The sequence below is a fragment of the Paracoccus sp. NBH48 genome (assembly GCF_015390265.1).
Lineage (GTDB): Bacteria > Pseudomonadota > Alphaproteobacteria > Rhodobacterales > Rhodobacteraceae > Paracoccus > Paracoccus marcusii.
In genome coordinates, this window is the sequence record NZ_VUOJ01000001.1 from 160,001 (window position 1) to 217,671 (window position 57,671).

At 63.4% G+C, this 57,671-nt stretch carries 43 protein-coding genes, 1 tRNA gene, 2 rRNA genes and 4 pseudogenes (2 of these 50 running past the window's edge); 27 read left to right on the forward strand and 23 right to left on the reverse strand.

Annotated features, from left to right (window positions below; all coding sequences use genetic code 11):
• The 3 genes from F1642_RS00795 to F1642_RS00805 all read left to right on the forward strand — a co-directional run.
• Positions 1 to 925, forward strand: a 23S ribosomal RNA gene (locus tag F1642_RS00795) (it extends 1,908 nt beyond the left edge of the window).
• Positions 926 to 1,021: 96 nt separating this feature from the next.
• A 5S ribosomal RNA gene (gene rrf / locus F1642_RS00800) occupies positions 1,022 to 1,136 on the forward strand.
• Positions 1,137 to 1,197: 61 nt separating this feature from the next.
• Positions 1,198 to 1,274 (forward strand) — tRNA-Met (locus F1642_RS00805).
• A gap of 188 nt (positions 1,275 to 1,462) precedes the next feature.
• Here F1642_RS00805 and F1642_RS00810 read toward each other — a convergent pair.
• The 5 genes from F1642_RS00810 to F1642_RS00830 form a co-directional block, all read right to left on the reverse strand.
• Complete coding sequence (locus F1642_RS00810; RefSeq protein WP_206692628.1) at positions 1,463 to 2,782, reverse strand: McrC family protein; 1,320 nt, start codon at positions 2,780 to 2,782, stop codon at positions 1,463 to 1,465.
• 31 nt (positions 2,783 to 2,813) lie between these two features.
• Positions 2,814 to 5,330 (reverse strand): AAA family ATPase, encoded by a 2,517-nt coding sequence (locus F1642_RS00815; RefSeq protein WP_046000898.1) that lies wholly within the window; start codon positions 5,328 to 5,330, stop codon positions 2,814 to 2,816.
• A 271-nt stretch (positions 5,331 to 5,601) separates the two neighbouring features.
• Positions 5,602 to 6,689 (reverse strand): IS3 family transposase gene (locus F1642_RS00820; RefSeq protein ID WP_139599857.1). Its coding sequence is split into 2 segments (ribosomal slippage): positions 5,602 to 6,440 and positions 6,440 to 6,689, totalling 1,089 coding nucleotides; the frame shifts between segments, so codons are not numbered across the junction.
• Positions 6,690 to 6,918: 229 nt separating this feature from the next.
• Entirely contained in the window at positions 6,919 to 7,716 is a 798-nt protein-coding gene (locus F1642_RS00825) for a response regulator transcription factor (protein ID WP_194885208.1), read from the reverse strand.
• Positions 7,709 to 9,184, reverse strand: a complete 1,476-nt coding sequence (locus F1642_RS00830; protein WP_194885209.1) for a sensor histidine kinase — start codon at positions 9,182 to 9,184, stop codon at positions 7,709 to 7,711. The genes F1642_RS00825 and F1642_RS00830 overlap by 8 nt, the downstream gene beginning before the upstream one ends.
• A gap of 416 nt (positions 9,185 to 9,600) precedes the next feature.
• Here F1642_RS00830 and F1642_RS00835 point away from each other — a divergent pair, with 416 nt between their 5' ends.
• Positions 9,601 to 15,936 carry a peroxidase family protein gene (locus F1642_RS00835; RefSeq protein ID WP_194885210.1) on the forward strand — a complete coding sequence of 2,112 codons (6,336 nt, stop codon included), beginning with the start codon at positions 9,601 to 9,603 and terminating at the stop codon, positions 15,934 to 15,936.
• A 253-nt stretch (positions 15,937 to 16,189) separates the two neighbouring features.
• On the opposite strand, the gene F1642_RS15165 is transcribed toward F1642_RS00835, so the two are convergent.
• Both F1642_RS15165 and F1642_RS00845 read right to left on the reverse strand, forming a co-directional pair.
• Complete coding sequence (locus F1642_RS15165) at positions 16,190 to 16,468, reverse strand: DUF1003 domain-containing protein (RefSeq protein WP_370582730.1); 279 nt, start codon at positions 16,466 to 16,468, stop codon at positions 16,190 to 16,192.
• A 1,015-nt stretch (positions 16,469 to 17,483) separates the two neighbouring features.
• Positions 17,484 to 18,287 (reverse strand): undecaprenyl-diphosphate phosphatase, encoded by an 804-nt coding sequence (locus F1642_RS00845; protein WP_046000900.1) that lies wholly within the window; start codon positions 18,285 to 18,287, stop codon positions 17,484 to 17,486.
• A 1,043-nt stretch (positions 18,288 to 19,330) separates the two neighbouring features.
• On the opposite strand from F1642_RS00845, the gene F1642_RS16155 reads away from it, so the two are divergent.
• The 4 genes and pseudogenes from F1642_RS16155 to F1642_RS00860 all read left to right on the forward strand — a co-directional run bounded on the left by F1642_RS16155 (position 19,331) and on the right by F1642_RS00860 (position 23,666).
• Positions 19,331 to 19,582: a transposase gene (locus F1642_RS16155; protein WP_370582761.1), complete on the forward strand. Its 252-nt coding sequence runs from the start codon at positions 19,331 to 19,333 to the stop codon at positions 19,580 to 19,582.
• A gap of 755 nt (positions 19,583 to 20,337) precedes the next feature.
• Positions 20,338 to 20,538, forward strand: coding sequence for a hypothetical protein (locus F1642_RS16160; RefSeq protein WP_370582731.1), 201 nt, complete (start codon positions 20,338 to 20,340; stop codon positions 20,536 to 20,538).
• Between the two features lie 598 nt (positions 20,539 to 21,136).
• Positions 21,137 to 22,105 carry a CFI-box-CTERM domain-containing protein gene (locus tag F1642_RS00855; RefSeq protein WP_052715277.1) on the forward strand — a complete coding sequence of 323 codons (969 nt, stop codon included), beginning with the start codon at positions 21,137 to 21,139 and terminating at the stop codon, positions 22,103 to 22,105.
• A gap of 389 nt (positions 22,106 to 22,494) precedes the next feature.
• A pseudogene (locus tag F1642_RS00860) lies at positions 22,495 to 23,666 on the forward strand (IS3 family transposase).
• 40 nt (positions 23,667 to 23,706) lie between these two features.
• Here the strand turns inward: F1642_RS00860 and F1642_RS00865 are convergent.
• The 3 genes from F1642_RS00865 to F1642_RS16170 form a co-directional block, all read right to left on the reverse strand.
• Entirely contained in the window at positions 23,707 to 24,309 is a 603-nt protein-coding gene (locus F1642_RS00865; RefSeq protein WP_206692796.1) for a sugar transferase, read from the reverse strand.
• A gap of 702 nt (positions 24,310 to 25,011) precedes the next feature.
• Complete coding sequence (locus tag F1642_RS16165) at positions 25,012 to 25,503, reverse strand: hypothetical protein (RefSeq protein ID WP_206692629.1); 492 nt, start codon at positions 25,501 to 25,503, stop codon at positions 25,012 to 25,014.
• Positions 25,504 to 25,536: 33 nt separating this feature from the next.
• Positions 25,537 to 25,737 (reverse strand): hypothetical protein, encoded by a 201-nt coding sequence (locus F1642_RS16170; protein WP_046000902.1) that lies wholly within the window; start codon positions 25,735 to 25,737, stop codon positions 25,537 to 25,539.
• 568 nt (positions 25,738 to 26,305) lie between these two features.
• On the opposite strand from F1642_RS16170, the gene nadE reads away from it, so the two are divergent.
• From nadE to F1642_RS00890, 4 genes are all read left to right on the forward strand, one after another.
• Positions 26,306 to 27,844: an NAD(+) synthase gene (nadE, locus tag F1642_RS00875; protein ID WP_046000903.1), complete on the forward strand. Its 1,539-nt coding sequence runs from the start codon at positions 26,306 to 26,308 to the stop codon at positions 27,842 to 27,844.
• Positions 27,845 to 28,408: 564 nt separating this feature from the next.
• Positions 28,409 to 29,167: a hypothetical protein gene (locus F1642_RS00880; RefSeq protein WP_194885211.1), complete on the forward strand. Its 759-nt coding sequence runs from the start codon at positions 28,409 to 28,411 to the stop codon at positions 29,165 to 29,167.
• Positions 29,154 to 30,362, forward strand: coding sequence for a calcium-binding protein (locus F1642_RS00885; protein WP_194885212.1), 1,209 nt, complete (start codon positions 29,154 to 29,156; stop codon positions 30,360 to 30,362). Before F1642_RS00880 ends, F1642_RS00885 begins: the two co-directional genes overlap by 14 nt.
• The gene (locus F1642_RS00890) at positions 30,325 to 30,927 is read left to right on the forward strand and encodes a CFI-box-CTERM domain-containing protein (protein WP_194885213.1); all 603 of its coding nucleotides are present in this window, start codon (positions 30,325 to 30,327) and stop codon (positions 30,925 to 30,927) included. Before F1642_RS00885 ends, F1642_RS00890 begins: the two co-directional genes overlap by 38 nt.
• A 28-nt stretch (positions 30,928 to 30,955) precedes the next feature.
• Here F1642_RS00890 and F1642_RS00895 read toward each other — a convergent pair.
• Positions 30,956 to 31,393 (reverse strand): annotated as a pseudogene (locus F1642_RS00895) (integrase core domain-containing protein); the annotation flags it as partial.
• Positions 31,394 to 31,476: 83 nt separating this feature from the next.
• Between F1642_RS00895 and F1642_RS16175 the strand changes: the two are divergent.
• The 7 genes and pseudogenes from F1642_RS16175 (at position 31,477) to F1642_RS00930 (ending at position 38,812) form a co-directional block, all read left to right on the forward strand.
• Entirely contained in the window at positions 31,477 to 31,728 is a 252-nt protein-coding gene (locus tag F1642_RS16175) for a transposase (protein ID WP_370582761.1), read from the forward strand.
• Between the two features lie 501 nt (positions 31,729 to 32,229).
• The gene (locus F1642_RS16180) at positions 32,230 to 32,436 is read left to right on the forward strand and encodes a hypothetical protein (RefSeq protein ID WP_370582732.1); all 207 of its coding nucleotides are present in this window, start codon (positions 32,230 to 32,232) and stop codon (positions 32,434 to 32,436) included.
• Between the two features lie 740 nt (positions 32,437 to 33,176).
• The gene (locus F1642_RS00905) at positions 33,177 to 33,467 is read left to right on the forward strand and encodes a hypothetical protein (RefSeq protein ID WP_176695021.1); all 291 of its coding nucleotides are present in this window, start codon (positions 33,177 to 33,179) and stop codon (positions 33,465 to 33,467) included.
• A 788-nt stretch (positions 33,468 to 34,255) separates the two neighbouring features.
• On the forward strand, positions 34,256 to 34,528 hold the full coding sequence (locus F1642_RS00910) for a hypothetical protein (protein WP_046000905.1): 273 nt from the start codon (positions 34,256 to 34,258) through the stop codon (positions 34,526 to 34,528).
• A 605-nt stretch (positions 34,529 to 35,133) separates the two neighbouring features.
• Positions 35,134 to 35,757: pseudogene (locus tag F1642_RS15175) on the forward strand (calcium-binding protein); the annotation flags it as partial.
• Positions 35,758 to 35,914: 157 nt separating this feature from the next.
• On the forward strand, positions 35,915 to 37,519 hold the full coding sequence (locus F1642_RS15180; RefSeq protein ID WP_255522024.1) for a Hint domain-containing protein: 1,605 nt from the start codon (positions 35,915 to 35,917) through the stop codon (positions 37,517 to 37,519).
• Between the two features lie 426 nt (positions 37,520 to 37,945).
• Complete coding sequence (locus F1642_RS00930) at positions 37,946 to 38,812, forward strand: exonuclease domain-containing protein (RefSeq protein ID WP_370582733.1); 867 nt, start codon at positions 37,946 to 37,948, stop codon at positions 38,810 to 38,812.
• A gap of 543 nt (positions 38,813 to 39,355) precedes the next feature.
• On the opposite strand, the gene F1642_RS00935 is transcribed toward F1642_RS00930, so the two are convergent.
• Positions 39,356 to 40,678 (reverse strand): MFS transporter, encoded by a 1,323-nt coding sequence (locus F1642_RS00935; RefSeq protein WP_194885215.1) that lies wholly within the window; start codon positions 40,676 to 40,678, stop codon positions 39,356 to 39,358.
• Positions 40,679 to 40,964: 286 nt separating this feature from the next.
• On the opposite strand from F1642_RS00935, the gene cyoA reads away from it, so the two are divergent.
• From cyoA to F1642_RS00960, 5 genes are read left to right on the forward strand one after another with little or no spacing between them, the layout of a single operon-like run.
• Positions 40,965 to 42,122, forward strand: a complete 1,158-nt coding sequence (gene cyoA, locus F1642_RS00940; RefSeq protein ID WP_255522025.1) for a ubiquinol oxidase subunit II — start codon at positions 40,965 to 40,967, stop codon at positions 42,120 to 42,122.
• 22 nt (positions 42,123 to 42,144) lie between these two features.
• Positions 42,145 to 44,148 (forward strand): cytochrome o ubiquinol oxidase subunit I, encoded by a 2,004-nt coding sequence (gene cyoB, locus F1642_RS00945; RefSeq protein ID WP_194885217.1) that lies wholly within the window; start codon positions 42,145 to 42,147, stop codon positions 44,146 to 44,148.
• A 12-nt stretch (positions 44,149 to 44,160) separates the two neighbouring features.
• Positions 44,161 to 44,775 (forward strand): cytochrome o ubiquinol oxidase subunit III, encoded by a 615-nt coding sequence (cyoC, locus tag F1642_RS00950; protein WP_255522026.1) that lies wholly within the window; start codon positions 44,161 to 44,163, stop codon positions 44,773 to 44,775.
• Complete coding sequence (gene cyoD, locus F1642_RS00955; protein ID WP_046001140.1) at positions 44,772 to 45,176, forward strand: cytochrome o ubiquinol oxidase subunit IV; 405 nt, start codon at positions 44,772 to 44,774, stop codon at positions 45,174 to 45,176. The genes cyoC and cyoD overlap by 4 nt, the downstream gene beginning before the upstream one ends.
• Before the next feature lies 1 nt (position 45,177).
• Complete coding sequence (locus tag F1642_RS00960; protein ID WP_194885218.1) at positions 45,178 to 45,879, forward strand: SURF1 family protein; 702 nt, start codon at positions 45,178 to 45,180, stop codon at positions 45,877 to 45,879.
• Positions 45,880 to 45,978: 99 nt separating this feature from the next.
• Here the strand turns inward: F1642_RS00960 and F1642_RS00965 are convergent, their stop codons facing one another.
• The 4 genes and pseudogenes from F1642_RS00965 to F1642_RS00975 form a co-directional block, all read right to left on the reverse strand.
• A complete protein-coding gene (locus F1642_RS00965; RefSeq protein ID WP_139597638.1) occupies positions 45,979 to 46,506 on the reverse strand; it encodes a response regulator transcription factor in 528 nt (175 codons plus the stop codon).
• Positions 46,503 to 46,847 carry an ATP-binding protein gene (locus F1642_RS16185; RefSeq protein WP_370582734.1) on the reverse strand — a complete coding sequence of 115 codons (345 nt, stop codon included), beginning with the start codon at positions 46,845 to 46,847 and terminating at the stop codon, positions 46,503 to 46,505. Before F1642_RS16185 ends, F1642_RS00965 begins: the two co-directional genes overlap by 4 nt.
• A 119-nt stretch (positions 46,848 to 46,966) precedes the next feature.
• A pseudogene (locus tag F1642_RS00970) lies at positions 46,967 to 47,776 on the reverse strand (hypothetical protein); the annotation flags it as partial.
• Between the two features lie 383 nt (positions 47,777 to 48,159).
• Complete coding sequence (locus tag F1642_RS00975; RefSeq protein ID WP_194885220.1) at positions 48,160 to 48,594, reverse strand: helix-turn-helix domain-containing protein; 435 nt, start codon at positions 48,592 to 48,594, stop codon at positions 48,160 to 48,162.
• 80 nt (positions 48,595 to 48,674) lie between these two features.
• Here F1642_RS00975 and F1642_RS00980 point away from each other — a divergent pair, with 80 nt between their 5' ends.
• Entirely contained in the window at positions 48,675 to 50,828 is a 2,154-nt protein-coding gene (locus F1642_RS00980; protein ID WP_194885221.1) for a heavy metal translocating P-type ATPase, read from the forward strand.
• A 5-nt stretch (positions 50,829 to 50,833) separates the two neighbouring features.
• On the opposite strand, the gene F1642_RS00985 is transcribed toward F1642_RS00980, so the two are convergent.
• From F1642_RS00985 to F1642_RS01015, 7 genes are all read right to left on the reverse strand, one after another.
• Positions 50,834 to 51,328: an isoprenylcysteine carboxyl methyltransferase family protein gene (locus F1642_RS00985; RefSeq protein WP_194885222.1), complete on the reverse strand. Its 495-nt coding sequence runs from the start codon at positions 51,326 to 51,328 to the stop codon at positions 50,834 to 50,836.
• Position 51,329: 1 nt separating this feature from the next.
• Entirely contained in the window at positions 51,330 to 52,388 is a 1,059-nt protein-coding gene (locus F1642_RS00990; protein ID WP_194885223.1) for a type III polyketide synthase, read from the reverse strand.
• A 135-nt stretch (positions 52,389 to 52,523) separates the two neighbouring features.
• Positions 52,524 to 53,120, reverse strand: coding sequence for a DUF6134 family protein (locus F1642_RS00995; protein WP_194885224.1), 597 nt, complete (start codon positions 53,118 to 53,120; stop codon positions 52,524 to 52,526).
• 13 nt (positions 53,121 to 53,133) lie between these two features.
• Entirely contained in the window at positions 53,134 to 53,997 is an 864-nt protein-coding gene (locus F1642_RS01000; RefSeq protein ID WP_194885225.1) for a TauD/TfdA family dioxygenase, read from the reverse strand.
• A 10-nt stretch (positions 53,998 to 54,007) separates the two neighbouring features.
• Positions 54,008 to 54,778 carry an SDR family NAD(P)-dependent oxidoreductase gene (locus F1642_RS01005; RefSeq protein ID WP_194885226.1) on the reverse strand — a complete coding sequence of 257 codons (771 nt, stop codon included), beginning with the start codon at positions 54,776 to 54,778 and terminating at the stop codon, positions 54,008 to 54,010.
• A complete protein-coding gene (locus F1642_RS01010) occupies positions 54,775 to 56,157 on the reverse strand; it encodes an AMP-binding protein (protein WP_194885227.1) in 1,383 nt (460 codons plus the stop codon). Before F1642_RS01010 ends, F1642_RS01005 begins: the two co-directional genes overlap by 4 nt.
• A complete protein-coding gene (locus tag F1642_RS01015; protein ID WP_194885228.1) occupies positions 56,154 to 56,762 on the reverse strand; it encodes a thermostable hemolysin in 609 nt (202 codons plus the stop codon). The genes F1642_RS01010 and F1642_RS01015 overlap by 4 nt, the downstream gene beginning before the upstream one ends.
• Positions 56,763 to 56,920: 158 nt before the next feature.
• Between F1642_RS01015 and F1642_RS01020 the strand changes: the two genes are divergently transcribed.
• Both F1642_RS01020 and F1642_RS01025 read left to right on the forward strand, forming a co-directional pair.
• Entirely contained in the window at positions 56,921 to 57,574 is a 654-nt protein-coding gene (locus tag F1642_RS01020) for a response regulator transcription factor (protein WP_194885229.1), read from the forward strand.
• A protein-coding gene (locus tag F1642_RS01025) for a histidine kinase dimerization/phospho-acceptor domain-containing protein (RefSeq protein WP_194885230.1) crosses the window boundary here: on the forward strand, positions 57,571 to 57,671 show its 5' end (the start). 1,123 nt of this gene lie beyond the right edge of the window; only the first 101 of its 1,224 coding nucleotides appear in the window; it begins with the start codon at positions 57,571 to 57,573; the stop codon falls past the right edge of the window. The genes F1642_RS01020 and F1642_RS01025 overlap by 4 nt, the downstream gene beginning before the upstream one ends.

Consider the following 57,671-nt stretch of genomic DNA (forward strand, 5'->3'; position numbering starts at 1 on the left):
TGCACGAATGGCGTAACGACTTCCCCGCTGTCTCAAATGTGGACTCAGCGAAATTGAATTGTCTGTGAAGATGCAGACTTCCCGCGGTTAGACGGAAAGACCCCATGCACCTTTACTACAACTTCGCACTGGCATCAGGATTGCGATGTGCAGGATAGGCGGTAGGCTTTGAAGCGGGGACGCTAGTCCTCGTGGAGCCATCCTTGAGATACCGCCCTTCGCACTCTTGATGTCTAACCGCGGCCCGTTATCCGGGTCCGGGACCCTGCGTGGTGGGTAGTTTGACTGGGGCGGTCGCCTCCCAAACAGTAACGGAGGCGCGCGAAGGTTGGCTCAGACCGGTCGGAAATCGGTCGTTGAGTGCAATGGCAGAAGCCAGCCTGACTGCAAGACTGACAAGTCGAGCAGAGACGAAAGTCGGCCATAGTGATCCGGTGGTCCCGAGTGGAAGGGCCATCGCTCAACGGATAAAAGGTACGCTGGGGATAACAGGCTGATGATGCCCAAGAGTCCATATCGACGGCATCGTTTGGCACCTCGATGTCGGCTCATCTCATCCTGGGGCTGGAGCAGGTCCCAAGGGTACGGCTGTTCGCCGTTTAAAGAGGTACGTGAGCTGGGTTTAGAACGTCGTGAGACAGTTCGGTCCCTATCTGCCGTGGGTGTTGGAGACTTGAGAGGAGCTGCCCCTAGTACGAGAGGACCGGGGTGGACGTTCCACTGGTGGACCAGTTGTCGTGCCAACGGCAGTGCTGGGTAGCTATGAACGGACAGGATAAACGCTGAAGGCATCTAAGCGTGAAGCCCCCCTCAAAACAAGGTCTCCCTTGAGAGCCGTGGAAGACCACCACGTCGATAGGCCGGAGATGTAAGTGCAGCAATGCATTCAGTTGACCGGTACTAATGGCTCGATAGGCTTGATTTGATCCGGAAGAAGCAGGATTACCCTCCTTCCTCCAAAGCATCCTTGGACAATATCAGACCCCTCAAAAGGGTCCGACGCTGAGCGTTTCTTTCCTGGTCTGGTGGCCCTAGCGCGAGCAAAACACCCGATCCCATCCCGAACTCGGCCGTTAAGTGCCGCTGCGCCGATGGTACTGCGTCTTAAGACGTGGGAGAGTAGGTCACCGCCAGACCTGGTAAGAAACGCAATATCTCTCTGATACGATAATACAAACCCGATCAGGACAACCTTGGCGCGGGGTAGAGCAGCCCGGTAGCTCGTCAGGCTCATAACCTGAAGGTCACAGGTTCAAATCCTGTCCCCGCAACCAATATTACCAATAACTACAATGCATTACGCCTCGCGTTCCGCGGGGCTTTTGCTGTCCAAATTCCAGGTCAACAATAGGTCAACAAAACAACCCAAACTGCGTGCGAATCCAGCACCTTAGTAGCCAAACCCGCACTCAACCGCGTGAAACCGGTGAGAGTTCGTGTTCAACAGGGCAGATGCGGAAATTCACGCAAATTCGGCGAACAGGGTGTCGAGCGTCCCGCAGGCCCCAGATGGCGGAAGGATCAAAACTCGCTGCTGCAAGCAGAAAGGCAGCACCCAAAGGCGCAGCCCATTGGACTTGGGAAACTCGAAAACAGGCAGCGCCTGGCTAAAAGCTTCTGTCTTTGGATAGACGAGGACAATGTCGCCATGGCCATCTAGATAGCTCTGTCCATAAGCATAAAGCTGATAGAAATCTACCTGACTCAGCCCATACTTGTCCGTTCCATTGCTCTTCTTCTTGATGTCCAGCAGCTTCCATTTCGTATCCAGGACAAGACAGTTTGAGCCCGAAGCCTTCACCAGGAAATCTGGCTTCAGACGGAACCAGTTTTGTTCAAGATGTCTCACGAGCGAAAAGGTCTTTACCTGTGGTTTCAGATGGAAAGGGGAAGAAAGCTGTCGTTTTAAATGCTTGGCGACAAAGGCCTCAAAAACTGCCTCCATTGGAAATAGCAATGATGGCGATCGGTGCCCGCCGGTTCCGGTCAAAGGCGACTCGTGCTCTAGGATCAACCTTGCCCAGGCTAGGGCGTCCGAATAGTGAGCCATGCCGCGATCCAGGCGCACCCGTAGCAAATCGACCGACGGACGTTCGGAGATTGGCACATCGACAAACACAAAGCATAGTTCTCGTGCGAGCCGCTCGTTCGTCTGTGATCCTGTCCATGACAGAACCTGACGTAACGCAGCATGCAGAAGCCGGTTTTCCGCGCGATCCGGAGAGAAATCGTCGAATTCGGCAAAGAAGCGATCTCCTCGGCAAAGATTCTGCCGCAAGTGTGCTGCCATCTGCAGTTTGCCATGTAGCGCAAACATATTGTCTTGCAGGGCACTATAGTCACTGCGCAAGCCGCGTTTGACGATCTGCTCAACACTGCCAAGAAACGCTTCGATGAAAACCTCAAGCAAGGGCATTCGCGTGGCAGCTAGCTTGGCGCTGTCGGTTTGAATGTGCCGAAAGCCACCAAGGCAACGCAGCATCTCAATCAACAATTGCCTTGCTTGAACATCCCCACCTTCAGTGAGCTTGCCAACTTTCGGCAACACCTCGATCTGATAGCCGTCTGGAGCTCGAATGACTCCAACAAAGCTGGTGACCTGGATAGCGCGTTGACCGCGCTTTTGCGTTAGCCGCAACCAAGCGTGAGTTCCTGTGTCAGTAGCGGCCAATGCCTGCGCCTCAAGCCACTCAAATACGCTGAAAGGAACTTTACGTAGTTCTTCCGATTCCTCAGCGCCGCTGTCTTGAGACACCAAGGCGCCGAATTCGTAGATTGTCACTCCACCCATTTGTGCGTCCCGATCCGAACCATCAGGAATGCGATTTGTAGATGCCGATATAGGCCATGGGCTGTCTGAAAGCCGACTCTTGCAGGATATAGCGCTGCCGTGTCGCGTAACTGTCTAGGCCATGATCGTTGCCGAACAGCTCAGACAAATCCTGATCGTGGTCGGCAGTTTCGCGGATGAATTGATCCGCTGCGTTGGCTTTCTGATTGTCGGCCAACACAAGTCGAATTTTACGCCAGTCCTCGAAGAAATACTCCTCCAAAAGTGGCAAGATACGATTGCGAAATATCGCTGCCAGCGTCTGGAAGCGATCCGCGTCGCTTTGTAACTTCACGAGCCCGGTGAAATAGGCGTGACCAATGCAATGATCACGATCATACAATGCCTCAATACGATCATTGATACGCTCGAGCATCAGGCGCACGTCGATCACGCCAGCCTCGGTCTTGACGACAAGCCCAGCGAGTGGTGCGCTGTCTGGCTCGGCCGGAATTTTCTCTGCACGAGTGTCTGGCATCAGCGGGACGAAATCGAAACGACGGCGCAAAGCCGTATCAAGTAGGGCCAGTGATCGATCCGCCGTGTTCATCGTGCCGATGATATCCACGTTGGCGGGTACAGAAAATTTCTCGCCGGAATAAGCCAAGGTAATTTCGGCCGACGGGGGGCTACCATCAAGGCGGTCCCTCTTGTCTCCTTCGATCAATGTGATCATCTCGCCGAATATCTTGCTAATATTGCCTCGATTGATTTCATCAATGACCATTGCCCAACGTTGATCCGGCGCCTGTCGGGCTTTGCGGCACAGCTCCTTGAATGCCCCCGGACGGATCTCATAGGCTACTTCGCCTTCTTCGGCATCGCCTGCCAGAACTGGCCGTAGACCTTCGACGAATTCCTCATAACCATAGGACTGGTGAAAGGTGACGAAACTGTAACGCTGAACAGTGGCATCGTCCTTTGGCCCAGCTTTCAGCTCATCTACCAGGTCACGCAGCTCAGCACCGATTTCGTCCCAGTCACCGGCAAACCGCCAAATGGAACCTGCTGATTTGTCAAAGATGGCGGGACCAAGCCGTAGCTTAAGGTTGACTGTGGTGGAATCTAGGATGGTATGGTTTTGAAGCGTTCCCCACAGCGTCTGATTTATGCCGCTGACACGGCTTTTGGCGCTAGCGATAGCCTGGATGAAGCGATGCGCAGCCAAATCCGGCACCTTTGCTTTGCCACCCAGGTCGTACAACGCTGCTGCCAAACCTTCCCACCACGTGAGCGCCGCGATTTTTTCGGAAATAATCTGATTGCGCCATGCATCGGCAGATATCGATTCGGCTTGTTGTTCATAGTCGCTCTTCAGTAATTGGGTCAGCGCGTAGGTTTTCCCGGTGCCGGGCGGTCCGTAATAGATGCGATTAACGCAGGCGGCGACAGGTTCGCTGGCCAGAACTTTTGTCGGAACGGCCTGAAATGAAGGTTCTTGATCGTTTCCGAAGTTGTTTGGCTCTATAGGCTCACCTGACAGCGCCGCCAACTCGGCCAAATCCATATCGAAGAACGGTTGAAGCAAGGCTGCCTCAAACTCTGGCAGATCATGCGTGCCTACAAGTTTGAAAGTGGAGCGATAGTTTGGCGTCCAGCCCTTTTGACTGCCTTCATACTTACCATCCTTGACTGCCTTTTTAAGTACGCGATAGTGACGCTGAAGCCAGCCATCGCCTTTTTCACACGGTTCGGCTTCGGACGTAAATTGGCCAATCAGAACGACTTTTTCATTGCCGTGGCACAGATAGAACAAGGAACCTACCTCAGCTTTCTGAAACTCTTTTCCCTGACCTTTTTCAGTTTCGCCATGCATGACACCAAGGTTTTTTTCGAGGTAGGTTTCTCGCTCCTGAGGTGAAAAGTCCTTTACACCATGCGAAAGCTTCCAGATCTTGAGGAGTTTTTTGCTCACTGTTTCCCAGACTTCTTGCGCAAATTCCAGAATGCCAAGATCGGAAGGGCGTTTGGCAATTACTGCGTTCTGCAAAGTGGCCATATTGGATTTCGCTGTGTCGCCTAAGAAGGTGGCGAGCCAATCGCGTTTGAAAATATGCACCAGTACCGGCGCCTGCCGGTCTTGATAGTGAAAGGCGATCTTCCACTTGAAGGCCTCACCTAAATGTTCGAATGCTTCGATAGCGTCAAGGTCGCCCTCTGATGCAAGCTGCGCGACCTGCACAACATGTCCACGCACCTTCTCGAAGGCTTCATCCGCTGTGTCGCCAAGGGTTGAATACCAGCCGTAATCGTCAGAATAGCTAAGTTTGGCGTTGGACGGCTTGCTTTCAGTGCTTTTGCGAGAGAAGACCCCAAACTTGAACGCTGACCCGCCCCAGATACTGCCCATCTTGTCTAAGCGCGACTCGATCCAATAGGTGAAGCTGTCCTGCGAACCAGCTTGGGTATATTCGTCGATTGTCATCGAGGCCAAGCGCGACGCTGGCCAAACACTCAAGAATTCATCCCAGAGGGCGTACTGTTGCTGGAAGTCGGGCATTCGGAAAACAACTCGCTTTTGGGTGGATGGTTTGGACAATATTGATTTGACAGGTTTCCAGTTGAATCGACAGCATTTTCATGCTTTTGGGATCGTGACCAAGTGTGAGACAAACATGACATTTGGTCACGAACGTTCCCGGATCTCATCGTACCCGCTTGTCCGCAACTGACCAAATCACCGAACCAATGGTCAGCAAAGCTCCTATTACTGGCTCAATGTCAGATGCTTCGGCAATCCTCCCCGTTTTAACGGGGTTTGGTCGTAGAACTCACGCAGCCATTTTCAGTTTCTGTGCGGGTGTTATGCCGCCGATGCCCATGTTGGGTCGCTCGTTGTTGTAAGTCCAGAGCCAGTCGGTTGCGATACTCTGTGCCTCCGCGATGGTTTCAAAAATGTAGAGGTCGAGCCATTCATGGCGGACGGTGCGGTTGTAGCGCTCGACGTAAGCGTTCTGCTGCGGTTTGCCGGGCTGGATGTGGGTCAGGACAATGCCCTGCTTTGCGGCCCAGATTGCCAAGGTTGCGCTGATGTATTCCGGGCCGTTGTCGACCCTGATGGCCATGGGCTTGCCGCGCCACTCGATGATCTGGTTCAGCGCCCGAACCACGCGCTCGGCCGGAAGCGAAAAGTCGACCTCAATGCCCAGACCCTCGCGGTTGAAGTCGTCGAGCACGTTCAGCAGCCGGAATTGGCGACCATCGGCCAGACGGTCGGCCATGAAGTCCATGGACCACACGAGGTTCGGCGCGTCTGGAACCGAGAGCACGTCCGGCTTGTGCCGCTTGATGCGCCGCCTTGGCTTGATCCGCAGGTTCAGTTCCAGTTCGCAGTAGATCCGGCGAACGCGCTTGTGGTTCCAGGCATGGCCACGGACATTGCGCAGATACAGGAAGCATAGGCCGAAGCCCCAGGTTCTGTGCGCCTTGGTCAGGCCCTCAAGAAGATCCGCGATGGTCTCGTTCTCGGCACAGCGCTTCGGGCTGTAACGAAAGCACGTCTCGCTGACCCCAAATGTGCGGCAGGCCAGCGCAATGCTGACCCCCTTCGTTGCCACCGCCCTCGCGGCCAACTCGCGGCGTTGAGCTGGCCGCGTCACTTTTTTCCCAAAGCTTCCTTGAGCAGGTCGGCCTGCATGCTCAGGTCCGCGAACATGCGCTTCAGCCGCCGGTTTTCATCCTCCAGCGCCTTCATCTGGCTCATCATGGACGCATCCATACCGCCATACTTCGCCCGCCATTTGTAAAAGCTCGCGCTGCTGATCCCATGCTCTCGGCACAGCTCCGGCACCGCAACACCGCCTTCGGCCTGGCGCAGCACAGCCATGATCTGCGGCTCGGTAAATCGGGTCTTTCTCATTCGAATCTCCTCAGCTCACGCTACGAGAAAATTCTACGAATAAACCCCCTTAACGATGGGGAGGATTACCAGCCGACCACAGCTTCGGATAAACTTCTGTGATCACGGTTGCACCGGGTGCTGGATCCCACCCGTCAAAGGGTCAGAAGTGCAGGTGGGGCCGCGCGTGCCGAAGGTGCCGCAGCCAAGGAATGCCGGCATGGGTAATATGGCCTGTTCTTGGTAGCGGTCACGAGAGCCGCGTTCTCTGCCTCGGTCCGCGCCAAGGCCTTGCGGGAGGGGCGTTCGATTGCAAAAACCGGGGGCTGTTTCTCTCTCTTGGCGTGGATGACTTCACCGTGCCGCATTTCGAGAGCAGTTGATGCTCAGCATCCGGTTCTGGGTGACATGAGTGGGTATGTTGTACGCGTGCATCGCCAGTTTCCGTGCGGTTTCGGACATCAAGCTTGCGGAAGATGTTTGTCAGATAATGCTTCACCGTCTTTTCGCTGAGGTTAAGTGACCGGCCGATCTCCTTGTTGCAGCAACCCCGGCGGATCAGGACATATATCTCTCCTTCGCGCTTGCTCAGGATGCTGGCATCTGCCTCGATCTCCAGCGCCGGTGCGGCTCCCCACGACCCCAAGACGCGCGCTGCCAGATGCGGGGTGATATGGCCGATGCCATTGACGAGTCGGTTCAGAACATGAAACAGCTCGTCACCGCTGATCCCTTTGAGGACGTAGCCGGCGGCGCCCAAGCGCATCGCTTCCATCACGTCCTGTGGCCGCTCTGATATCGTCAGGATCAGGATGCGGGTTTGGGACCCGGCATGGGTGATGGCCCGAATGGCCTCGATGCCCGAACCGGGGATCTCGAGGTCGAGGATCAGGATGTCGGGGGCGTCACGCCGAACTAGGTCGATCGCGTCCGCGGCGGAATGGCCCGCACCGGTCACGCGAAATCCGCCAAAGCTCCCGATCACCTGGATCAATCCCTCTCGAACGATGGGATGGTCGTCGACGACGGCAACGCTGATCTCACTCATGGCTATGCTCCATGCTGTACTCGTGAAAGCTGGCCCGGATTTCCATGCGGTGGTGTTCCAGATCCAGAACCTGAAAGATGCCCCCCAGATTCTCGATGCGATGCCGCAGATTGCGCAGGCCCATCGGCTGGCGGGTGACATCACGGCATGCGTCCTGACCGTGACGGGCGTCGTTGCTGACCGCGATGACCAGGGTGCCGTGATCGACGTACAGATGCACCTGTTGATCCCGTCCCCCCGCATGCTTGAAGGCGTTGTGCAGCCCCTCCTGCACGACACGGCAGATGGCGACCTTGACGGGCAGGCTTGGCTCCGGCAGGCGGTCCGCCAGAACGGTGCGGACTTCCGTCGAGGTTCGGCGCCGATGGTCCTCAACAAGGGCGGAAACCGCGTCCGCCAGGGGCAGTTCGGCGACCGGTCTCTGGCTGGTGCCGCTCAGCAGGGCCTGGACCTCGCTCATAGCCTCTTCGAGGATAAGCCGAACGCTTTGCACCCCGTCTTCCTGCGGTCCGCTTGAAGGCGGCGCGGACTTCATGCGCAGCAGGGCAACGGTAAGCAATTGGCCGATCCCGTCATGGATGTCCGAATTGATCTGACGAAGCTGCGCCTTCTGCTCCTCCTGCAGGCGGATGGTGCGTTGATGGATCCTGGCCTGTGTCTCCCTTGTTCGGTCAAGCAGCAGGACCAGGTCGGCCATCCGTGCGCTCAGATCGGTGCGCTGCCGCAGGATCACCGCATCGCCATAACGAAGGATCATGACCAGGATGGCGACGAACATGGCCCCGATGACGGTCAACAGTCCCCAGGTCTGCCAGCGGGCGCGGGTCAGTGCGTCCGAAACGACGGCCGCGTTCTGATAGTACTCCGCCACCGCGACGATCCGGTTGAGCGAACGGATGCGGATCGGGACATAGATCTCGAACTGCTGGGGGCCCGTGGTGGTGCTGGGCCAGCCGGATTCCACGTGGAAGGTGTCGCCGACCGATACTGATATCTCTCCTGCAAGCGCGGTTGCCAGCTCGTCGCTGACGGGCTGCGCGGAGCCCGTCAGGCCGGGGCGCGATGCGTAAAGAATGGTGCCTTGGGCATTCCATATCTTCATTTCGGAAATGCCGAGCGCATCAGAGATGTCATGAAAATACGTATCGATGACACCGATAAGTTCCGGCGACAGCGTATCCGCCGCCAGATCCTCGGCATGCCGCTTTAGCATAGATCCAAGCACGGTCGCAGCGCGATGCCCGACCTCCGTCTCGACGGTCTGCTGCAGGCGCGATGCCGTCCAGACGCCCAGAATGGCCAGCCCCACGACGATGATCAGCGCGCAGCTGGACAGATGGCGCCGCAACAGACCCAGGCCCTGCCAGACAGGCCGAGAGCGCGTTTCCGGCGAGAGGAGAGGAGCGTCAGACATGCCGGTCAAACCACCCACCACGAGTTTCGGGATATGCCGTCGGATGTAGTCCACAAGGTAGCATATGCCCCCTCGTTCACATAGGCGTTATCAGTTCCGATCCGGTCCTATTGCGATGTTCCGTATGATTTCGGTGCCTGAAAACAGCGGGCCGAAGAATCGCCATCTTCCTGAAGTTGCATGGCAATCTGCGCGCCCACACCGGGCGTTGTGCCAAGGCCCGTGTGATCCATCCGGCGATTCGTCGGTCGCAGACGCCATGGCGACGAAAGTCGCCATTGCTGGGGACCTAACGCCGTATTGGGGACGGCCCGTCTTGGCGTAACCTGTCGACATGGGCCGCCGTCCCGATACCGGGGGTGGACCACGTATCTTGTAAATGGCTTGCGCCGACGTGAACGCCTCTCCGCCCATGGTGAGGGAGATCACCCTGTCATGCGCCGGCCTCTGGTCACGTCAGGGAGATGATCATGGCAACGAGCTTTCATGTGAACGTGCATGACCTGAGCTTCATTCTGAAGCAGATCCAGGTTTCCGAACTCCAGGCATCGACGCCGGGCATGACGACCGTGGAGGCGATCCAGGCGGTCTACGGCGTCAGCGCCGCGGATGCGGCCCTGATGCCGGTGGGCCTGCGGACCGTGGACGGCAGCGACAACAGCCTGTTGCCCGGAACCGAGAGCAACGGGGCAGGGGACACGCCCTTTCCGCGCCTGTTGGACCCGGTCTATTCGAACGAGGGTGACGAAAACCCGTTCTTTGGAATCTCGAACACGAACTACGGGAACAGCGGCAATGTCGTGGACAGCGATCCGCGCACGATCTCAAACCTGATCGTGGACCAGACGCCCGCCAATGTCGCGGCCATCTATGCGGCGTTGAAGGCCGTGGGAACGACGGGCGTCGATGCGAATACCGCCGTCGCCGCGATCACGGTGGCCTACCAGGCGACGCTGAACGCCAAGGGGGCCGACGCCGCCGTGGAGGCCGCCGAAACAGCGTTGAGCGCCGAGACCGCGGACCATGGCGCGGCCGTCGCAGCCTTCAACGCCGCGGAGCTGCGCGTGGCACATTTCACCTCGGCCGGTCCGCTGGCGGAGGTTGCGGCGGAGGCCGCCGACGCGGCCAGCGACGCGCTGACGGTACTTGTCGCCGACGTGGAGGGCGGAAACGACGTCACTGGATCTCTTGCCACGGCCTTGGCTGCCGCCGTCACCGCCAAAGAGGCTGCGGATGCGGTGACGACCGCCTTGGGCGGTGATGCCGTTCCCGCCGCTCAGGCGGTGGCCGACGCTGCTCAACAACTGCTGGAGTTTCTGGACACCGCCGCCCAGAGCCTTCCCATTGATGAGGCGGCGCTGGTCGAAGCTGTAGAGGCCTTCGGGGCGGTGCTGGGATCGGACGGCCATGCCGCCGACAGCATGGACGCGATCCAGGCCGGACTGGCCTCGGCAGAGGATCAGGCCGACGCCGCCGCGACGGTGCGAGACGCCGCGCAGGCCGACCTTGCCGAGGCGCAGGCGGATTACAATACCGCGGTGCAGCAGGCGCAGACTGCCGGAACACCCGCCCAGACCGCGGACTTCCTAGCGGACACCTTGGAGGATTACGGGCTGGCCACCGGTCCGGAGGGGGGCCTGATCATCGACCATGTGTCGCCCGATGTCGGCCTGACTGCGCCCTTCAACAGCTTCATGACCATCTTCGGCCAGTTCTTCGACCATGGTCTGGACCTTGTGAACAAGGGCGGCAACGGCACTGTCTTCATTCCGCTGCAGGCCGATGACCCACTGATTGCCGGCGCCGACCAGATTTTCGGCACGGGCGACGATCTTCCCGCAAGCCTGCGGTTCATGGCGCTGACCCGGGCCACCCCGGTCCTGGACGAGAACGGGGTGGAGCAGCACGTCAATGCCACGACGTCTTTCGTCGACCAGAACCAGACCTATACTTCGCACGCCTCGCATCAGGTGTTCCTGAGAGAGCAGGTCCGCGTCGAGATCGATGGGGTGACCAAGGCCTATTCCACGGGCCACCTGCTGGACGCGTCGAGCGAGACCGGCTCTCTGGACGGTGCGGTGGGGACGTGGGCCGACGTCAAGGCGCAGGCGCTGTCGGTCCTGGGCATCCGCCTGGAGGACATGGACGTCCACCGGGTGCCGCTGTTGGCGACCGATGCCTATGGTAACCTGATCACCGGGCCGAACGGCTATGCCCAGATGGTCATGGCACCCGACGCCACCCATTCCGGCCCCTGGCTGCGCGAGGGCACCGCCGAAGGGATCACGACGCAGGGCAGCATCGCGGCCGGTCCGGCCTTCCTGGTGGACATCGCCCACCATGCGGCGCCTAGCAGCACGACGACGGCTGACGGGGACAGCGTCACGGGCGATGACAACAACGCCCAGACCTATGACGACGAAATGCTGGATCTGCACATCGTGTCGGGCGACGGGCGCGGCAACGAGAACATCGCCCTTCAGTCGATCCACTCGATCTTCCATTCGGAACACAACCGCATGGTCGATGAGAACAAGCACACCATCCTGGATTCGGGTGACGTGTCATTCATCAACGAATGGCTGCTGGTACCGCTGGCCCAAGGCACGGACCTGACCACGGTCGACCCGGCCGATCTGGTGTGGAATGGTGAACGCCTGTTCCAGGCTGCGCGGTTCACGACCGAGATGCAGTACCAGCACATGGTGTTCGAGGAATTCGCCCGTCGCATACAGCCCGGGATCGATCCGTTCGTCTTCACCAATTCCGCCGATATCGATCCCTCGATCATGGCCGAGTTCGCGCATGCGGTCTATCGCTTTGGCCATTCGATGCTGACAGACACCGTGGACCGGCTGGACGCCCAGCTGATGCCGGTGAACGGTGATGCTGAACAGATGTCGCTGATCGAAGCGTTCCTGAACCCAGAAGCCTTCACCGGGTCAGGCAGTTCGCTGGACGAGGCGCAGGCGGCGTTCATCCGGGGCCTGACCTCGGATGTGGGCAGTGAGATCGACGAGTTCATCGTCCCCGCCCTGCGCAGCAACCTGCTGGGTCTTCCTCTGGATCTTGCCGCGCTGAACATCGCGCGGGCACGCGATACCGGCGTCCCGTCGCTGAACGAGACGCGGGCCCAGCTCTACAACGACTTCGGCCTGCCGGACCTGAAGCCCTATGCCAGCTGGACCGATTTCACGCAGTATCTGAAGAACCCGTTCTCGATCGCGAACTTCATCGCGGCTTATGGAAACCATGCGTCGATCACCTCGGCCACGACCCTCGCCGACAAGCGCGAGGCTGCCACCATGCTGCTGTTCGGCGACGGCACCAACAGCGATGGCGTGACGATACGCGGCGTGACCTACACGAACGAGGATCGGCTGAACTTCCTCAACGGGCGGGGCGGCTACGGCGCCGGCAACGACCGGGGCGGGCTGGACAATGTCGACCTGTGGATCGGCGGCCTGGCCGAGAAGGTGACCGAGTTCGGCGGCATGCTGGGCACCACCTTCGGCTTCATCTTCGAATACCAGATGGAGCAGCTGCAGAATGGCGACCGGTTCTATTACCTGTCGCGCACGCAGGGTCTGAACCTGCTTGACGCGCTTGAGGCGAACACCTTCGCCGACATCGTCATGCGCAACTCGGCGCTGAGCGGCGATTATGCCACGCATATCAACGCGAACCTGTTCCTGACCCCGGACATGATACTGGAGCTGGACCGTGCCATCGCACAGCGCGACTACAACGGCGCGGGTGCTGGCCGCGATCCGGTCTGGGACGACCCGATCATTCAGAGCCTCGACCCCAAGGTGATCCGGGTGGATTCCGGTGTCACCGACGCGAACGGCCATCAGGTCGGCGGAGAGCTGCATTTCCGCGGCGGTGAACATGTCGTCCTGGGCGGGACCGAGGGTGACGACTACATCAAGTCGGATCTGGGTGACGACGCGCTGTGGGGCGATGGCGGCAACGATTACCTGAACGGCGGGGCAGGGGCCGACCAGGTCTTCGGCGGCAACGGTGACGACATCATCGAGGACACGTTCGGCGACAACTTCCTGCGCGGCGAACGGGGCAACGACGTCGTCTCGTCGTCCCGGGGCATCAACCTGCTGTTCGGCGGCGAGGGGCGGGACGCGCTGCTGGTCGGTCAGGACGCGGGCGAGGCCTTCGGTGGCGAGGGCGACGACTTCATCCTGGGCGGTTCCGGCGGGGACAACCTGCTGGGTAACGAAGGCAACGACTGGATCGAGGGCGGAGAGGGATTCGACGTCATCTCGGGCGACAATTCGGAACTGTTCTTCAACTCGACCATCATCGGCCATGATGTGGCCTGGGGCCAGGGCAACGACCAGGACTACGATCTTGAATCGGGCGACGACATCGCCCTGTCCGGGATCGGCGTCCAGCGCTTCGAGGGCATGTTCGGCTTTGACTGGGCCAGCGCGAAATACGACGTGGCCGGTGTGAACTGGGACTTCAACATCCCGATCTTCACATCGGCGCCTGCGGACATCCTGCGTGACCGCTTTGACCTGATGGAGGGTATGTCGGGCTGGATCCACAACGACACACTGCTTGGCGACAACCGTGGCGGGACCGTGGGCGACACGGATGCGGCGGGCAGCTTTGACGACCACGTTTTGACCGCGGCGGGCATCGACCGCATCAACGGGCTGCGCAACTGGTTCGACGGCGCGCTGGAGACCCTTGGCGGACCGGGAGCCACAAGCTTCCGGGACGGTAACCTGATCATGGGTGGCGCCGGGTCCGATCGCATGATGGGGCGCGGCGGCTTCGACGTCATCGACGGCGACGCCTGGCTTAATGTCCGCATCCGCATCGTGGTCGACGGAACCGTGTATTCCGCGGAATCGCTGAACAGCTCTCAGGCGGCCGCCGGACCGTATGCGGGCAGGGTCTATGCGATGGGTGCCGACGGGCGGCCGGACTTCTCTGCGCAGGCCTTTGGGGGGCGGTCGCTGACCTCGCTGCTGCTGGACCGTACGATCAACCCCGGCGACATGTCCATCGTCCGCGAGATCGTGACGGCGGCACCTGGCACGGCCCGTGACAGGGCGGTCTTTGCAGGCGCGCTGGACGAATACGAGATCGAGGGGCGCGGCACGCAGTTGCCGGGAAGCACGTTGATCCAGGCGGCGCGTGACATGAACGGCGACGGCTTCATCTCTGTCCGCGACCTGGGCGGGGACGGGCGCGCGGCCTTCGATGATATCGATCTGATCCGCAACGTCGAGGATCTGGAATTCACCGATCAGGTCATCGCCATCGACACGCCCATCGGCATCAACGTGAACCTGGCGCTGGACGTCGATGGCGCCCCTGCGGCCTTGCCGGCCATCGGTGCCACCATCGGCCGCATCACCGCCGAAGGCGTCCCCGGCACCTTTGCCCTGGGTGCCGGCAGCAGTCCCCTGTTCGGCGTTGCAGCCGACGGGACGCTTGCCGTGACCGGCACGCTTGGCCTCAATCAGACGCACCAGCTGGATCTGACCTTTGCGACGTCGGGGGTCAGCAGGACGGAACGCCTGCAGGTCCTGACCGGCAGCAACGCGGCCAATACCATGGCAGGATGGGCCGGGGACGACCTGATGTACGGCCTGGCCGGAACGGATGTCCTGACGGGAGGCACGGGGGACGACGTCCTGTTCGGACAGGCCGGAAACGATCAGCTGACCGGCGGCGCTGGGCGCGACATCCTGATCGGCGGGCGCAACAACGACCAGGTTCAGGGCGGCGCGGGGGACGACCTGATCCTCTTTGCATGGGGTGACGGGAATGATGCGGTCGATGGCGGCGATGGCACCGACCGGATGCGCATCTCTGGCACCGCCGCGAACGAGACCCTGACTGCAACCTGGAACGGTGCCGCGCTGACTGCGCTGACCGGGTTCACCGCGATCACCTCAGTCGAACAGGTCCACGTCGATCTTGCGGGCAGTGCGGACCGGCTGGTCTATGCTGCCGGATCGGCCGGCGTCGTCGTCGACCTGGGCGCGGGGACGGCGTCGGGCTTTGCCTCGGTTGCCAACATCGCCTCCGTTCAGGGCGGGAACGGTGCCGATGTCCTGACCGGGAACGATCAGGCCAACACGCTGAACGGTGGGGGTGGAAACGACTTCTTCGTGGCGAGGGCCGATGATGCCAGCGACCTCTACACCGGTGCAGCAGGCTTCGACACGCTGGACCTGTCCGCCTATTCCGGCGACCTGTCGGTCGATATTTCCTTTGCCACGGCGACGATCCTAGGAACGGGCACGACGGCAGCGCTGTCCGACCGCGTCCAGTCGGTCGAGGCCCTGATCCTGGGCGGTGGCGCGGACATCGCCTTCGGCAGTGCAGGGGCCAACCACCTATGGGGCGGCGACGGTGACGACACGCTCAGCGGCGTGAACGGCAACGACACACTGGAGGGTGATGCGGGCAACGACATGCTGATCGGCGGCGCGGGTTTGGACGTCCTTGTCGGCGGGCTGGGCGATGACGTCTTCGTCTTCGCGACACCCGCCCACAGCACGCTGGCGGCGTCGGACGTGATCATGGACTTCGGTCAGGCGGGATCGGCGGGCGGCGATGTCATCGACATCGGCGACATGGCAGGGCTGGCCTTCCAGTTCGTGGGATCGGGGGGCTTCGCATCCGGCGGGACCAATCAGGTGCGCGTCTTCAACAACGGGACGGACACGTTCGTTCAGATCGACACGGACACCGACGTCGCAGCCGAAGCCCAGATCCGCATCCTTGGCATCCACGACCTGGCGGCATCGGACTTCATCCTGTGATGGCTGATCCAGACTGAGAAGCTTCACGACCGGCTGGCAAGGAGGTTCCGATGCCAGCCGGTTTCCCAATGTCACAGGAGAAGCTTGCTCATTTGCCGCAGAGGGGCATTTCTCCAGCGAATTGAACCTATATGCTTATCAGGAAACCCGCACCTACCTGATCCCCCAAGGATATGACGTACGCGTGGCGCATTCCGTTTGCGGGCTCTCCGATCTGCTGCATCTCGACCAGGCGCTGCCATTGATGATCAAGCTAATGGTGGATCTTTTCGTGCAGCTGTCGAATTTCCAGTTCGGCCTTCAGATTGATGCGACAGTCGTTTTCGCCCCGCAGGCGGTTCTTGGTTTCCTGCCGGCGCTGGCCCATCATGATGATTGGTGCCTGCAGGGTGGCGACACAGGACAACATCAGGTTGAGGAGGATGAAGGGGTAGGGATCGAAGGGCGGCCGCAGCAGGCCCAGAACGTTCGTGCCGATCCAGGCCGCCAAGGACGCCGACGAACACCAGGATGAGCGGCCAGCTGCCGCCAAAACGTGCGACCCTGTTGGCCATCTGGTCTCCGAAAGTCAGGCGATCGTCCAGCGGCCGGCTCCCGCTGGCGCGACAGAATGGTGCCAGCCTCCAGACTGTCAAACACGGTTTTGTCCAAGGCCCACAGCTCGCCATGCGCGTCCTTGCATGCGTTCGACGTATTGCCTGCGAAATGTCACCTGATCGGTCTGGCAGATGATGCGGCCACCGGACCGGTCCGGTCGCTCCGCCTTGATCAGGGCGGACAGTCCAGGGCGAACTGACATTCAGGCATGCAGCGCCGTCAGCGGAAAGATCTGTCCGCAAGTATGGCAGAGGGCGGATTTGTAACCGGGTTCGCGGAACAGAGGTTCTCATGGGGACCATTCAGGGATGACGCAAGGCCATAGTGCGCCTCAACCCGATCTGCAATCATCATACCGAACGGGTCTGCGCGTCGCCCGGCAGTGAGGATCCGGGCGGTATGAAGGCGGCAGTTGCCGCGATCTGTAAGGCGCCGGCGCAGCAAGGCATTGTCCGACAAGGATCCAGTACACCGGGATGCGTCGCCGCCGCATTTAGTACAGGGAAACAGGCAAGAACATCGATCATCGAAAGTGAACGGACGGTGATCTGTATTGACGGACCGTCCGTCTAGGGGTGGGTAAACCCTTCACCGACAATGTCGTTTGTTACCGTCAGTAGCAGCTTCCGTTGACACAGGACGCACCACCGGCAAGCGCGCCGATCAATGCGCCCTTGGTCTTGGACCCTCCCAAGGCGTCGGCCGCCAAGGCCCCCGCACCCGCGCCGCCCACCGTCCGGACCGCGGCACTATTGAGTGGGCTGTCGTGGTAGCCACCACCACCGGCACATCCTGCCAGCGCCAAGACAACGGCCGTTCCCATCGCTCCGAATGTCGTCTTCATTTCCTGCCCCTTGATCTTGTTCTGATTTGTCCGAACAGCCTAGCGCGCGCCCTTGGGGATGATAATCCCGACCTCCTTCAGAAACGCGTGATCCGCATGGCAGGCGTCAGCTGTAGGCATAGACCAACAGCGCGACGCCCAGGATCAGGCGATAGACCACGTACGGCGTGAAGCTGACGGCCTTCAGCAGCCGCATCATCAGGGTCAGGGCGACAAGGGCCGCTACAAAAGCGAAACCTGCAGCGATCCCGGCCTGTGCGACCGCTGCACCGTCGAAGTCCGACATGACATCGCCCGCCAGAAGCGCGGCCGAGGCGATGATGGTGGGGATCGACATCAGCATCGAGATCCGCGCCGCGTCCTCGCGGATATAGCCCAGGGCACGCGCGCCCGTGATCGTCGCCCCTGATCGCGAGGTTCCGGGGATCAACGCCACCGCCTGCCACAGGCCGACGATGACGGCGTCGCGCATCGTCCAGTCCGCGGTCCGCTTTCGGCCCTCTCCACGCTGGTCGGACCAGTAGAGCAGCAGACCGAAAATGATCATCGTCCAGCCGATCACGGCCACCGACCGCATCATCTCCATCGCGCCGGACATCTTCAACACCAGCCCCACCAGGACCACCGGTATCGTGGCGACCATCAGTGACGCGGCCAGCCGCGCGCCGGGCGTGTCGATCCTGCCCCGGGCCAGCCTGCCACATCCGGCCAGGGCCGCGGCGACGTCGCGCCGGAAGAACAGGATTACCGCGAAAAGCGTGCCGACATGGACGGCGACGTCGATGACAAGGCCTTGGTCCTGCATGCCGGTCAGCTCCGGAAGCAGGATCAGGTGGCCAGAGGAGGAGACCGGAAGGAACTCGGTGATCCCCTGGATGATGGCGACAAGGACAAGGTGGAAGAGGGTCATTCAGATTCCTTACGCGGGCAACGCGCCACTTCAGAGGCCCGTCATTGCCGTTGTGGAAATGACGGACTGTGGAGCGCGCCCGCTATCACCGACAGGCTCCGACCGCCACTCTACCAGGCCAATTTGCGCTTTTTGATGACACCGCTTACCGAACAGATGAAGCAAAAGTGAAAGCGTGGACCCGTCCGGTATCCACGGAGAACAAGCGCCGTTGGCGCGGGAATGCTGGCGTCCCCTGCGCATCGTGATGCTAGGTCGCGTACTTCCCCCGCGCTTCAGATCAGCATCGAACGACATGGGTATCCTCGACCTATGGTCGCAAACCGACAACGCTTATGACGCTGCAGCCGCCGGCCGGTGCGTTCTATCCGCGTTCAGGCGATGCATTTCGAACATCTGTCCGTCCCGCTCCGACGCTCGTCTAGCTGGCCTCGGCGCGGGTCGTCTCTGGTCGGCCTGTCCCTGCGACAGGCCAGTACTTCCACCGCAGTTGCGCTATGATTTTGCGCTGACATAATAGGGAGATGTCAGGGGTTTTGTGAGGTTGCCGCAGAGCATACCTCCCTGTTGGCGCAATGATTGCAGTCTGCGGGACTATCAATGGCCGAGCCTCACGATGACTTCGCGAGCTAAGTGCAACTGATTGGTCGTGGCACGCGCTATGTTGATATGCCATCCTTCGCCAACGGCTATTCGGTTCAAATTCAGTCGGCGTTGCTGGCCATGGTTCGATTTGTCGCGACACATCCGTCCTGGACCGCATATAGATTGACGTTCGTAAGCATTGCGGCTGACGATCCCCTATTTTGATAGTCAGCTTACGGCTTTGATATTGGCAGGAAGTCAGCGTTACTGCCGGTTCGCCCATTCGCTTGCAGCCCGGCTAAGAAATCTTTGGAGAAGCACACTTCGTACAGAGCTTTTTGGAGCGCAAAGCCTTGGAGTAACGTGAAGACACAGAACATAATATGAGGTGCCGCCTGAAAGCTGGGCACTGACGTAAGCTCTGTTTTTGCTGTCTGCTGATCTTCATCACGAGGGAGATCGACGATGTCGATACGAAAGCGGCACTTGAGGCGCTGAAAGGCGAGGGGACCGTGTCGGAACTGGCGAGCCGGTTCGGCGTGCACCCGACGATGATCGATCAATGGAAACGCGCGTTGCTCGATGGCGCGTCCGGTGTCTTTGAACGCGGTGGCCGCAAGGCGCCGGTGATCGACGAAGACCAGGTCCGGGATCTGCATGCCAAGATCGGAGAACTGGCGGTGGCCAACTCATTTTGGAAAGAAAGCTGAAGCCCTGGGGCGGGAAGTGATGCGGCACTGGAACGCCATTGGTCCGAGAGACGATGCCGAACGGCATGGTCGAACGCGACCATCCGGACCTGTCGATCGGCCGGCAGTGCGCTCTGCTGCAGGTCCCTCGTTCGTCGTTTTACCATATGCTGCAAGGTGAAACGGACCAGACCCTCGCGTCCGCCATGGACCTCGAACCAGTGGCGGCCACATGGCTCATTGCGGTTGATCGACGTGCAGTTCCTCGACACGCCTTTCCTTGGCGTCCGTCAGATGACCTGGCACCTGCGCAGTTGCAGGGACCGTGGCCCCAGTGGGGCCGCGCAAGCCCGAAAACGGCCACAAGGTGAACGAAAAGCGCATACGTCGGCTTATGCGCCTGATGGGTCTGATGCCGATCTAGCAGAAGTCCAACACCGGCCGGCCGACGAAGGGACACAAGACTTACCCCTATCTGGCTCGCGCGGCCTGCGGGTGGACCGGCCAAATCAGGTCTGGTATGTGGACATCACCTATCTGCCGATGCGTCGCGGCGCTCGGCATGGCCTCGGACCGGTGGCGGCTCATGCCTCGCTCTCCCTGGGGGCGATCATGGACTGGCACACCCGCATGGTCCTGGCGTGGCGGATCTCGAACATCGAGCCATGGTCCGCCACTGGTCCGAGGACCATGGCGAGGGGACGCCGACTTCTGCGTCGAGGCGCTGAACGAGGCCATCTATCGGTTCGGACCGCCGGACATCATGACCATGGAGCATGGTCGCGCCATCGGTCCAAGTGGCCATGCGCCGTCAAGGGTCCCAGTTCACGCCGTTTGCCTGGACAGGCCGCCTGCGACGGTCGGGCGTCCGCATCTCGATGGATGGCAAGGGCGTTCGCAAGCGCACCTTGGACAACACCTTCATCGAGCGCCTGTGGCGCGCCCTGAAATACGAGTGCGTCTATTTGCATGCCTGAGAGACCGGATTGCAGGCACGCACCGGTGTCCGCAACTGGATGGAATTCCACAACCACCGCCGGCCGCACAAGGTCCCTGGCGGCCGACCGCCAGCAGTGGTCTGCTCACTGACAGCAGACGCAACGCAACCCGATCAGCAGGAGCAGATCAGAGCTTGAAAAGCGCCAGATCCCGTCAAAGGAATGGGAAGCACCTCAGCGAAGGGGTATCTCGCGCTCGATTTCAACCCGCGTGCTTCTGGAGGAATCATGATTGTGCTTGGTCTTGAGGCATGCTGGCGGCATCATTGTTCTGTCGGCATCCTCTCTCAAAGCCATGCATCGATCGCTGGTAGAACAGGCGAGCATGATGGCTCCGCATGATCGTGCTGCATGGCCTGAGTGTTGAACGAAAGGTCCGTGCGTTTGCGCAAAGCCGGCGAAGGGACAGGGCCTGATGCAATCACCCGGCGGACGGTCGCCGACCGTGCCTGCTCATCTGGAAAAGCTCGGGAAGCTGTGACAAGCTTCGCGTCAGATGAGGCAGCGTGCCTGACAAGCAGGCCTTTGCGTCGGCAAATTTGCATCGCGCTCCTCCTTCACGGAATTGGAGCGGAAGATGCCATCTGAGATTGCGGACAGTCTTGAACTTCACGTCGTCGATCTGGTGAATGCAGAGCGGGAACAGGCTGGCCTCAACCCGGTCCACGTCGAAGTTCATCTGAACGCCGCAGCTCAGGACCATTCCGACTGGATGGCCGAGGAGCAGGCGATTTCGCACGCTGGCGAGAATGGATCCTCTCCGACCGACAGGGTCGAGGATGCGGACTTTCCGCTTGCCGGCGGGTCATGGAACCTGACGGAGAATGTGGCCTATACGGGACTGAGAGGTCCGGCCACCGAAGCCGACGTCGACCGGCTGCATTCCGCGCTGATGGAAAGCCCCTCCCATCAGGCGAACATCCTCGATCCCGATGTCGCGTATATCGGGATCGGCCTGTCGTTGGGGTCGGTTGAGGGGCAGGGCGGAACTCAGGACGCGTTGTTCATAACCCAGAATTTCGCGAACACGACCCAGCCCGTCCTGGTCCAGGAGACGGTGGACGGACAGACCGTCACGACGCAGTATATCGACGGCGAGCCCGTTCCCGGAACGTCGCAGCCAGCGGCAGACCCGGACGAATTGCCTGCCGTTGGTGATGACCCTTCAGATGACGAAGGCACTGGTGACGAGGCTGACACCGACCAGGAGGATCAGGGCGCCTCAGGAGGGGCGTGCTTTGTCGCGACCGCAGCCTATGGAGACCGCATGCATCCGGATGTGGTGACGCTTCGCCGATACCGGGATCGCGTACTTGTCAAATACCCAACTGGCCGCGCCTTCATCCGCCTTTACTGGCGCGTCGGCCCCGTTATGGCAAAACGTGTTGTGCCGACCGGCGCTTCGGGCCGCATGGCGCGAGTGGCGCTGCGACCGATCGCATCTGGATGCCGGAAGATACTGTGCCGTCATATGATGGTGGCGCTGCCGAGGCAGACAGGTTCACTCATGTCGGCATGGCGTGCGAGTGTAGATCGACGGTTGTAAACGTCGCTTGGACCATCTGGTCGTTCGCTTACCATGGGGCATGTTGCCAGTCTTCTCGTGCATAGCATTGGGAGATCGAAGTTTGCAGCATTATGGAGCAGCAAAGAGGTTCGCCGATGCCAGTGCGTCTCATCTCCTACGAACGTTCGGACTTGGCAGGTAACGGAATCTCTCTGTTATGGCGCTTCTGCCTTCGGCTATAGAATGTCTCACTATAACAAAACATGTATTTCCCTACCTAGTTATGGATCCTGAGGTCCTGCGCTTAGTCCGCATGCGCTTATCGTCTGGATTCCCGACCAACAGATGACGGTTGCTGCAAGGGTGATCTGAATAGCCCCATGTTACCTGGACGTTTTCTTCGCTAACTTTGAGGCAAGGACGCCATGATGGGCACAGGCAACTTCACAGACGAGTTCAAGCGTGACGCGGTCGCACAGATCACGGAGCGGGGCTACCCGATCAAGGCGGTTTCGGAGCGGCTCGGGGTCAGCCTGCATTCGCTCTATGCGTGAAAGCGCAAGTTCGCGAAGGCGGCCACAGGCGAGACCGATAAGGATGTCGAGGTCCGTCGGCTGAAGCTCGAGGTGGCGCGCGTGTCGAAAGAGCGGGACATTCTAAAAAAGGGCGAGCCCTGTCCGCCATCGGTCCGAGGACAGTGGCGAGCGCGTATTTCGCCGGGGATGCAAGGTGAGATACGCGTTCGTAGCCGAGCATCGAGGGCAGTTTTCCGTCAGGGCCATGTGTCGGTGCCTGCGCATCCAACCGAGCGGGTTCCATGCCCGGCTTCAGGTGCCGCTGAGCAATCGGGCGATTGAAGACAAGCGCCAGACGAAGATGCTGCTGAATGCCTGGACCGACAGCGGCAAGGTCTACGGCTATCGCAAACTGCACGACGATCTTTTGGAGCAGGGAGAAAGTATCTGCGCGAACCGCGTGGCCAGACTGACACAACTTGCAGGGATCAAGGCGCAGATCGGCTACAAGCGGCGTCCGGGCAGCTACGGAGGCAAGCCTTCGGTCATGGTCGACAAGACCCTCGACAGGCAGTTCGACGTCGAAGCACCGGATCGTGTCTGGGTGACGGACATCACCTACATCCGGACGCAGGAGGGCTTTGCCTATCTCGCGGTGGTCATCGACCTCTCGGCTTGTCATCGGATGATCGATGCAAAGCCGCCAGACCACGGACGTCGTCTTGCAAGCCCTGCTCATGGCGGTCTGGCGACGCAAACCCAAGGCGAAGGTGCTGATCCACTCCGGTCAGGGCAGCCAATTCACCAGCATGGATTGGGGCGCCTTCCTGTGCGCCCGCAATCTTGAGCACTCCATGAACCGCCGAGGAGGCTGCCACGACAACGCGGTGGCCGAAAGTTTCTTCAACCTCCTCAAGCGGGAACGGATCAGACGGCAAACCTATCGGACCCGCGAAGAAGCCAGGCGGGACGTGTTCGATTACACCAAGATGTCCTACAACCCGAAGCGCAAGCATGCGAGGAACAGGATGCTGTCACCAGTCGAGTTCGAACGGCGGCAGAAGATGACATACGAAGGTGTCTAAGAAACATTGGGCTATTCATGCATCGGATACAGCCGCCCGCTCAATGCGCTCCGCGGGACAGCGCGACGGCCGGGATGGTCATGAAGATGATGCGCAGGTCCATCCACGGGTTCCACTTCATCACGTAGAAGCGGTCCATCTGCACGCGCTCCATGTAGGTCGTGTTGCTGCGGCCGCTGATCTGCCAGAGGCCGGACAGGCCGGGGCGGGCCGCCAGATAGTGGCGGGTGGAGCTGGCGTAATGGTCCAGCTCTGCCCGCACGACCGGACGCGGGCCGACCAGGCTCATCTCTCCGGTCAGCACGTTCAGAAGCTGGGGCAGCTCGTCCAGGCTCAGTTTGCGCAGCACGGCGCCGAGGGGAGTGACGCGCGGATCGTCGACCAGCTTGCGCTGTTCGTACCACAGGGCCGCCTTGGCGGGATGCTTGCGCAGGTACTGCTCCAGGACGGCGTCGCCGTTGACGACCATGGTGCGGAACTTCCAGCAGCGGAACTCGCGCCCGCCGAAGCCTACGCGACGGTGCCCGTAGAGCAGCGGCCCGGAATCCGTCAGCTTGAGGACGATGACCAGCGCGAGGATCAGCGGCGCCAGCAGCAGCAGGCCCAAGACCGCCAACGTGACATCCAGCCCCCGCTTGGCCATGCCACCCACAGGGGCGGCTTGGTTGGAAGATGCATCAGACCGAAACCTGAATGTCGGGTCCCGCAGGACAGACATGGATTTACGAAGGGGAGGGGTAACCTGCGGAACGCGAACAGCTCGCATCGTGACGACTTCCTGATAGTGCCAACATCTCTCAAGTGCGGCACAAGAGGCAAATCTCCGGAAAGTTCCTTAAAATTTTACAGACTATGCTTTTAGGTAGGCTTCATTCGAGAATATCCTCAGAAATACAAGCGTCGCGAGTAAATTGGACCAACAAAGACCGTGTAAAAAACGTGATTGATGCAGCTTATGATTGAGTAACATCACCGATTTTCCCACCAATCAGCAGAACTCTGGCGGAAGTATCCGCAACAACTACATCCCATTCCCGACGGACATTGCACTCCCTCCTTAGGTAGTTCTTGCTTCACGCTTGCGGATCCACAGGGTGTGGTGATTCAGGGACTAGTGCGCGTCGATCAGCAGTAGTTCCGCGGTAATGCAGATCATGATTTGTCGTGACAGCACGCCTTGGCGAACAGTGCCGCTCCGACCGGCGCGACGTGCAGTGATGTGCGGTCTTGACCCAGGATGAGGATCTCTGTCGCCGGGCCGAGCCGAGGTGCGCCTATGGCGAACTGAGCGCCGACAAGGCACCAAGGCCTTGGATACGTGTACGGGTCTGCATCAGCGCGGTGATCACGGGAACGAGGTGCAGATTCGGACGCAGGCGCACAAGGCGCGCCAGTAGGCCACCGGGCAGCCGTCGGCGCGTCGGAACGGGGCAAAGCCCGTCTCGGCGTCCGGCAGGCGGCGGAAGATGGCACCGTCCAACTGCCATCCCGTGATACAGGCGTCGCGGGACATGTGCGTGGCCTTGGGGCGCAGATGCCCCATGTGCAGGACGCTCGCAGCATCGGTCCAGAGCCCATGTGCGTGGATGTCACCCCCCTGGCCCAGATGCAGGCCCGCGCTGATGATGCGCGCGCCTGGACCAAGGGTGCGGGTGTCGCCGTAAACGGCCACAAGACCGTCGGTCGGCACGCCGCGGGCGATCTGGGTCAGGGCATGGATGCCCGCACCGTAGGAGAGCGGCGCCACCACCAGCGACGCGTCCTGTTCCGTGGTGCCGGGCATCAGGTCGCACAGGTGGTTAGTGACGACGAAGGCCATCTGGCCGCGGGTCAGCACGGCAGCCTTGGGATGCCCCGTCGTTCCCGACGTTTAGAAGAACCAGGCCGGATCGTCCCGGGCCACCGAGGCCTCGGGCGACATCTGGCCCATGTGGCGCGCGATCAGCGGGTCGTGGTCGGGGCCCAGGGGCGATGGGCCGATGGAGATGATCGCCGGAATATGGACCGCGCAGGCGGCGGCGTGGTCGGGGAACTGCGCGCCGCAGAACATCGCCTTTCCCGACAGTGCCATCGCAGGTTCGGAGTGTTACGGCACGGACATTGACACGCCATTAACGAAAGGGGCGTGCGGCAGGCGTTCAACCGGACGCTTCGCATGACAAACTCCAGTTGCGGTTCGTCAATCTTCGAGCGCATTTGGTCGTTCGTCTGTCCGGTTTACTAAGTTCCCTTGGACGGCGCCCCGACTTTGCCCCGGCACTTAGATCGCATCGGCGTCCTTGGCTGTGACCAGCGGGCGAGATGGGAATCACTCCGCGCGGCAGTCGGAATGCTGCCAGGGGCTGATCGAAATGTCTTTTCTTTTCAGCATTCTGACACGAACAGGGTGATCGTAAGGCGGATTCAACAGCGGCTCCTTTACGTCGCAGTGATAAATTCTGAAAACTCCTGCGGCTCGCCCCGAGGCGGGGTCTCAAACGCTGATGATTGGGATGCAGTATTGTTCGAATTGGCAGTCGGTGCCGCCTTGGGATCATGCGACCGCGTAGCAGGCACCGGGGTTCGAAGTCCGTCCGGGTGCGCGGGAACAAAATGCCCCTTTGGATGGGTATACGGGTCCAATCCAAAGCAGGTGCACCATGTTGGAAACGGAAATTCTGAACCTCTCGCGACAGGACCAGGCAGGGGCGCTGTCGTCTTGGTTCGCGCGCAAATTCACCGAACAGGTGAAGGACGGCCTGTTTCTTCCCGTGCCCGCGTTGCAGCGGGTGCAGGATCACCTGATCGGTCAATTGCAGGACTATCGCCGGCAGGCCGGGGTCGGAACGGCGGTCCTTGGGATGTCGGGTGGCGTTGATTCAGCGCTGACCGCGGCGCTGTTCAAGGCGGCGGGCTGGCAGGTCATCGGACTGACCCTGCCCATCCATCAGGTGCCGGAGGAGACCGACCGCGGCATCGACGCCTGCAAGGCGCTGGGCCTTGAACACTTTCACCTGGATCTGTCAGCGGAATACGACGCCATGGTGTCCGCCATGGCCCGACTGCATCCCGGCATCGCGACCGCCGATGATGACGGAGCACGCACCCGTCGGGGCAACCTGCGCGCCCGATTGCGCATGATGACGCTTTACGACCAGGCTCACCGGCTCGGGGGCCTGGTCGCCAGCACGGACAACTTTTCGGAGCTGGGGGCGGGCTTCTGGACGCTGCATGGCGATGTGGGCGATCTGGCGCCGGTACAGGGTCTGCTCAAGTCGTGGGAGATTCCGTGGCTGGCCCGCAATAGCGGCGTCCCTGAGCACACGTGGCGCGCCAAGCCGACCGACGGGTTGGGAATAGGTGCCGGAGACGAGGCGCAGATCGGCGCGACCTATCTGGAATGGGACATCGTGGTCTTTGCCCTGGATCAGGCGCGCAAGGACAGTCCCGACATGGATATGGCCGATGTCCAGCGGCGCTTGGGGACAGACGACGATCCGCATGCACAGAGGATCGTGTCGACCGTCGTGACGCGGCTGGGACGGACCTGGTTCAAGCGCGTCAACCCCATCAATCTTGCGCATCCGAAAGCCGATCGGCTTGCGCTGATCGACCGGCTGGACGAAAGGCTGTTCCGCCCCGCCATCCTGCGCAGGCAGCGGGTGGACATCGGGTTTCCCGACGATCTGCACGCGTCCGCCGCCGCGCTCTGCAAGCTGCTGGAGCGGCATGGTTGCCGCGTGGTGACGGCGGAATCCTGCACAGGCGGCCTGCTTGCTGCAAGCATCGGGGGCGTGTCCGGCAGTTCCTCCGCGCTGGAGGGAAGCTTTGTCACCTATGCCCCGTCGATGAAGGTAAATGCGCTTGGGGTCTCCGCCCAGCTGATCCAGGAGCGGACGGTCTATGACCCGCAGGTGGCCCGGCAGATGGCCACGGGTGCGCTGGATGCGGCCCCCGCTGCCGGGCTGGCGCTGGCGATCACCGGCGTGGGCGGTCCGGACGACGATCAGGGTAAGCCCGCGGGATATGTCTGCATCGCGGCCTGCCTGCGCGGGGACGCACCCGTGGTCAGGGAATGTCAGTTCGCGGGCGCGCCTGACATCGTTCTGACCAAGGCCATCGGTGCCGCGCTGCAGTTGGGTATTTCTCTGCTTGATAGCACAGCAGGCGCGGGCGTGGATGCAGGCCAGAGCGTGTAACGGTGCGGCATCGCGGATGCGCCTTCGCGATGCCATATCAGGCGCATCTTTAGGCGCGGCCTTTGGGCGAAGCACTGTCTCGCACTGAATGATGGTTTGTTCTAAAGGACTATGGTCGTCACCGGCATTCGCGATGCTGAATCCCCGCACCGTTGATCCATCCGGAGCAGCCGTCTGAGTTCAGCGCCGCCGCCGACGCACAGCACCGGTATCTTTTTTCCGCGCGCCATTCATCGCAAAACGGCCAAGAGCTTCTGCGATTCCTATAAAAAACTATAAAAATTAAAGCGCTACGATGCTGAAATGCGTCATCGTCAGGTTTAAGCGAAAGATGCGGGGACCGAGTTAGCGTACAGGTTGGGCAATGGTCAGCAGCGGCCACTGCGATGCAGGCCTAGGTCGCAATTCTGATGCCATGTCGAAATCCGCCGCGTCTTCACGGTTTATCAAGGGCTGTTGCATAGCGTCGATCGGGCCGACGCACCAGACCACGCGGATCGGCGCATGCGCGTCGACAGGCACTCCTTCGGCAACAGGCGCAGGTCAGGCTTGAAGGAGACCGCCTTGTCACTCATCACGGACGCTCATTTCGGCGCGAACATCATCCTGACGCGGGACAGTCTGAGGGATGGCCAGCCCTTTGCCGAAACCCTCAAGGAAATCGACTTCTCGGGGTTTCGCTATCCCGGCGGCGGCGTGACCGAGGATCAGACCTGGGCGAATGGCGGACTGGCGCGGATGTTCGGAGATCCGATCGAACCCGGCAGCGAAAACTATGTCATGACCATCAACGAGGCGTTGGAATATGCCTCCTTGACCGGCAAGCCGATGACCGTGGTCGTGCCGACCTTCCAGTTCTATGACAAGCAGGGGGGCGTCTTCGATCACTCGGGGTTCGACCGCTATGTCGACAGGCTGGAGACGGCGCTTAAGGCGTTTCCCGACGCCGTGATCAGGGACCTGGAAATCGGCAACGAATACTGGGGCAGCAAGGCCTGGGGCAGCCTGACGGGCCATCAATACGGCGCGATCGCAAATGCGCAGATCCCCAAGCTCACCGACATGATCGAACGGCTCTCGGACGACATGTCCGGCTGGCATGCCCCAGGCTTGGGCGTTCAGGCGGGGGTCCAGTGGCGCGCGACGCAGGGCGCGGACGGCAGATGGACCGCGGACGGTCCGCAGGAGTCCGCGGACATCATCTCCAAGATCTCGCTGGAACATCGCGGCATGATCGACACGGTCTTCCAGCACAGCTACCCGGATGCCAGCACGATCACCCAGAACCTGAACTGGGGCGATCCGTCCGATGGAGGTCTTTGAGCGGTTCGAGGGGTTCTCCAGCGATCTGAAGTTCTCGCTCTCGGAATTCAACATCGGCGCGAACACGGCCGTCGGCATCGATCAGGGTGCGGCCTGGATCGACGCGTTCTCAAAGGCGGTGGATCTTGGCGTTGATTCGATCGACCATTGGGGCATCGCCTATGACTGGTTGTCGAACAAGTTCTATGACACCCGGTTTCCCGCGGCGGAGAGCAATGGCGGACAGATCGTCGCGATCGCAACGCCGATGGGGCAGATCTACGACATCGCGCAAAGCCATCTGGTCGGAAAGACCACCATGACCGATGCCCATGCCCTGCAGGACATCGCTGTGACCGACGGGATCGGCGTCACCGGCTTTGCGGATGACAGCCAGAAGATCGTCTTTCTGCACAATCCGACCAACGGGGCGGGCAGGGTCGATCTTGGGGGCATCGCTGACGGGATGCACGTCTCGGTCCGGACGCTGACGCCTGCGGATTCGCCGCATTCACCCTGGTTCGACGAATCCGCACGCATGGTGACGGTCGCGAACGGCATTGCCGACGCGCGGGCAGACATGAACGTGGTTTCCGGCCCCGGCGTTCAGGATCGCCATGATCTGAGACCGGGAGAGATGCTGGTCGTCGTGGTCTCAGATCCTCGCCGCGACCTGGTCATCGAGGGGGCGCATAACGTCACCGATCCGGCCACCGGGATGGTCGACGACCTGATCGTCGGTGGGCTGGGTCACGACATCCTGCGCGGCCATGTCGGCGATGACACGATAGAAGGGGGCAGCGGCAGAAATGTCCTGTCCGGCGGCAGGGGGGACGACGTTCTTGTGGCATCGGATCAGGGCGACGTGATCTTCGCGGATGGCGGCGACGACACCGTGGCAGGCGGCGACGGTGACGACATGATCGTGGCCAGCAGCGACGACCCGCGGGATCACAACGTCCTTGAAGGCGGCGGGGGACGAAAACCTGTTCCTGGTCGGCAATGGCGGCGATGCGTCCATCCTGGATTTTTCGACCCGGGACCATATCGGCTTTGGCGGAGCCTTCGCCGATGCGGGCGCACTTCGCGACGCATCACAGGCGATGGACAGCGACATCGTGGTTGGGCTCCCCGACGGAAGCCAGGTCATTCTTGCCGGTCAGGCCGAGCGGATCGACATGCTGCACGAACAGGTTCTCGATTTCATGGACCATGATCGGATCGTCGAGGTGACGGACAGTTATCTGAACGGGCTGACGCATGACCAGGTTGTCGAGGTCTTTCGCCAGGGCGAGGGAAACTTCGATCAGCCGGACCAGCAGGGTACGTCGATCTACTTCGATGAGCTGGAAGCGACGATGGCCCGTCTGGAACTGCGAGAGGATGACAAGGGTCTTCCGAACGACGACCTGCCCGTTCGACCGGTCGACGAAGACGACCTGCCTTCCGTTCCGCCGGTTGCCGACGATCCCCACACCCCCGACCCGGACGATCCCTACGCAGATCAGGATGAGGAATCCGCCTCTGGCGGCGCCTGTTTCGTCGCAACGTCCGCCTATGGAAATGCCTGGCATCCCGACGTCGTTGCGTTGCGCGCGTTCCGCGACAACCACCTGATCAAGACGCGGGCCGGTCGCTTGTTTGTGAGGGTCTACTGGATCATCGGTCCGAAGCTGGCGGCCCGCACACGGCCCGACCAATTTCATGCACGCGCCGTCCGGTCGACGCTTTCTCGGTTTGTCGCATTGCTGAGGTCGACCGATCTGACCGCTGGAAAATGATTAGTAGTGTGGTTCGCAATGACCTGCCGGGTTGAGCAATCGCTCGACGCGCGGAGCTTTCATCTCGCGCAGCGGAGCGGGCAATTGCGGTGGTGAGGGCCGGCGCGTAGTCAGGCGGGGTCTGGTAATCCGGGGCCGAATGCGGGCGCTCGGTGTTGTAGTCGGCGGCCCGGTCAGCGATCACAACACGCGCATGAGCCAGGTTGCGGAACATGGTATCATTGAGCAGCTTGTCGCGCATCCGATAGTTGAAACCCTCGACGAAGCGGCTTTGCATCGGCTTTCCCGGCGCGATGCAGTGCCACTCGATCCGATGCTCGGAACACGACCGCAGAATGGCGGTCGATGTTAGTTCGGTGCCGTTGTCTGGGACCATCGTTCCAGGCTTCCCTTGACGCTCGATCGAAGCCGATTGCTCTCGTGCGACGCGCCGTCCGGATATCGAAGTATCCGGGATCGCCGCGAGCGCACGGATTGAGTTGCCCCGTGAAAGCTGGGCACTGACGTAAGCTCTGTTTTTGCTGTCTGCTGATCTTCATCACGAGGGAGATCGACGATGTCGATACGAAAGCGGCACTTGAGGCGCTGAAAGGCGAGGGGACCGTGTCGGAACTGGCGAGCCGGTTCGGCGTGCACCCGACGATGATCGATCAATGGAAACGCGCGTTGCTCGATGGCGCGTCCGGTGTCTTTGAACGCGGTGGCCGCAAGGCGCCGGTGATCGACGAAGACCAGGTCCGGGATCTGCATGCCAAGATCGGAGAACTGGCGGTGGCCAACTCATTTTGGAAAGAAAGCTGAAGCCCTGGGGCGGGAAGTGATGCGGCACTGGAACGCCATTGGTCCGAGAGACGATGCCGAACGGCATGGTCGAACGCGACCATCCGGACCTGTCGATCGGCCGGCAGTGCGCTCTGCTGCAGGTCCCTCGTTCGTCGTTTTACCATATGCTGCAAGGTGAAACGGACCAGACCCTCGCGTCCGCCATGGACCTCGAACCAGTGGCGGCCACATGGCTCATTGCGGTTGATCGACGTGCAGTTCCTCGACACGCCTTTCCTTGGCGTCCGTCAGATGACCTGGCACCTGCGCAGTTGCAGGGACCGTGGCCCCAGTGGGGCCGCGCAAGCCCGAAAACGGCCACAAGGTGAACGAAAAGCGCATACGTCGGCTTATGCGCCTGATGGGTCTGATGCCGATCTAGCAGAAGTCCAACACCGGCCGGCCGACGAAGGGACACAAGACTTACCCCTATCTGGCTCGCGCGGCCTGCGGGTGGACCGGCCAAATCAGGTCTGGTATGTGGACATCACCTATCTGCCGATGCGTCGCGGCGCTCGGCATGGCCTCGGACCGGTGGCGGCTCATGCCTCGCTCTCCCTGGGGGCGATCATGGACTGGCACACCCGCATGGTTCCTGGCGTGGCGGATCTCGAACATCGAGCCATGGTCCGCCACTGGTCCGAGGACCATGGCAAGGGGACGCCGACTTCTGCGTCGAGGCGCTGAACGAGGCCATCTATCGGTTCGGACCACCGGACATCATGACCATGGAGCATGGTCGCGCCATCGGTCCAAGCGGCCATGCGCCGTCAAGGGTCCCAGTTCACGTCGTTTGCCTGGACAGACCGCCTGCGACGGTCGGGCGTCCGCATCTCGATGGATGGCAAAGGCGTTCGCAAGCGCACCCTGGACAACACCTTCATCGAGCGCCTGTGGCGCGCCCTGAAATACGAGTGCGTCTATTTGCATGCCTGAGAGACCGGATTGCAGGCACGCACCGGTGTCCGCAACTGGATGGAATTCCACAACCACCGCCGGCCGCACAAGGTCCCTGGCGGCCGACCGCCAGCAGTGGTCTGCTCACTGACAGCAGAAGCAACGCAACCCGATCAGCAGGACCAGATCAGAGTTTGAAAAGCGCCAGATCCTGTCAAAAGAATGGAGAGCACATCAGTGAAGGAAAAATTCCGTAGCAGATCAGCAACCTTGGCCCACAAAATTTAACCTATTGAACGTATTATCTCGGCGGTACTGAAGTTACGGCAGCATTTAACGATCAGTGGAAGATGACCTTAGCAATATCAATTCATACGGTCGACGACGGGAATGCATCCTGATCGACGCCACGCACAAGGTTGCAAGCCGTGCTTCCTGAATGCGTTTAGCTCTTTCTGTAATCCTTCAGCAGCCGTATCGCCTGATCGACCTTGGACTCTATCAGCTTGTCCAGAAAGGCGGGCGCCGACATGGCGGACCTGCTTTTCATCGGAGGCACGTGCTTTGCGGCCTTCGACTTTGTGTCTGATTTGGGTCGCGCGCGCGCGGTGTTCTTTCGGATCGTTGCCATTGATCAAGCCTTGGTCTGTGCAGCGTCTGAACCGGAACCCCCGCCTGATGTTCCAGGAGAAGGATTTTTATCTGAACCGGAGAAGGAGGAACGTCGAGCTGACGATTATTGCGGTTCGCACCGCCGCCCTGACATGCATCTTGTCGCGACGTTGCTTTCTCTCCTGTTACCCACCACGGCATGCAGGTAGGCCGTTCTATTAGGAACCTCAGATCGAGTGCACTTCCAAGCGTGGCCTGATCCGCCATCGCATATTTTTCCCGTGAAAGCGTTTCTGTTATCGAATGCTTTGCATTGGCCTGTACGTACCTCCACAAGGTGAACACCTGATGTGTTCCACGAGATGGATTATGGCCTGCAATCTGAAGTTGGCGCGTGTCCGCATGTTTCGGAACGCGTTGAGAGCGTCACGACCGAGGTGTTACACCGGTCCCAACACTTTGGCGCGTCGCAACAGTTGATTGCCCCTTGCTAAGGTACCTATACACGAAAATGGTATGCGCCTCGCAGTCATCACGATTTGATAGTTTCAGGCTGAATCAACAATGAAAATTTGATGCAATCGGCAGAATGGTGCCAATGCTAATTAGGTTCAGCCGCAGAGGAATTGTCGACCAAAGTTTGGACAGCTGAACTCAGTTTTCCGGAACTTAATTTGCAATTGATGCGGCCGCTGCCCGGATAGTTCGCAATATCTTAGACCAGAGCGCGGCATCCTGAGACTGCTTACTATAGAGCGACAAATAATTTGCAAAACTTACGACAGTTTCGATTTTTGGAGCAACGTCCTTCCAATGACGTCCGACACGTCGCTTTAGGATAGACAAAGCGATCACAATTGATCGCAGTGTTGTGGGTGTCTTGACCTTACAACGGTGGGAAGCGCTACCTAGCAACGCGGTGATGGAGAATACCGCGAAATGAATGAACGGTTGAGTGAGGTGCGGGTTACAGGGCCGCGCGCTACCTGGGTGATTGATGATCGATCGTGAATTGCGCGACCGGTTCGTGGCCGCGGGCGTGCCCGAAACCCAGGTTGATCCCATCCTCTCCTATTTCGACCTTTATGGTGGGGCTGCTGAAATTACCTCCGAGGAAGAATATCGGAATGCGGCTGCCATTTATCTGACGCTGGATGGACATCTGGCGCCTGACGATGCGCACAGCGCCGTTGCCCGCTATGTCATCCATCTTGGGGTGCGGCTGGCTGAGTGGGATGGCAAGCACACCGTACCGAGCGTCCTGCGGTGACCATAAAGCCCATGGGCGCCCTCGCTTCGTTGTCTGGTGAATGGTAACGATTTTGCCATCACCGGCGCAAATGTGCCGACAAATACAATCGTGAGTTGATTGGTTAACGGTGTCTTGCTACGCCGAACCTTCATGGTGGTGGTGGAGCAAAGCCGACCACCGACTGACAACAACCCGATTGCAAAGGTTGCACGCTTGCCTGTCCAAACTCCGCACCCCCCTGCAATCCGCAGACATGCGCCACGGCGACAGCCCTCCATGACGCAGACTGCCGGGCAGTTCCGGGAAAGGCCGCATTCGCGGACCCGTCTGCCCCTTCGTACCTAGTGCACATTCATGTCTGAGCCGGCGCCGCGATCCGCGGTGTCTCTTCATCATGCCCGGACCATGGGCTGGACACAGGATACATCATGCCGACGACCTTCAACTGGATCTCTCTTGGAACGCCCCGCAACGCCACCGGCGGCATCGTCACGGTCGACCCGTCAGAGCTAATTGCCGGCGCAGAAAACGCATCCAGTCTCCTGACCGCCGCGTCCGGTTCGGGGCCCCGGGTGTTCGGTTCGCAAGGCGCGCCGCTCTACAACAGCATCACCTCTGCAACGATGATCAATCGCAGCGGCAGCGACAACGCGCTGGACACGGATACGGCCGTCGGCACATCGGCGGATCGCTTTACGACCAACATTGGCGCCGGAGTCCAGACCTTCAACTTTGACGCCTTGGTCAATTACAACGGCACCGTGACCTATGCGGATGGCTCGACCGCGTCGAACGTGACGCTGCTGGTGGTGCAGGCGGAAACGGGCGAACTGTTTCTTGCGCCGCCGCCGGCCACGGGGTCGAACGCGGCGTTGACGCTCAAGCCGATTCAGTCGATCCGGCTGGATTCGGTGGCGAATAATGACGTCAACCTGTTGATCGACCGCCAGCTTGGGATATTCGACGACGGATTTGTCGATGGCACGGCCGGGGCCGACCTGATCGGTCCCAGTTATGCAGAGCCTGCCGCCGGCGGCTCCGACCGGGTCGACGGCAATGACGGGTTGACCAGCGCGGGCACCAATTTCAATGATGACCGTATCCGCGCGGGCGCGGGCAACGACACCATCGACGGCGGTCTTGGAAACGATCTGATCGACGCGGGCGAGGGCAACGACCTGGTCAACCTGACCGGGACGTTCGGCAACGACACCATCACCGGCGGCGCGGGCAGCGACACGCTGTCCGGGGCAACGCTGACAGGCGCGTCCACCGTCACATTCAACGGCGGCTCCGGCACCTTTGCCAGCGGAGGCAGCACGGCCAGCTTCAACACCATCGAGGCCGTCACCACCGGCGCCGGCGCCGATACGGTCACCATCAGCGGGACCGCCGCGGGAAGCTTTGCCACGGGCGCCGGGGGCGGACACGATCAACGCGGGCGGTTCCGGCGCGGATACGATCAACGCGGGCGAGGGCGACGACCTGGTCAACCTGACCGGGACGTTCGGCAGCGACACCATCACCGGCGGCGCCGGCAGCGACACGCTGTCAGGGGCCACGCTGACGGGCGCGTCCACGGTTACGTTCACCAACGGCACCGGCACCTTTGCCAATGGTGGCAGCACGGCCAGCTTCAACACCATTGAGGCGATCACCACAGGCGCGGGGGCCGATACGGTCAACGCGGCCACCAACACCTCGGCCGCGAGCTTCGCCCTGGGTGCGGGCAATGACAGCTTTACCGGCGGCCTTGGTGCCGAGACGATCGATGGCGGGGCAGGCGACGACACGATCGTCACGGGTGGCGGTGCGGATGTCGTCAGCGCGGGGGACGGGCAGGACCTTGTCGATGCGGGTGAGGGCAACGACTATGTCGATGCGGGGGCCGGAAACGACACCGTCGCCGGGGGTGCGGGCAACGATACCCTGCTGGGTGGTACGGGCGACGACCAGCTGAGCGGCGGCAGCGGCGACGACAGCCTGCTGGGGGGCGCTGGCAACGACGTTCTTCTGGGTGGCGACGGAAATGACTATCTGGACGGCGGCCCAGGCGCCGACACTTTGACGGGTGGTGCGGGCAACGACGTCTTCGTCGTGTCGAACGGCGATCTCATCACCGACTTCACGACCGGCGACCCGGCCAACAACGACAGCGTGGATCTGACGGCCTTCTACAACGATGACAACCTGGCGATCATCAATGCGCAGCGGGTGTCGGCGGGCCTGACACCCTACAACTCCGCCTTGGGCTGGCTCAGGGCGGACCAGGCCGATGACGGGGTGCTGAACAGCATCCGGACCGATGCGGGCTTTGCCGAAAACGTCACACTGAGGATCCAGAACGGCGGAACGGCGGTGACGGCGGCGCAGCTGACCGAAGGCTCGACCTCGGTTCTGTGCTTCGGGTCGGACGCGCTGATCCAGACGGTGGACGGTCCCGTGCCGGCCGGTGCGCTGAAGGTCGGCGACATGGTGATGACCCGCGACAACGGCGCGCAGCCCATCCGCTGGATCGGTCAGCGTGTCATCGACGCGGCCGCCTTGGCGGATCGGCCCGCACTTGCGCCCATCCGCATCCGCGCCGGCGCGCTGGGCCAGGCATTGCCCAGCAGCGACCTGATCGTCTCGCCCCAGCACCGCATCCTGGTGCGATCGAAGATCGCCACGCGCATGGTCGGCGCGCCCGAGGTCCTGGTCGCCGCCAAGCAGCTGATGGCCGCCGACGGCATCGACGTGGCCGACGATCTGGACGAGGTGACCTATGTCCACTTCCTGTTCGACGACCACCAGATCGTCCTGTCAAACGGGGCGGAGACCGAGTCGCTTCACACCGGACAGGAGGCGCTGAAGGCGGTCCCCGTCGAGGCGCGTGCCGAAATCTTGGCCCTGTTCCCGGATCTGGCCGATGGAACGTCGCGTGCGGCCGTGCGCCCCATGCTGACCGGGCGGCTGGGACGAAAGCTAGCGGAACGCCATGCTCGCAACAGAAAGGCGCTGGTCGCCTGAAGATCGGAAAGGCGTGCCGATCCTTGGCACGCCTTTTGCCCAACTTGAGGGGTAGGTTTGCATAGTCGCCGCCGGGCGTGGCGTCGGCCTGCGGGGCAGGGTTGTCTGACCAGAGACGTGGCTGCACTGCAATCGTGGTATCTGGTCAGGCGAACCGGAGGGCATCCGATCGTCGATGCATCGCGGCCGAACTGACGCTGCGAAGCGGTTGCACCGTGCCGGCAGATGTCCGACGATAGCGGCGTCGTCTGACGTGACGCGGCGGCCTTGGTGGCGAGGATTTGCATGACTCGGTTCGATCGGCCTTTCGGGACCATGCCCGACGTACACCTTCATGATCGACGCGGGGCGGGTCGCGGTTTGCCGACGTCCGGGATCGATCTGCAGGCTGCCAGGCCAGCCTTCGGCCATGCCGATCAGGTTCCCGTGGGCAACTTTCGCTTCGTCGCGCTGGACGTCGAGACGGCGTGCAGCGACGCGGCAAGCATCTGTCAGATCGGCTTGGCCTGCGTGCAGCCGGATGGCGAAATTCAGACGTTTTCGATGCTGGTCAATCCCAGGTCGCGATTCGACCCATTCAACATTCGTCTGCACGGCATCGGTCCGGACCATGTGGCACAGGCCCCCGGCTTTGCCGAGGCGCTGGAGATGCTGCTGCCCCTGCTGACGCGCCAACAGCTTGTGCAGCACAGCAATTTTGACAAGCAGGCGATGAATGCTGCCTGCCGGGTCTGCGGCCTGGACGTTCCCGATCTGCGCTGGAGCGACAGCGTCACGATCGCAAGGCGGGCTTGGCCCGAACTGAAGGGGAACGGAGGGCATGGGCTGGCAAACCTCAAACGCGTGCTGAACCTTCGGTTCCACCACCACGACGCGGGAGAGGACGCCCGCGCGGCGGCCATGGTCGTGCAGCATGCCGAGCGCCGCCTGGGCCTGCCCTTCGACGACCTGATCAAGCCGGTCGTGAAAAAGCGCCAGCCGCCTGCGATCACTTTGGCGGGAAATCCCGCGGGGCCGCTGGCGGGGTCCACGGTGGTTTTCACGGGCACGCTTGGCATGCCGCGCGCAATGGCGGCCGAGATGGCGGCGCGATCCGGGATGGACGTCAGGGCCGGTGTGACACGGCAGACCACCCATCTTGTCCTAGGCGATCAGGACCTGCTGGAACACGAGGGCGCCTTGCGCAGCGCCAAGCACCAGAAGGCCGTGCAGATGCGGGATGCGGGGCATTCCATCCAGATCATGGGAGAGAGCGCGTTTCAAAGACTGATCGCCGGTTTCGGCGCCGTCTGAGCATTCGGGGTCGGTTCTGCCAAACCGCGATATCGCGGGGCAGCAGACCGGAAACGGAAACGCCGCATCGCTGGTCGGTCTGGCCCCTGCCGCATAATTTGCGGGCACAAGTTCACCGCCAACGTCATGGGTGATCAGGCGCGAGGCACGTCAAATCGGTCTGGGAGAACAGGCGAGGCAACTGCGCCCATTCGATTTTCCAGCATGGACAGGGGTGGCGTGATGACACTGTCCAATCTGCGTGCCGGTGGGTCGCTGTCATTCTGTGCTCAGCAGATGGTACCGGACGGCCAAAGGAAATCCGTGCTGAACGTCAGAAACCCTCGCTTATGAAAGAGGCGCGATGGGTCCTGCAAAGCGAAAAGCAATTTCCTGACGTCGAAACCGCCTTGGCCGGACCGCCGGTCTGCGTGCCAGTAGATCGCTCCTCATGTCTTGGAGCAGCGGTCGACACGACTGGTATCGACGCCGCCCGAACACGACCGAAGCTGTCCGGGCGGCACATGTGCAAGATCCCGCCGCGCGGAAAGACGCGGCGGGACCTTATTCGTCGGTGATCTCCATCTGGCCCCTGCGGGACGTCTGGATCGCGATCACGGTGCAGATCACGCCCGATCCAAGATAGACGCCCGCGGCCCACAGGCCCAGCACGCTGGACATCGACAGGGCCGTCAGGGGGGCGAAGCCCGCCCCGAACATCCAGGACAGCGACGCCACCAGCGCCGAGGCGGTGTAGCGGTTCTTCTTGCCGAAGAGTGAGGCGATGACGCCAGAGCTTTGCCCGAAGCTGAGGCCCAGGAGGACGAAGCCCAGCACGATGTAGGTCGTGGCTCCCTCGCGTCCGCCGGCCAGAAGCAAAGGGCCCAGGACGGCGAAGGCGCCGATCGCAAGGGCACCCAGCATCAGCAGGCGACGCCGGCCGATCTTGTCGGCGATGTAGCCCGAGGCCACGATCGAAACGATCCCCGCGACGGAACCCCAGATCAGCGAATAGAGCACCGCCTCGGGGGGATCGTTCGAATAGAGGAACACCCAGGACAGCGGGAAGATCGTGACCATGTGGAACATCGCAAAGCTGGCCAAGGGCATGAAGATGCCCAGGATCATGCTTTTGCCGTCCTGCTTCAGCGTCGGGCGGATGCGCGAGGGGCGCAGTTCGCTGGAGTTCAGCATGTCGTCGAATTCGGGCGATGCCACGATCCGAAGGCGGGCGAACAGCGCGACGACGTTGATGGCGAAGGCCACGAAGAACGGATAGCGCCAGCCCCAGTCCACGAATTCGTCCGCCGAGACGTTGATCAGCAGATAGGCATAGAGCAATGCCGCCACGGCCAGGCCGATGGGCGCCCCAAGCTGCGGGATCATCGCATAGAAGCCGCGCTTTTCGCGGCTAACCGACAGGGCCAGCAGCGACGGAAGACCGTCCCAGGTTCCGCCCAGGGCCAGGCCCTGACCGATCCGCAGCAGGGCCATGATCGCGATCGCCCACCAGCCAAGCGTGTCATAGCTGGGCACAAGGCCCATCGCGACCGTCGACGTCCCTAGCAGCAGCAGTGCGGCCGTCAGCTTGCCCTTGCGCCCGACGGCGCGGTCGACGGCCATGAAGATCACCGTCCCCACGGGACGCGCGACGAAGGCCAGCGCCAGCAGCACGAAGGACGCAAGCGTCCCTTCGACCGGGTCCAGGAAGCCGAACAGGCGCGCCGGAAAGACCAGCACGCAGGCGATGGAGAACACGAAGAAGTCGAAGAACTCGGACGTGCGGCCGATGATCACGCCGACCGCGATGTCCGAGGGAGAGACGTGGTGGTCGTCCGCGTCCTGGCCGGTATTGAGCCGGGAGCCGGTATGGGTTGACGTCGCCATGGCAAGACGCCTCCTGATAGATGCTGCATTGACGCGGGGTGCACGGCCGGAATGATCCGGGCACCCGCTCCCTTGCCCGTGGCACGGCCGGATTGGAATTGGACAAGTTGTCATAGGTCAACTTGTCCAATGTCGCCCGCCGCCCCGACGCAATACCGCCTGCCTTCAAAACCCCGTCTCGACTTTCGAAGGCGAATCACCCGGCGCGCAGACGACCGTGCCATTGACCCGGATTGATGAAGCTATGATGCGGATAATCAAGCGAGCCTCCTGGCTGATACCCCTGATGGCGCTCTCGGCCTGCAAGGCCGAGGTTCTGGCCCCCACCGGCGACATCGCGGCCCAGCAGCGCGACCTGCTTGTCTGGGCGACGGGGATCATGCTGATCATCATCATCCCCGTGCTGGTGCTGGTCGTGCTGTTCGCCTGGCGCTATCGCGCCCGGAACCGCGATGCCAGCTATGCCCCGGACTGGAGCCATTCGACCAAGCTGGAACTGGTGATCTGGGCGATCCCCGCGCTGATCATCATCGCGCTTGGGGCGATGACCTGGGTGGGCACGCACCACCTGGACCCCTATCGCCCGATCCAGCGCGTCTCGGCGGACACGCCGCTGACGGACCAGACCCCGCTGGTGGTCGAGACGGTGTCGCTGGATTGGAAATGGCTGTTCATCTATCCCGAACAGGGCGTGGCCAGCGTCAACGAACTGGTCGTGCCGGTGGACCGCCCGATCGAGTTCCGCCTGACATCGTCCTCGGTCATGAACGCGTTCTACATCCCGTCGATGGCGGGGATGATCTATTCGATGCCGGGGATGGAGACGACGCTGCACGGCATCTTCAATGCCGAGGGCACGTTCCAGGGGATGGCGTCGCACTATTCCGGGGCGGGTTTCTCGGGCATGCGGTTCAAGGCCCATGCTGTGACCGACGCCGACTTCGACCAGTGGGCGACCGAGACGCGCGAGGCCGGCGGAGAGCTGGACCGGGCCGAGTACATGGACCTGGCGCGCCCCTCCGAGAACGTCGCGCCCCACCGCTATGGCGCGGTGGATGCGCAGCTGTTCCCGCGCGTGGTCAATATGTGCGTCGAGGACGGCAAGATCTGCATGGCAGAGATGATGGATCTGGATCGCCAGGGCGGCACGGGCCTGGCCGGCACCATGAACATGCAGTCGCTGGTCCAGGACCGCGTCGCGCAGCGCGGAGAGCGCGCGCCCACCCTGGGCTGGGAACCCTTCTACGTCAGCGGGTTCTGTTCGCCCGCCGAGGAGGATCTGATGCTGACGCTGCGGGCGGACCTGCCGCCGCCCCCCGTCGACGCCGCGCCCCTGCGGGGACACGGACTGGACCATCCGGGCACCGGGCTGGTCGACATGCTGCGCCGCCCCGCCCGGGTGCTGACCGGCCTGTCGCGCGACCCCGACGCCGACGAGCTCTGAGCCGAGAGACAGGATAAGAACCATGGCCACGATCGACCACAGCACGACCTTTCTTCTTGGCCGTCTGAACCTCAGCGCAATTCCCCAGGATCCCATCGTGTGGGCGACCTTCGTCGTCGTCGCGATCGGCGGTGCGGGCCTCATGGCGGTGCTGACCAAGTATCGCCTGTGGGGCTATCTGTGGCACGAATGGTTCACCACCGTGGACCACAAGAAGATCGGCATCATGTACATGGTGCTGGCGCTGATCATGCTGTTGCGGGGCTTTGCCGACGCGGTGATGATGCGGCTGCAGTCGATGCTGGCCTTCAACGGGTCCGAGGGCTACCTGAACTCGCACCACTACGACCAGATCTTCACGGCGCATGGCGTCATCATGATCTTCTTCGTGGCGATGCCCTTCATCACCGGTCTGATGAACTATCTGGTGCCGCTGCAGATCGGCGCGCGCGACGTGTCCTTCCCGTTCCTGAACAACCTGTCGTTCTGGATGACGGTCGGCGGCGCGGTGATCATCATGGCCTCGCTGTTCGTGGGAGAGTTCGCGCAGACCGGCTGGCTGGCCTTTCCGCCGCTGTCGGGCGTCGGCTTCAGCCCCTGGGTCGGGGTCGACTACTACATCTGGGGCCTGCAGGTGGCGGGCGTGGGAACGACGCTGTCGGGCATCAACCTGCTGGTGACCATCATCAAGATGCGCGCGCCCGGCATGGACTACATGCGCATGCCGATCTTCACCTGGACGGCGCTTTGCACGAACATCCTGATCGTGGCGTCCTTCCCGGTGCTGACGGTCACGCTGGTCCTGCTGACGCTGGACCGCTATGTCGGCACGAACTTCTTCACCAGCGATCTTGGCGGCAACGCCATGATGTACGTGAACCTGATCTGGATCTGGGGCCACCCCGAGGTCTACATCCTGATCCTGCCGCTGTTCGGTGTCTTCTCCGAGGTCACGGCGACCTTCTCGGGCAAGCGGCTGTTCGGCTATACCTCGATGGTCTATGCGACCGTCTGCATCACGGTCCTCAGCTATCTGGTCTGGCTGCACCACTTCTTCACGATGGGGTCGGGCGCGTCGGTGAATGCCTTCTTCGGCATCACCACGATGATCATCTCGGTTCCCACGGGGGCCAAGCTGTTCAACTGGATCTTCACCATGTATCGCGGCCGCATCCGGTTCGACCTGCCGATGATGTGGACGGTGGCCTTCATGCTGACCTTTACCGTGGGTGGCATGACGGGGGTCCTGCTGGCCGTGCCGCCCGCGGACTTCGTGCTGCACAACTCGCTGTTCCTGGTGGCGCATTTCCATAACGTGATCATCGGCGGCGTGCTGTTCGGCCTGTTTGCGGCCATCAACTTCTGGTGGCCCAAGGCCTTCGGCTTCCAGCTGGACGTCTTCTGGGGCAAGATCAGCTTCTGGCTGTGGGTCGTGGGCTTCTGGTTCGCGTTCATGCCGCTCTACATCCTGGGCCTGATGGGCGTGACGCGGCGGATGCGCGTGTTCGACGACCCGGACCTGTGGATCTGGTTCGCGATATCCGGCCTGGGCGTCGCGATGGTCGCGGGCGGCATCGGCGCGATGCTGATGCAGTTCGGCGTCTCGATCTGGCGCCGCAAGGAGCTGGTGGACGAAAGCGGCGATCCCTGGGACGGGCGCACGCTGGAATGGGCGACCTCGTCGCCCCCGCCGGCCTACAATTTCGCCTTCACGCCGGTCGTTCACGGCCTGGACGCGTGGAACGACATGAAGCAGGTCGGCCAGACCCGCCCGCAGGGAACATATCTGCCCATCCACATGCCCCGCAACACTGGCACGGGCGTGATCCTGGCGGGTGCGGCGACGGTCTGCGGCTTTGCGCTGGTCTGGTACATCTGGTGGCTGGCGGCGGCGTCCTTCATCGGCATGATCGCCGTGGCGATCGCCCATACCTTCAACTATGACCGCGACTTCCACATTCCGGCCGAAGAGGTTGCACGGACCGAGGCCGCGCGCGACCGCCAGCTGGCGGCGCTTGGCGCCTGATCGGAGGACATGATGACACCCGCGACCGCAACCGACGTCCAGTACTGGGACACCGACCCCCATCACCACGAGGAGGGGGCCTCGACGACCATCGGGTTCTGGATCTACCTGATGAGCGACTGCCTGATGTTCGCCGTCCTCTTCGCCGTCTTCGGCGTCCTGGGGCAAAGCTATGCCGCGGGCCCGGGCCCGCAGGCGCTGTTCGAACTGCACCTGGTCGCCATCAACACCGCCTTCCTGCTGCTGTCGTCGCTGACCTTCGGGTTCGCGATGCTGTCCACGCTGGCGGGCCGGCAGGGTCCGGCGATGATGTGGCTGGGCGCGACCCTGGTCCTGGGCCTGGCCTTCCTTGCCGTCGAGATCTATGAATTCCACCACCTGATCCACCTGGGCGCAGGCCCGCAGCGGTCCGCCTTCCTGTCGTCCTTCTTCGCGCTGGTCGGCACGCACGGGCTGCACGTGGCCTTCGGCTGCCTGTGGCTGGTCACCCTGATGGTCCAGATCACCCGGCACGGGCTGACCGGAGCCAACATCCGGCGGATGACCTGCCTGTCGATGTTCTGGCACTTCCTGGACGTCATCTGGATCGGCGTCTTCACCTTCGTCTATCTGCTGGGGATGATCTGATGGCCGACACCGCACATGCCAAGACCGCAGCCCATGTCCATCACCCCGACGGCCATGACCACGGCACCTATCGGTCCTATGTCATCGGGTTCATCCTGTCTGTGGTGCTGACCGCGATCCCCTTCGGCCTGGTCATGGCCGGGGGCCTGGAAAGCCGCCTGCTGACGGCGGGGATCGTGATCGGCGCGGCGGCGATCCAGATCCTGGTGCACATGGTCTACTTCCTGCACATGAACGGCCGGTCCGACGAGGGCTGGACGATGATGGCGCTGATCTTCACCGTCGTCGTGGTGGTGATCATCCTGGCCGGGTCGCTTTGGGTCATGCACAACATGAACGCGAACATGATGCCCCAGATGAACCATGACGGCATGCCGCAGCTGTCCGGCTTCGGGACGTAACATGGCGGCGTGGCGCGGACCGGTCCGATGGGGCATCGTGATCCCCGGCACCGTCCTGTGCCTGATCTTCCTGGCGCTGGGCGTCTGGCAGGTGCAGCGGCTGGAATGGAAGCGCGACCTGATCGCGCGCACCCAGGCCGCCGTCACCGCCGCCCCGGTGGCGGCGCCGTCCCCCCAGGCCGTGGCGGGGGACGACACGTTCGAATACCGCCGCGTCATGCTGTCCGGCCACTACCTGCAGGCCCCGGACACGCTGGTGCGTGCCGTCACGGCCCTGGGCGCGGGCTATTGGGTGATGACGCCGTTCCGGACCGATCAGGAGTGGACCCTGCTGGTCAACCGCGGCTTCGTCGCGGCTGACGGGACCGACGACTATGCCCCCGCGCCGGCCGCGCCGGATCAGGTCCTGACCGGCCTGATGCGCGCCAGTCAGGAGGGCGGGGCCTTCCTGCGCGACAACGACCCGCAGGAGGGGCGCTGGTTCTCGCGCGATACGCAGGTCATCGGCGCCGCCGTCGGCCTGGATCCGGTCGCGCCGTGGTTCCTGGACCTGGACCGCGGTCCGGGGCAGGGGGCGCCCATCGGGGGGCTGACGGTCGTGTCCTTCCCGAACAGCCATCTCAGCTATGCGTTGACCTGGTTCGCGATGGCGGTGGGGCTGGCCTTCCTGCTGGTCTTCATTCACCGGCCGCACGGTCGTTAGACGGTCCGTGGCATCGATCAGACCCGCCATCGATCGGGCGTGCGTCAGCGTTCCCGGCCATTGGCGTCGGCCACCCATACCGCCACTGCGATCAGCCCATCAGCCGATCTGCCGCTTGGCAAGCTTGCGCGCCAGGGTGCGCCGATGCATGCCCATCCGCCGCGCGGCTTCCGAGATGTTGAAGTCGCAATCGCGCAGCGTCGACTGGATCGTCTCCCATTCCTGGGTGCGCAGGCTGGTGCGGCGTGCCGTGACCTCGACCGACGGATCGCCCGCCTCGCGGGCGAAGGCGGCCTCGATCTCGGACGTCGTGGCGGGCTTGGCCAGGTAATGGGCCGCGCCTAGCTTGATGGCCTCGACCGCGGTGGCGATGCTGGCGAAGCCGGTCAGCACGACGATGCGGGGCGCAGGGTCCATGCCGGCCAGCGCCTGCACGCATTCCAGCCCGCTGCGACCGGGCAGCTTCAGATCGACCAGCGCCAGGTCCGGGGGGCTCTGCTGCGCCAGCGCGATCCCCTCGTCGGTCGATGACGCATGGCGGACGTCATAGCCGCGGCGGGCAAAGCTTTCCGTCAGCGTCGCGGCCAGCGCGGCATCATCCTCGACGATCAGCAGGCGGCGGGTCATGCGGCGGTCTCCAATGTTGGCAGCAGCAGGGTCACCTGCGCCCCGTGCCGCAGGTTGGCAAGGCGCATCTCTCCGTTCAGGCGGCGCATGACATTGCCCGTCAGGAACAGCCCCAGCCCGCGCCCGGCGCCGTCCTTGTCGCTCTGGAACGGCTGGCCGGGGTCGGCCAGGATGGCGTCGGGAAAACCCGGTCCGTCATCCTCGATGACCAAGGCCAGCTGTTCGGCCCCCCCGGCGACAGAGAGATGCGGATGTTGCGGCTGCCCGCCTCGGCGGCATTGTCCACCAGCTGGCGGACCGCCTGTTCCAGCATCGGATCGGCCATGATCACCGGATCGCAACGCATGTCAAAGCTGATCCGAACGGGCAGGGCCAGTCCCTCGATCGCCGCCTCAAGAAAGGCGCGCGCGCGCATCGCCTGCGCCTCGTCCAGGCGCTCCTGGCCCGATGACAGCAGCATCTCGGACACGATCTGGCGGCATCGCGACAGCTCTCGTTGCATGACGGCGATCTTGTCGTCCAGCTCGTCCCCCTGCGGCGCGCCAAGCGTCTGCCAGTCGTCCAGGGTGACGGCAAGCGTGGTCAGGGGCGTGCCCAATTCATGCGCCGCCCCGCTGGACAGCAGCCCCAGACGGACCAGGTGATCCTCCTCCAGCATCTGCTGACGCAGGGCCTGGATCTGGGCGTCGCGGTCGCGCAGGTTCGCGGTGATGCGGGTGACGAACCAGGTCAGCAGGCTGGCAGCCAGCAGAAAGGACAGAAACATCCCCTGCAGGTGCAGGTCCAGAAAGCTGGGCCCCGCCCCGTGCCACAGATGCGGCAGCGGCAGCGGCACGCCGTTTCCTGTCAGCCAGAAATGCGCCGCGATCGTCGCCAGCAGGATCAGCGCCGCATGCCCCTGGGGCAGCAGCACGATCGCCAGGATGACCTGCAGGATGAACAGCGACACGAAGGGATTGGAGGCGCCGCCCGACAGATACAGCAGGATCGTCAGGCTGGCCACATCCATCAGCAGTTCGGCCGTCACGGTCAGGTCGGTGATCGGGTGCCCCCGGCGCAGCCGCCAGGCGGAGAACAGGTTCAGGAAGATCAGGAACCCGACCACCGGCAGCATCTGCCCCCATGGCAGCGTCGTCACGTCCAGCAGGACGACCGTCCCCCAGATCGCCAGCAGCTGTCCCGCGACCGCGATCCAGCGCATGCGGTTCAGCTGCGCCAGATTGCGCCGGGCGGCGTTCTGCGCGATGTTCGTGGGGGATTGCGTCTTCATCGGTCCTTCCGGGCAGTTCGGGGCGGATGCCGGTTATTCCCGCGGCGCTGCCAAGGGTCCGACGGGCCATCCCGTCTTCTACGACAGAACAGGGGTCGCCGAAAGCGCGCCGGTGTCGCGCCCTGGTCGGGCAAGGATCGGTCATCGGGCCGCGTTCCGCCTGATCATCGGCGGTGCAGGCGGCGTCCTTGACAGGGTCGTGACGACTGCGATCCGGCCCGGATATCACCGGATCGTTGTGATCGGCGGAATTCTGTGCGGTTCGCATCGCAAGCAGGATCATCTGGCATATAACCGATTAGCACCAACGCCTTGGGTCAGGCCGGCAGTTCGTCGAAGCATGGAAAGCGACGACCGCAGTCACCGCCACGGAGAAACGCCGCCTATGACGGCACGCCATCGCCGTGATGGTCGTGCAGGCAATGCGCGTGATCGCCCAGTACCTCGATGACCTTGCAGTCCGATATCGTCCCATGCGCGCATTGGGACAGCATGCGGCTCAGCTCCTGCTGCAGGGCCTCCAGCCGGACGATCCGGTCGCGGACCGATTGCAGCTGGCGCCGCGCAATGACATCGGCGGCGGCGCAGGGCATGTCGGGATGATCCGACAGGCTCAGCAGCTCGCGGATGCTGTCCAGCGGAAAGCCAAGGTCGCGGGCGTGGCGGATGAAGGCCAGCCGCTCCTGTTGCTTGCGACCATAGAGGCGCTGGTTCCCCGCGCTGCGTTCGGGTTCGGGCAGCAGGCCGATGCTTTCGTAATAGCGGATCGTGGGCACCTTGACCCCGGTGGCCGCGCTCAATTTTCCGATGCTGAGCATGAAACACCCCTTGAAGCTCTAGTTGCTAGAGATCCTATCTTCCTGGCCACAGGACGAAAAGACCCATGGCAGGATTCGACATGACGGATGACACGACACACCGGCGGGAATGGACCGTCACGGGCATGGATTGCGCCGGATGCACGGCCAAGGTCGTGCGCGCGGTTGAGCGGATGCCCGGCGTCCGCGCGGCCCGGGTCGCGCTGATGGCCGAACGGCTGAGCGTCGACCTGGACCCCGGCACCACCCGGTCGGACCAGATCGAGGCGGTCGTCCAGGCCTTGGGTTATGGCATCGCGCCGACGGTGGCGGTCGATGACGTGCCCGAACAGTCGGTCCGCCCCGCGGCGGGTGCGGAACCGTCGTGGTACCGGACGGCCAAGGGGCGGCTGGTGGTGCTGACCGGACTGCTGCTGGCGCTGGCCTGGATCGTGGCGCTGCTGACGCCCGAGGGCGGCGGGTATGCGGCATTCGTCGCGGCCTGCCTGATCGGGGTGGCCCCCGTGGCCTGGCGCGCCATTGCGGCGCTGCGCATGGGCCAGCCCTTCACGATCGAAAGCCTGATGACCATCGCTGCGGGCGGCGCCCTGCTGATCGGCGCGGCCGAGGAGGCGGCGCTGGTCGTGTTCCTGTTCGCCGTGGGCGAGGTTCTGGAAGGCGTCGCCGCCGGCCGGGCCCGCCAGGGCATCCGCGTGCTGGCCGATCTGGTGCCCAAGACCGCGATGCTGGAGCAGTCGGGCGGGACACGCACCGTCCCCGCCGACAGCCTGACGATCGGGCAGGTGGTCCTGATCCGCCCCGGCGACCGCATCCCCGCGGATGGCGACATCGTCGAAGGGACCAGCGGCATCGACGAAAGCCCCGTGACCGGCGAAAGCGTCCCGCAGACCCGCGGCGTGGGCGATGCGGTCTTTGCCGGCGCGATCAACACCCAGGCCGCGTTGCGGATGCGCGTGACGCGCGAACCCCGCGACAACACCATCGCCCGCATCATCCGCCTCGTCGAAGACGCCGAAGACGCGCGCGCCCCGACCGAGCGGTTCATCGACCGCTTCTCTCGGATCTACATGCCTGCGATCATCGCGCTGTCGGCGCTGGTGATCCTGGTGCCGCCGCTGGCCTTCGGGCAGGACTGGACCACTTGGATCTATCGCGGTCTGGCGCTGCTGCTGATCGGGTGCCCGTGCGCGCTGGTGATCTCTGTCCCGGCGTCGATCGCGTCGGCGCTGTCTGCAGGGGCGCGGCGGGGGCTGTTAATGAAGGGCGGCGCCGTGATCGAGGCGGCGGCGCAGGTGACGCATGTCGTCTTCGACAAGACCGGCACGCTGACCCGCGGGCGCCCGGTCGTGACCGACCTGATCCCGGCACCGGGCGTCGCCGAGATCGACCTGTTGTCCATCGCCGCGGGTGTCGAGGCCGGATCGGGTCACCCCCTGGCGCAGGCGATCGTTGCCCGGGCAAAGGCCGCGGGCGCTCCTATGCCCGCGTCGCGGGATGCCCGTGCCTTGCCCGGGCGTGGGGCGGTGGCGACAGTGGGCGGCGCGCCCGCTTGGGTCACATCTCCCTCTCACGCCGCGGAGACGGGCGGCGTCGACCCCGCGGCTCTGTCACGCGTCACCGCGCTTGAGGAACAGGGCCGGACCGTCGTCGCGGTGTTTCGGACGGGACAGCCCTTGGGGCTGATCGCGATGCGCGACGAACCGCGCCCCGATGCGGCCGCCGCCATTCGCCAGCTGTCGGCGATGGGCTTAGGCGCGACGATGCTGACGGGCGACAACGCCCGCACCGCCGCCGCGATCGCGGGGGAAATCGGGTTGGATCATCGCGCGGGCATGCTGCCCGAGGACAAGCTGACCGCGATCCGCGCGATGAACCGCCAGGGCGGCGTGATGATGGTCGGTGACGGGATCAACGACGCCCCGGCGCTGAAGGAGGCCCGCGTCGGCATCGCGATGGGATCGGGGTCCGATGTCGCGCTGGAGACGGCGGACGGTGCGATGCTGCGCGACCATGTCACCGATGCGCCGGCGATCATCCGGCTGGCGCGGGCGACGATGGGCAACATCCGCCAGAACGTTGCCCTGGCGCTTGGGCTCAAGGCGGTGTTCCTGGTCACGACGGTCATGGGCGTCACCGGGCTGTGGATCGCCATCCTGGCCGATACCGGCGCGACGGTGCTGGTCACGCTGAACGCCCTGCGGCTGCTGGCCTTCGATCCGACGCGCGAGGCCTGACGCGGTCAGCGCCCGGCCAACGCGCGGGATTCCGCACGGATGCGGATTGTCAGCACGCAGGCGTTCAGGATGGTGAAGAGGGCCGCGACCCCCCACAGGCCCAGGACCATCGGCGCCACGATGATCTCGGCGATGACGACGGCATAGTTCGGGTGCGACATCCAGCGATAGGGCCCGCGTGCCACCAGCGGCGCGTCCAGCACGATGATGCGCGTGGTCCAGCGCGGCCCCAGGCTGGCAAGCACCCAAACCCGCAGACTCTGCAGGACCACGAAGGCGGCAAGCCACCCGGGGTGGACCGGGTTGGACCATCCCCAGATGCAGATGGCCGCCAGCCAGGCTGCGTGCATCGCGACGATCAATGGATAGTGCCCCGCCCCGTGTTCGACCGCCCCCTGGGCCAGCAGGCGGCGGGTGTTGCGCCGGGCGACAAGCAGTTCGGCCCCGCGCTGCAGCAGCAGGAAGGCGATGAAGGCCAGGGATGCGGCGTGATGCTCCATCCTACTGCACCGTGATCGGCAGGACCGACAGCGTGAAGCCCGGCCCAAGCGCCATGGCCAACAGCGATCCGCGCGTGCCCGCGCGCAGCACCTGTTCCAGAACGAACAGGACGGTCGGGGCGGACATGTTGCCGTTCTGCGCCAGGACCCGGCGTTCGACGTCCAGCGACCCCTCCGGCAGGGACAGCGTGGTCTCCAGCGCGGTGATGACCTTGGCGCCGCCCGGGTGGCAGACGTGGCGGTCGACCGGATGATCCGGGATCAGGCCGTCCAGCGCCGTCCGCAATTCCGCCTCGGCAAAGCTGGGGATCGATCGGTCGAAGACGACGCCCAAGCCGGTTTCCTCGACCGTCCAGCCCATGATGCCCAGGGTGTCGGGCCACATGTGCTGGCGGCCCCGTCCGATCCGGGGGCGTGCATCGTCGGCCGCGTGGCCCGCGCGCAGGACGACCGCCGCGGCCCCGTCGCCGAACAGCGCGGTGGCAATGATGTCGGCCTTGGCCAGCCGGTCCAGGCGAAAGAGGACGGTGCAGGTCTCGACCGCGACCATCAGGACCACGGCGCCGGGGCGGGCGGTCGCCAGGTCGGCGGCGATGGACAGACCCGACACGCCCCCCGCGCAGCCCAGGCCAAAAACCGGCACCCGCATCGCGTCGGCGCGAAAGCCCAAGTCGCGCGCGGTCAGCGCCTCCAGCGTCGGCGTCACGATCCCGGTCGAGGATACGGTGACGATGATGTCCACCTGGTCCGCCCGCAGCCCCGCCTGATCCAGCGCCAGCCCGGCCGCGTCGCGAAACAGCGCCGCGGCCCCTTCGGCATAGGCGCGGGTGCGGTCGACCCAGCCATGGGGCTGCCGGAACCAGTCCAGCGGCACGACGGAATGCCGCGTGTCGATGCCGGCGTTCTGGAACGCCGGGGCAAGCCGGTCGAACTGAGAGAAGCGCGATTGCAGCAAGGCGCGCGACTCCGTCACGATATCATCCTGGCGCAGCAGGTTGGGCGGGACGGCGGTGGCGATGGACAGCAGCCGGGGTCGGTCGTCTTCGGTCCAGGGGGTCATGCGGGTCCTGTCGTCGGGGTTTCGGGCACGACCACAGTGGACAGGCGCACCAGGGATGCAGCGGGTTCATCCATGTAACGCGCAAGGGGCGCGAAAGGTGCCCGGCCCGCGTGTATGGCGGGCCGGGGGCAGGGGCTAGCGCAGGACGTAGTCGACCTGCGATCCGTCCTCGGCGGCAAAGCGGACATGGACCAGCGTCGCGCCTGCGTACCATAGGTCGCGGTTCAGCCCGCCGCGCAGTGCGTAATGTGTGGCGGCGACCGTGCCCGAGCCGGTGGCCACGTTTTCTGTGCCCAGGTTGCTGACGCTGATCGGGTCGGTGCTGCCGTCGATGGTGTTCAGCACCGCCGATGACCGCACCATGTCGGCGTTCCACAGGCTGGCCGGGATCAGCGAGGTCGCACCGACCCGGATGTCATGCGGCGTGCCGTTGTCATCCGTGCGCGAGGTCAGGCCGGCCAGCTGGCCACCACGCCAGGTCTCGGTGCTGGTCTGGGAAAAGCGATAGGCGCTGACGCCGATCACCGGGACCTTGACCTTGACGTCGGTGGCGATGTCCACGGTGAGGTCGTCGCCCGATCCGCGGAAGGTGACGACATAGTCGCCGATGTCGCGGTCCTTGCGGATCACGTCGAAGGCCAGGCGCCCCGATGCGGGGACACTGGCGCCGGGGGATGCCATGGCGGCAGGCGCCAGGGCCAGCGCGGTCAGCAGCGACAGAAGGCGGGTCATGCGGGTTTTCATGTCAGATCGTTCCCATGCCGATGAACAGGTTGCGGTTCGCATCCGCGATGGCGCGGCGGCCATGCATGACGCGGGTGTTGTCCAGGATGGCGATGTCGCCGTCCTGCCAGTTGATCTCATGCGTGACCTCCTCGGCCAGCGCGCGGATCTGCTCGATCTCGTCCGGGGTCACCTCGGTGCCGTCGGCCATCGCATAGCGGGGCGGCTGATAGTTGTGCGACGGACCCAGGACGGCATTGGCAAAGCCGCGTGTCTCTCCCCCGAACGCCGACGGGCGCACCGGGTCCAGCGTCAGGCGATAGGTCAGCGAGCCGTCCGGGTGCAGGGCAAAGTCCTGATCCGGGATCGCCGCCTTGAACTGCAGGACATGCTCCATCGTGACCTGCGCCGGGTCCGAGATGGCGGGGTGTTCGTTCGCCAGATAGCGCTTCCATAGCGCCTCGGGCAGGACGCGTTCGACGGTCATGCGCTGCGACCAGCGGGCCTTTTGGGCATCGTCGAACCGATCCCAGACCGCGCGCCCATCGCAGATGGTGGTCTGCGACCCTTCGAAGGCGGCGGTCTGGGCAAAGAAGGTCACGATGTCGGGACAGCGGGGCGTGTTGCCGTTCTCGATATGCAGGCCGATGGGGCCCAGGCCCGCATCGACCATCTGCGTAGTGTCCGTGGTATGGCTGCGCGCCGGATCGAAGGTCACGCGGCGGCACAGCGTCGTCACTACGCCCGAGAACGCTCCCATGTCGGGCTGAAAGCCGCGCAGCAGCGTCCAGCCGTCGCGGGCCAGGTCCTCGCGGATGGTGGCCAGCAGGCTCGGATCGGTCAGGCCGCCCGGATGGTCGCGGTGGCGCAGGATGTTGTAGCTCATGGGATCCTCATCACTTGGGAAGGGTCGCGGCGGCGATGACCGCCGGGTCGCGGGCCAGGCGCATCAGCGCCCGGTCGATCAGGCCGGGACGCAGGCGTTGGAGGGCCACGAACAGCCGCTCGCGCGAGGCGGGCATCTGTTCGCGCCGACGCGCCGCGATGGCGCGCCAGGCATGGGCCGCGACGGCGTCCGGGCTGTCCAGGGTCATCGCCATCGGCCCGATCAGCGCGTCGAAGCCCTGTGCCGCATCGGTCCGCGTCGCGCGCGGCGCCAGATAGGTGACGGCGATGCCGCGCGGGGCCAGCTCGCGCCGCAGCGCGTCCGACCAGCCCCGCAGCGCGAACTTGGACGCGGAATAGAGGGCGAAATACGGAAACCCGATATCGCCGAAGACTGACCCCACGTTCACGACCTGCCCCCGGCTGGCCGTCAGCGCGCCCAGCAGGTCGCGGGTCAGCGCCATGGGCGCGGCCAGGTTCACCGCCAGCGTGGCCGCGATCTGCGTGTCGTCGGCGGTGTCGGCGGCGCCCGAGGGCACCATGCCCGCATTGTTGATCAGGATGTCCAGACCGGTTCCGGCCACCGCCTGCGCGATGGCGGCGCGGCCGTCGGGGGTGGTCACATCCGCAGGCAGGACCAGCGCGTCGCGCAGCCCCGCCGCGGTCTGTTCCAGCGGTCCTGCGCGGCGGCCGACCAGGATCACGCCGTGGCCCTGGCGGTCAGCCTGGACAGCCAAGGCCCGCCCGATGCCCGACCCGCCGCCGGTGATCAGGACCCTCATGCCGCCACCCCTGCATTGGCCGCCGCGGAACCGGGCAGCGGCACCAGCAGCGCCCCCGGACAGCGGGCGATGCGCGCGGCCACCTGCCGGTCGGCGGTGCCCGAGGCGCGGATCAGCCCGGCCTCGCGCGGGTCGGCAAAGACCAGCGTGTCGGGGCGGGCGTAGTCGGGCAGGGCGGCCAGCCGCGCCGTCAGCGCCGCCATGTCGGGGCTGCCCGTGGCGGCCAGCACCAGCATCAGCCGGTCGTCCCCGGTTAGGATCAGGGCGGCGGCGGGGATGGCCGGATCGGCCAGGGCCGCGGCCTCGACCCATTCGGGCGCGATGTTGCGCCCCGAGGCGCGCAGGATCATCGCGTCGCGCCGCCCCAGCATCGTCAGCCGCCCATTCGTCAGCTGGCCCAGATCGCCGGTCCGCCACGGTCCGCGATGGGGTGCATGGCCCAGATAGCCCGACATCACGGCGAGGCCGTCGACCACGATCTCTCCATCCTCGATGCGCAGGTCCACGCCCTCCAGGGGCACCATCGCCGTGCCGCCCGCAGGCGTCATGGCCACGACCGATGACGCCTCGGAGAGGCCGTAGCCCTCGGCCACGGGCAGGCCCAGGGCACGCGCCTCGGCCAGCAGCGCCGGAGAGACCGGCGCGCCGCCCACCGCGATGTAGCGCAGGCTGTCGGGCGCCTGCGCGCCCTGCCGCAGGGCCGCGACCCACAGCGTCAGCTGGCGCGGGGCCAGCACGGTGACGGTCGGGCGGCAGGCGGCGGCCGCGCGCGCCAGGGCGGTGCCGTCGCCGGTGAAGAGGCAGGCCGTGCCCTCGGCCAGGATGACCGTCTCGGCGCCGGTCAGCACGGGCACGAAGATGCCGCAGATCTGCTCCAGCAGCTGCGACAGCGGCAGGACAGACAGATAGCGGTCGCGCGGGTCGGCCGCGATCGCCGCCGCCAGCGCGCCGGTCTGGGCGGTCAGCTGGCGGTCACCCAGCACGACCCCCTTGGGCCGTCCCGTCGTCCCGGAGGTATAGATCACCCGGTCCGCTCCCCCGGCATAGGCCAGTGGCATCGACGCGTCCGATCGCGGCAGGCGGTCGATCAGCACGGCGCCGGAATCGGCCAGCAGGTGACCCACCTGCCCGGCCGAGAAGAAGCCCGGCACCGGCACCACGCGGCACCCGGCCAGGGTCGCGGCCAGATCGGCGATGACATAGTCCAGCCCGGCAAGGCGCAGGCCCACCGTGCGGGGGCCGTCGGCAAAGCCCGCGGCGGCGCGACCGACGGCCTGGGCAAGACCTGCCCAGGTGATGTGGCGTTCGCCGTCGCGAAAGGCGGTGGCACCGGGACGCTGGCGGGCATGGCGGGCGAGGGCGTCGAAGATCGGTGTCATCGGGCGGCTACCTTGCTGAGGGGGCGGGGCATGAAGCGCAGCGGTTCGGACCGTTCGGCCAGCGCGCAGACCCAGGGGTCGGTGTCGTAATAGCGGCCCCAGCAGGCCGCATCCGGCAGGCATTCGGCCCGCGCAGGTGCCAGCGCCAGCAGCGGCACGCCGGTCCGCCGCAGCATCGCGACCAGCGCGGCGGTGGCGGTGAACAGGCCCCAGCTTTTGCCCTGCAGGCGGCCCTCGGCGGCGATGGCCTCGATCAGGGGCAGGGTGGCGATGGGGCGGGGGCAGGCCATCGACACGACCTCCAGGATGTCGTCGTCGTGAACCGCACGGCCGCTGCGTTCGGACAGCAGCTGCGCCACCGGCCGGTCCAGATAGACCTGTGAAAAGAACCCCGCCGCCGCATCGCGCAGGCCCGCCGCCCCCAGCACCGCGCCCGAGGCCGACCGCGCCACTGCTAGGGGGACCGCGGGCAGGGTCATGCGGGCGTCGAAGGCGTCATGGAAATGGCCTTCGATCATCAGGGCCGCGGCCTGCCAGCCGGGGTCCAGGGGCTGCAGGATCTGCATGTGCATGGCATGGTCGGACAGGTGGCGCAGTGCATGCATGGTGGGGCCTTTGCGTGGTTCGTGCCCCTGATCTGGCGGGCAAAGCTTGCAGCAGGCTTACAGACAGGGATGCCATCATCACGACGCCGTGAGGCGCTCTTTTCCGTTGATCCGGGTCCCCCGTCCCGCCATGTCTTGGCGGAACGAAGGGAAATCGGATGCGTGTGCTGCTGATTGAAGACGAGGCCGATATCGCCGATGCGCTGGTCCGGTACCTGCGGGCGCAGGGTCATGCGGTCGATCACGCGCCGGACCTGGACACCGCGCGCGCGGCCTTGGAGGTTGCGGGCTTTGACGCGATCCTGCTGGACCTGGCGCTGCCGGACGGGTCCGGGCTGGTGCTGCTGCGCGAGCAGCGCCATCGCGGCAACCGCGTGCCGGTGATCATCGCCACCGCGCGCGACCAGATCACCGAACGCATCGCCGGGCTGGATGCGGGCGCGGACGATTACGTCGTCAAACCCTATGACCTGGCCGAGATCGAGGCGCGCCTGCGCGCCAATGCCCGCCGTGCATCGGGCGATCCGGCGACGGAAAGCCGGCTTGGCGGGTTGCGGGTGGACCGCGCCGGAGCCCGCCTGTTCAAGGGCGAGGCCGAGATCCGCCTGACCTCGCGCGAATGGGCGCTGTTCGACGCACTGCTGTCCGCGCGGGGCAGGGTGCTGTCCAAGCAGGTGCTGGAGGATCGCCTCTATGCCTTCGACGACGCCATCGAGGGGAACGCGGTCGAAGTCTATGTCTCGCGGCTGCGGGGCAAGCTGGGGGCCGATACGATCCAGACGCGGCGCGGCCTGGGATACCTGATCCCGTGACGCGGCCCTGGTCCCTGCGCGGCAGGCTGGTGCGCCGGGTCGTGCTGGGGGCCTGCGCCGCGTGGCTGGCGGGGGTGGCGCTGGCCGCGACGGTGAT

Bases quoted from the DNA above. Each gene is read 5' to 3' on its own strand.
- F1642_RS00815 (WP_046000898.1), bottom strand. From the start codon at position 5,330: ATGCCCGACTTCCAGCAACAGTACGCCCTCTGGGATGAATTCTTGAGT.
- F1642_RS00825 (WP_194885208.1), bottom strand. From the start codon at position 7,716: ATGAGTGAGATCAGCGTTGCCGTCGTCGACGACCATCCCATCGTTCGA.
- F1642_RS00835 (WP_194885210.1), top strand. From the start codon at position 9,601: ATGGCAACGAGCTTTCATGTGAACGTGCATGACCTGAGCTTCATTCTG.
- F1642_RS00845 (WP_046000900.1), bottom strand. From the start codon at position 18,287: ATGACCCTCTTCCACCTTGTCCTTGTCGCCATCATCCAGGGGATCACC.
- F1642_RS16160 (WP_370582731.1), top strand. From the start codon at position 20,338: ATGGTCGCGCCATCGGTCCAAGTGGCCATGCGCCGTCAAGGGTCCCAG.
- F1642_RS00855 (WP_052715277.1), top strand. From the start codon at position 21,137: ATGCCATCTGAGATTGCGGACAGTCTTGAACTTCACGTCGTCGATCTG.
- F1642_RS00865 (WP_206692796.1), bottom strand. From the start codon at position 24,309: ATGGCCAAGCGGGGGCTGGATGTCACGTTGGCGGTCTTGGGCCTGCTG.
- F1642_RS16170 (WP_046000902.1), bottom strand. From the start codon at position 25,737: ATGGCACTGTCGGGAAAGGCGATGTTCTGCGGCGCGCAGTTCCCCGAC.
- nadE (WP_046000903.1), top strand. From the start codon at position 26,306: ATGTTGGAAACGGAAATTCTGAACCTCTCGCGACAGGACCAGGCAGGG.
- F1642_RS00885 (WP_194885212.1), top strand. From the start codon at position 29,154: ATGGAGGTCTTTGAGCGGTTCGAGGGGTTCTCCAGCGATCTGAAGTTC.
- F1642_RS00890 (WP_194885213.1), top strand. From the start codon at position 30,325: ATGCTGCACGAACAGGTTCTCGATTTCATGGACCATGATCGGATCGTC.
- F1642_RS00905 (WP_176695021.1), top strand. From the start codon at position 33,177: ATGGCGGACCTGCTTTTCATCGGAGGCACGTGCTTTGCGGCCTTCGAC.
- F1642_RS00910 (WP_046000905.1), top strand. From the start codon at position 34,256: ATGATCGATCGTGAATTGCGCGACCGGTTCGTGGCCGCGGGCGTGCCC.
- F1642_RS00935 (WP_194885215.1), bottom strand. From the start codon at position 40,678: ATGGCGACGTCAACCCATACCGGCTCCCGGCTCAATACCGGCCAGGAC.
- cyoA (WP_255522025.1), top strand. From the start codon at position 40,965: ATGGCGCTCTCGGCCTGCAAGGCCGAGGTTCTGGCCCCCACCGGCGAC.
- cyoB (WP_194885217.1), top strand. From the start codon at position 42,145: ATGGCCACGATCGACCACAGCACGACCTTTCTTCTTGGCCGTCTGAAC.
- cyoC (WP_255522026.1), top strand. From the start codon at position 44,161: ATGACACCCGCGACCGCAACCGACGTCCAGTACTGGGACACCGACCCC.
- F1642_RS00960 (WP_194885218.1), top strand. From the start codon at position 45,178: ATGGCGGCGTGGCGCGGACCGGTCCGATGGGGCATCGTGATCCCCGGC.
- F1642_RS00965 (WP_139597638.1), bottom strand. From the start codon at position 46,506: ATGACCCGCCGCCTGCTGATCGTCGAGGATGATGCCGCGCTGGCCGCG.
- F1642_RS00975 (WP_194885220.1), bottom strand. From the start codon at position 48,594: ATGCTCAGCATCGGAAAATTGAGCGCGGCCACCGGGGTCAAGGTGCCC.
- F1642_RS00980 (WP_194885221.1), top strand. From the start codon at position 48,675: ATGACGGATGACACGACACACCGGCGGGAATGGACCGTCACGGGCATG.
- F1642_RS00985 (WP_194885222.1), bottom strand. From the start codon at position 51,328: ATGGAGCATCACGCCGCATCCCTGGCCTTCATCGCCTTCCTGCTGCTG.
- F1642_RS00990 (WP_194885223.1), bottom strand. From the start codon at position 52,388: ATGACCCCCTGGACCGAAGACGACCGACCCCGGCTGCTGTCCATCGCC.
- F1642_RS00995 (WP_194885224.1), bottom strand. From the start codon at position 53,120: ATGACCCGCCTTCTGTCGCTGCTGACCGCGCTGGCCCTGGCGCCTGCC.
- F1642_RS01000 (WP_194885225.1), bottom strand. From the start codon at position 53,997: ATGAGCTACAACATCCTGCGCCACCGCGACCATCCGGGCGGCCTGACC.
- F1642_RS01005 (WP_194885226.1), bottom strand. From the start codon at position 54,778: ATGAGGGTCCTGATCACCGGCGGCGGGTCGGGCATCGGGCGGGCCTTG.
- F1642_RS01010 (WP_194885227.1), bottom strand. From the start codon at position 56,157: ATGACACCGATCTTCGACGCCCTCGCCCGCCATGCCCGCCAGCGTCCC.
- F1642_RS01015 (WP_194885228.1), bottom strand. From the start codon at position 56,762: ATGCATGCACTGCGCCACCTGTCCGACCATGCCATGCACATGCAGATC.
- F1642_RS01020 (WP_194885229.1), top strand. From the start codon at position 56,921: ATGCGTGTGCTGCTGATTGAAGACGAGGCCGATATCGCCGATGCGCTG.